At 42.4% G+C, this 57,671-nt stretch carries 48 protein-coding genes and 1 pseudogene (2 of these 49 cut by a window edge); 26 read left to right on the top strand and 23 right to left on the bottom strand.

All coding sequences use genetic code 11. The features are described from left to right. Together IQ274_RS03230 and IQ274_RS03225 are read left to right on the top strand one after the other, a co-directional pair. On the top strand, positions 1 to 975 hold the 3' portion of the coding sequence (locus IQ274_RS03230; protein WP_228058011.1) for an ATP-binding protein. The gene continues 465 nt to the left of window position 1, outside the view; only the last 975 of its 1,440 coding nucleotides appear in the window; its start codon lies off the left edge, out of view; its stop codon occupies positions 973 to 975. Next, positions 969 to 2,261 carry a tetratricopeptide repeat protein gene (locus IQ274_RS03225; RefSeq protein WP_193867345.1) on the top strand — a complete coding sequence of 431 codons (1,293 nt, stop codon included), beginning with the start codon at positions 969 to 971 and terminating at the stop codon, positions 2,259 to 2,261. The genes IQ274_RS03230 and IQ274_RS03225 overlap by 7 nt, the downstream gene beginning before the upstream one ends. Positions 2,262 to 2,500: 239 nt before the next feature. Here the strand turns inward: IQ274_RS03225 and IQ274_RS03220 are convergent, their stop codons facing one another. The 8 genes from IQ274_RS03220 to IQ274_RS03185 all read right to left on the bottom strand — a co-directional run bounded on the left by IQ274_RS03220 (position 2,501) and on the right by IQ274_RS03185 (position 10,889). After that, complete coding sequence (locus IQ274_RS03220; RefSeq protein ID WP_193867344.1) at positions 2,501 to 2,719, bottom strand: hypothetical protein; 219 nt, start codon at positions 2,717 to 2,719, stop codon at positions 2,501 to 2,503. Beyond that, positions 2,716 to 2,946: a hypothetical protein gene (locus IQ274_RS03215; RefSeq protein ID WP_193867343.1), complete on the bottom strand. Its 231-nt coding sequence runs from the start codon at positions 2,944 to 2,946 to the stop codon at positions 2,716 to 2,718. The genes IQ274_RS03220 and IQ274_RS03215 overlap by 4 nt, the downstream gene beginning before the upstream one ends. A 254-nt stretch (positions 2,947 to 3,200) precedes the next feature. Next, entirely contained in the window at positions 3,201 to 4,694 is a 1,494-nt protein-coding gene (locus IQ274_RS03210; protein ID WP_190897881.1) for a catalase, read from the bottom strand. Between the two features lie 355 nt (positions 4,695 to 5,049). Further along, positions 5,050 to 6,423: an alkaline phosphatase family protein gene (locus tag IQ274_RS03205; protein WP_193867342.1), complete on the bottom strand. Its 1,374-nt coding sequence runs from the start codon at positions 6,421 to 6,423 to the stop codon at positions 5,050 to 5,052. 15 nt (positions 6,424 to 6,438) lie between these two features. Further along, entirely contained in the window at positions 6,439 to 7,665 is a 1,227-nt protein-coding gene (gene eboE, locus IQ274_RS03200; RefSeq protein ID WP_193867341.1) for a metabolite traffic protein EboE, read from the bottom strand. A gap of 258 nt (positions 7,666 to 7,923) precedes the next feature. Next, positions 7,924 to 8,856 (bottom strand): UbiA-like protein EboC, encoded by a 933-nt coding sequence (eboC, locus tag IQ274_RS03195; protein ID WP_322745174.1) that lies wholly within the window; start codon positions 8,854 to 8,856, stop codon positions 7,924 to 7,926. Positions 8,857 to 8,943: 87 nt separating this feature from the next. Then, the gene (locus tag IQ274_RS03190; protein WP_228058010.1) at positions 8,944 to 9,852 is read right to left on the bottom strand and encodes a TatD family hydrolase; all 909 of its coding nucleotides are present in this window, start codon (positions 9,850 to 9,852) and stop codon (positions 8,944 to 8,946) included. A 131-nt stretch (positions 9,853 to 9,983) separates the two neighbouring features. Continuing rightward, a complete protein-coding gene (locus IQ274_RS03185; RefSeq protein ID WP_193867340.1) occupies positions 9,984 to 10,889 on the bottom strand; it encodes an EboA family metabolite traffic protein in 906 nt (301 codons plus the stop codon). A 475-nt stretch (positions 10,890 to 11,364) separates the two neighbouring features. Here IQ274_RS03185 and IQ274_RS03180 point away from each other — a divergent pair, with 475 nt between their 5' ends. Then, positions 11,365 to 12,567: a 3-dehydroquinate synthase gene (locus tag IQ274_RS03180; protein WP_193867339.1), complete on the top strand. Its 1,203-nt coding sequence runs from the start codon at positions 11,365 to 11,367 to the stop codon at positions 12,565 to 12,567. A 133-nt stretch (positions 12,568 to 12,700) separates the two neighbouring features. Here the strand turns inward: IQ274_RS03180 and IQ274_RS03175 are convergent, their stop codons facing one another. Next, positions 12,701 to 12,925: an Hfq-related RNA-binding protein gene (locus IQ274_RS03175; RefSeq protein ID WP_163933270.1), complete on the bottom strand. Its 225-nt coding sequence runs from the start codon at positions 12,923 to 12,925 to the stop codon at positions 12,701 to 12,703. A gap of 69 nt (positions 12,926 to 12,994) precedes the next feature. On the opposite strand from IQ274_RS03175, the gene dapF reads away from it, so the two are divergent. Continuing rightward, positions 12,995 to 13,834 carry a diaminopimelate epimerase gene (gene dapF, locus IQ274_RS03170; protein ID WP_193867338.1) on the top strand — a complete coding sequence of 280 codons (840 nt, stop codon included), beginning with the start codon at positions 12,995 to 12,997 and terminating at the stop codon, positions 13,832 to 13,834. Between the two features lie 271 nt (positions 13,835 to 14,105). Here dapF and IQ274_RS03165 read toward each other — a convergent pair whose 3' ends face one another. From IQ274_RS03165 to IQ274_RS03140, 6 genes are all read right to left on the bottom strand, one after another. Further along, a complete protein-coding gene (locus tag IQ274_RS03165; protein ID WP_193867337.1) occupies positions 14,106 to 15,104 on the bottom strand; it encodes a DMT family transporter in 999 nt (332 codons plus the stop codon). A gap of 103 nt (positions 15,105 to 15,207) precedes the next feature. After that, the gene (locus IQ274_RS03160; RefSeq protein ID WP_193867336.1) at positions 15,208 to 15,846 is read right to left on the bottom strand and encodes a DNA-3-methyladenine glycosylase family protein; all 639 of its coding nucleotides are present in this window, start codon (positions 15,844 to 15,846) and stop codon (positions 15,208 to 15,210) included. Further along, positions 15,830 to 16,915: a bifunctional DNA-binding transcriptional regulator/O6-methylguanine-DNA methyltransferase Ada gene (gene ada / locus IQ274_RS03155; protein WP_193867335.1), complete on the bottom strand. Its 1,086-nt coding sequence runs from the start codon at positions 16,913 to 16,915 to the stop codon at positions 15,830 to 15,832. Before ada ends, IQ274_RS03160 begins: the two co-directional genes overlap by 17 nt. 409 nt (positions 16,916 to 17,324) lie before the next feature. Further along, entirely contained in the window at positions 17,325 to 17,549 is a 225-nt protein-coding gene (locus IQ274_RS03150) for a type II toxin-antitoxin system HicB family antitoxin (protein WP_163933256.1), read from the bottom strand. Next, on the bottom strand, positions 17,546 to 17,773 hold the full coding sequence (locus IQ274_RS03145; protein ID WP_163933253.1) for a type II toxin-antitoxin system HicA family toxin: 228 nt from the start codon (positions 17,771 to 17,773) through the stop codon (positions 17,546 to 17,548). Before IQ274_RS03145 ends, IQ274_RS03150 begins: the two co-directional genes overlap by 4 nt. Before the next feature lie 15 nt (positions 17,774 to 17,788). Continuing rightward, positions 17,789 to 19,915: a HEAT repeat domain-containing protein gene (locus IQ274_RS03140; protein WP_193867334.1), complete on the bottom strand. Its 2,127-nt coding sequence runs from the start codon at positions 19,913 to 19,915 to the stop codon at positions 17,789 to 17,791. A 206-nt stretch (positions 19,916 to 20,121) separates the two neighbouring features. On the opposite strand from IQ274_RS03140, the gene IQ274_RS03135 reads away from it, so the two are divergent. Together IQ274_RS03135 and IQ274_RS03130 are read left to right on the top strand one after the other, a co-directional pair. Then, positions 20,122 to 20,862: a Uma2 family endonuclease gene (locus IQ274_RS03135; RefSeq protein ID WP_193867333.1), complete on the top strand. Its 741-nt coding sequence runs from the start codon at positions 20,122 to 20,124 to the stop codon at positions 20,860 to 20,862. Positions 20,863 to 20,940: 78 nt separating this feature from the next. Continuing rightward, on the top strand, positions 20,941 to 21,795 hold the full coding sequence (locus tag IQ274_RS03130) for an HIT family protein (RefSeq protein WP_193867332.1): 855 nt from the start codon (positions 20,941 to 20,943) through the stop codon (positions 21,793 to 21,795). Between the two features lie 108 nt (positions 21,796 to 21,903). Here IQ274_RS03130 and IQ274_RS03125 read toward each other — a convergent pair whose 3' ends face one another. After that, positions 21,904 to 22,623, bottom strand: coding sequence for a Uma2 family endonuclease (locus tag IQ274_RS03125; RefSeq protein WP_163928985.1), 720 nt, complete (start codon positions 22,621 to 22,623; stop codon positions 21,904 to 21,906). Between the two features lie 614 nt (positions 22,624 to 23,237). Here IQ274_RS03125 and serA point away from each other — a divergent pair. The 5 genes from serA to IQ274_RS03100 all read left to right on the top strand — a co-directional run bounded on the left by serA (position 23,238) and on the right by IQ274_RS03100 (position 32,601). Beyond that, positions 23,238 to 24,818: a phosphoglycerate dehydrogenase gene (gene serA / locus IQ274_RS03120; RefSeq protein WP_163928984.1), complete on the top strand. Its 1,581-nt coding sequence runs from the start codon at positions 23,238 to 23,240 to the stop codon at positions 24,816 to 24,818. Between the two features lie 146 nt (positions 24,819 to 24,964). Continuing rightward, positions 24,965 to 25,885, top strand: coding sequence for a 50S ribosomal protein L11 methyltransferase (gene prmA / locus IQ274_RS03115; RefSeq protein ID WP_163928983.1), 921 nt, complete (start codon positions 24,965 to 24,967; stop codon positions 25,883 to 25,885). Positions 25,886 to 26,099: 214 nt separating this feature from the next. Further along, complete coding sequence (locus tag IQ274_RS03110; protein ID WP_193867331.1) at positions 26,100 to 27,395, top strand: hypothetical protein; 1,296 nt, start codon at positions 26,100 to 26,102, stop codon at positions 27,393 to 27,395. Positions 27,396 to 28,098: 703 nt separating this feature from the next. Further along, positions 28,099 to 29,283 (top strand): NAD(P)H-quinone oxidoreductase subunit H, encoded by a 1,185-nt coding sequence (locus tag IQ274_RS03105; protein WP_163928981.1) that lies wholly within the window; start codon positions 28,099 to 28,101, stop codon positions 29,281 to 29,283. A 240-nt stretch (positions 29,284 to 29,523) separates the two neighbouring features. Continuing rightward, positions 29,524 to 32,601 (top strand): helicase-related protein, encoded by a 3,078-nt coding sequence (locus IQ274_RS03100; protein ID WP_193867330.1) that lies wholly within the window; start codon positions 29,524 to 29,526, stop codon positions 32,599 to 32,601. Positions 32,602 to 32,781: 180 nt separating this feature from the next. On the opposite strand, the pseudogene IQ274_RS03095 reads toward IQ274_RS03100, so the two are convergent. Continuing rightward, positions 32,782 to 33,408 (bottom strand): annotated as a pseudogene (locus tag IQ274_RS03095) (DUF4351 domain-containing protein); the annotation flags it as partial. Between IQ274_RS03095 and IQ274_RS03090 the strand changes: the two are divergent. From IQ274_RS03090 to IQ274_RS03050, 9 genes are all read left to right on the top strand, one after another. Continuing rightward, the gene (locus IQ274_RS03090; protein ID WP_193867329.1) at positions 33,398 to 35,272 is read left to right on the top strand and encodes an Eco57I restriction-modification methylase domain-containing protein; all 1,875 of its coding nucleotides are present in this window, start codon (positions 33,398 to 33,400) and stop codon (positions 35,270 to 35,272) included. The pseudogene IQ274_RS03095 and the gene IQ274_RS03090 overlap by 11 nt on opposite strands. A 165-nt stretch (positions 35,273 to 35,437) precedes the next feature. Further along, on the top strand, positions 35,438 to 35,668 hold the full coding sequence (locus IQ274_RS03085) for a hypothetical protein (protein ID WP_193867328.1): 231 nt from the start codon (positions 35,438 to 35,440) through the stop codon (positions 35,666 to 35,668). A 2-nt stretch (positions 35,669 to 35,670) separates the two neighbouring features. Further along, positions 35,671 to 36,117 carry an HNH endonuclease gene (locus IQ274_RS03080; RefSeq protein WP_193867327.1) on the top strand — a complete coding sequence of 149 codons (447 nt, stop codon included), beginning with the start codon at positions 35,671 to 35,673 and terminating at the stop codon, positions 36,115 to 36,117. A 684-nt stretch (positions 36,118 to 36,801) separates the two neighbouring features. Then, on the top strand, positions 36,802 to 37,338 hold the full coding sequence (locus IQ274_RS03075; RefSeq protein WP_193867326.1) for a GAF domain-containing protein: 537 nt from the start codon (positions 36,802 to 36,804) through the stop codon (positions 37,336 to 37,338). A gap of 127 nt (positions 37,339 to 37,465) precedes the next feature. Next, positions 37,466 to 37,855 carry a VOC family protein gene (locus IQ274_RS03070; protein WP_193867325.1) on the top strand — a complete coding sequence of 130 codons (390 nt, stop codon included), beginning with the start codon at positions 37,466 to 37,468 and terminating at the stop codon, positions 37,853 to 37,855. Between the two features lie 98 nt (positions 37,856 to 37,953). Continuing rightward, entirely contained in the window at positions 37,954 to 38,286 is a 333-nt protein-coding gene (locus IQ274_RS03065) for a DUF433 domain-containing protein (RefSeq protein ID WP_193867324.1), read from the top strand. Between the two features lie 6 nt (positions 38,287 to 38,292). Next, positions 38,293 to 38,646: a DUF5615 family PIN-like protein gene (locus IQ274_RS03060; RefSeq protein WP_193867323.1), complete on the top strand. Its 354-nt coding sequence runs from the start codon at positions 38,293 to 38,295 to the stop codon at positions 38,644 to 38,646. A gap of 93 nt (positions 38,647 to 38,739) precedes the next feature. After that, positions 38,740 to 39,948 carry a class I SAM-dependent methyltransferase gene (locus IQ274_RS03055; protein ID WP_193867322.1) on the top strand — a complete coding sequence of 403 codons (1,209 nt, stop codon included), beginning with the start codon at positions 38,740 to 38,742 and terminating at the stop codon, positions 39,946 to 39,948. A 432-nt stretch (positions 39,949 to 40,380) separates the two neighbouring features. Beyond that, positions 40,381 to 41,247, top strand: a complete 867-nt coding sequence (locus IQ274_RS03050; RefSeq protein WP_163928974.1) for an NAD(P)-dependent oxidoreductase — start codon at positions 40,381 to 40,383, stop codon at positions 41,245 to 41,247. A 266-nt stretch (positions 41,248 to 41,513) separates the two neighbouring features. On the opposite strand, the gene IQ274_RS03045 is transcribed toward IQ274_RS03050, so the two are convergent. Beyond that, on the bottom strand, positions 41,514 to 43,586 hold the full coding sequence (locus IQ274_RS03045) for a chromosome segregation ATPase (RefSeq protein WP_193867321.1): 2,073 nt from the start codon (positions 43,584 to 43,586) through the stop codon (positions 41,514 to 41,516). A gap of 155 nt (positions 43,587 to 43,741) precedes the next feature. Continuing rightward, positions 43,742 to 44,647: an Hsp33 family molecular chaperone HslO gene (gene hslO / locus IQ274_RS03040; RefSeq protein ID WP_163928972.1), complete on the bottom strand. Its 906-nt coding sequence runs from the start codon at positions 44,645 to 44,647 to the stop codon at positions 43,742 to 43,744. A gap of 140 nt (positions 44,648 to 44,787) precedes the next feature. Between hslO and IQ274_RS03035 the strand changes: the two genes are divergently transcribed. After that, positions 44,788 to 45,174, top strand: coding sequence for a hypothetical protein (locus tag IQ274_RS03035; RefSeq protein ID WP_193867320.1), 387 nt, complete (start codon positions 44,788 to 44,790; stop codon positions 45,172 to 45,174). A gap of 596 nt (positions 45,175 to 45,770) precedes the next feature. Here the strand turns inward: IQ274_RS03035 and IQ274_RS03030 are convergent. The 3 genes from IQ274_RS03030 to IQ274_RS03020 form a co-directional block, all read right to left on the bottom strand. After that, a complete protein-coding gene (locus tag IQ274_RS03030) occupies positions 45,771 to 46,196 on the bottom strand; it encodes a universal stress protein (RefSeq protein WP_012411280.1) in 426 nt (141 codons plus the stop codon). 345 nt (positions 46,197 to 46,541) lie between these two features. Further along, entirely contained in the window at positions 46,542 to 47,843 is a 1,302-nt protein-coding gene (gene hisD, locus IQ274_RS03025; RefSeq protein WP_163928968.1) for a histidinol dehydrogenase, read from the bottom strand. A 125-nt stretch (positions 47,844 to 47,968) separates the two neighbouring features. Beyond that, positions 47,969 to 48,124, bottom strand: a complete 156-nt coding sequence (locus IQ274_RS03020; protein ID WP_163928967.1) for a hypothetical protein — start codon at positions 48,122 to 48,124, stop codon at positions 47,969 to 47,971. A 442-nt stretch (positions 48,125 to 48,566) separates the two neighbouring features. Here IQ274_RS03020 and rpsT point away from each other — a divergent pair, with 442 nt between their 5' ends. Then, positions 48,567 to 48,866: a 30S ribosomal protein S20 gene (gene rpsT, locus IQ274_RS03015; protein ID WP_163928966.1), complete on the top strand. Its 300-nt coding sequence runs from the start codon at positions 48,567 to 48,569 to the stop codon at positions 48,864 to 48,866. Between the two features lie 72 nt (positions 48,867 to 48,938). Here rpsT and IQ274_RS03010 read toward each other — a convergent pair whose 3' ends face one another. Next, positions 48,939 to 49,127 carry a hypothetical protein gene (locus tag IQ274_RS03010; RefSeq protein WP_163928965.1) on the bottom strand — a complete coding sequence of 63 codons (189 nt, stop codon included), beginning with the start codon at positions 49,125 to 49,127 and terminating at the stop codon, positions 48,939 to 48,941. 84 nt (positions 49,128 to 49,211) lie between these two features. Here IQ274_RS03010 and IQ274_RS03005 point away from each other — a divergent pair, with 84 nt between their 5' ends. The 4 genes from IQ274_RS03005 to IQ274_RS02990 all read left to right on the top strand — a co-directional run. Further along, complete coding sequence (locus tag IQ274_RS03005; protein WP_163928988.1) at positions 49,212 to 49,997, top strand: TatD family hydrolase; 786 nt, start codon at positions 49,212 to 49,214, stop codon at positions 49,995 to 49,997. Between the two features lie 749 nt (positions 49,998 to 50,746). Further along, entirely contained in the window at positions 50,747 to 54,046 is a 3,300-nt protein-coding gene (gene rpoB / locus IQ274_RS03000; RefSeq protein ID WP_163928964.1) for a DNA-directed RNA polymerase subunit beta, read from the top strand. Positions 54,047 to 54,169: 123 nt separating this feature from the next. Then, positions 54,170 to 56,047, top strand: coding sequence for a DNA-directed RNA polymerase subunit gamma (locus IQ274_RS02995; protein WP_012411285.1), 1,878 nt, complete (start codon positions 54,170 to 54,172; stop codon positions 56,045 to 56,047). 120 nt (positions 56,048 to 56,167) lie between these two features. After that, on the top strand, positions 56,168 to 57,671 hold the start of the coding sequence (locus tag IQ274_RS02990; RefSeq protein WP_163928963.1) for a DNA-directed RNA polymerase subunit beta''. 2,546 nt of this gene lie beyond the right edge of the window; only the first 1,504 of its 4,050 coding nucleotides appear in the window; the start codon lies at positions 56,168 to 56,170; the stop codon falls past the right edge of the window.

The raw sequence follows: 57,671 nt of genomic DNA, 5'->3' as shown, positions 1-57,671 counted from the left end.
GTTTTAGAGTCGAAGGGAAGACCAACTAACTTAGGTGGCAAAGCTTTTTTAAGTGGTCAGCCAAAGCCAGATAGTCAACAATTTGTGTTACTGGCTACGCGGGAAGGAGAAAAAGCTCAGGTAAATTCTGAAAATAAAACAGGATACTTTTCTCAAGCTGTGCGGGAGGCTTTTGCAGCAGCTAATGGGAATTTTCCCCCAAATATGAAGGAAGTTACTGAGGCAGTTAAGCAACGATTTACCAGTTTAGATAAAAAACAACTGCCGACTTATTTTTATTCCCGTAGTTGGGATGGAGATATTGAAAAATCTCATTTTAACCCGTTTGATATCCCGCATAATATCCCACAGAGTCAAGCTCGTAAGTTTGTCGGGAGGGATGAGCAAATAGAACAATTGCGTCAGCTATTGCAAGTTAATGATGTTGTGGCTATTACTGATGTGACTGGGCAAGGTGGGGTGGGTAAAACAGAGTTAGCTATTCAATACTCATGGCAATATTTGGAAGATTATTCTGGCGGGTGTTGTTGGTTAAATCCCCAAGGTATTGATTTGGGAATCCAGTTAGTAGAGTTTGGAGTTGTGAATTTACCTAACTTTAATCCGCCGGATGGTTTAAGCCTAGCAGGTCAAGTTGCTTATTGCTGGAAGAATTGGCAAGCTGGCAAAGTTCTATTAATATTTGATGATGTCAAAGACTGGAAGCTAATTCAACCCTATCTACCACCTAAAGGTTCTCGGTTTAAGGTGTTAATTACCACTCGTCTAAATACAGGGTTAGTATATCCATCACTGCCGTTAGGTAAATTGTCAGCAGATGCAGCCTTAGAATTATTAACAACCCTGCTAGGAAAAGATAGGGTTGAGAAGGAATTAGAATTTGCTAAGGGACTTTGCCAATTTGTGAATTATGTACCTGTTGGACTTTACCTAATAGCAGGACTGCGGCAAGAGCCAAGGAGCGAATCATGCTAGCAGACATTCTCGCACAGCTACAAAAGCAAGCAACAGATGGCGAGTCTGGTGTAGCAGCAGCTTTTGAGTTGAATTGGCAAAGCTTGGAAGCAGAGGCGCAAAAGTTGGCTTGTCTGTTGAGTTTGTTTGCTTTGGCTCCTATTCCTTGGTCTTTGCTAGAATCAGCAGCAAGTTATAGCCATTGGGAATTTGACTTAAAAGCTCACTGCACTGTTTTAGTTGAATGTTATTTGCTGCAAGAATTGGCAGAGGACACCTACCAAGTTCATGATCGCATTCGGGAATTATTGCGGCAGAAGTTAGAAGAGTTAGCGGAAGCGGATCAACTTAAGCGCGGCTTTTGTCAAGCGATGGTAGCCGTAGCAAAAGATATTCCTCACACACCCACATTGATAGAAATTGCTCAAGCAACTCTTGCCATCCCTCACCTTGGAGAAGCTGCCACAGTTTACCAAGCGTGGTTAAGCGATGATGATTTAATCTGGCCTTTTGTAGGCTTGGCTAGATTTTACGAAGGTCAAGGAGCCTACGCGCAAGCTTTACCTTGGCGTGAACAAAGTTTATCAGCTGCTAGAAAACGTTTCGGGGATGAACACCCTTCAGTGGCAACTAGCCTGAACAATTTGGCAGGACTCTACCGTTCACAGGGAAGGTACAGCGATGCCGAACCTTTGTATATAAAAGCTTTGGCGATTGCTAAACAACGGTTGGGGGATGAACACGCCTTAGTGGCAAGTAGCCTGAACAATTTGGCACTCCTCTACTATTCACAGGGAAGGTACAGCGATGCCAAACCTTTGTATATCGAAGCTTTGGCCATGAGAAAACGTCTGCTGGGGGATGAACACCTCTTAGTGGCAAGTAGCCTGAACAATTTGGCATTGCTCTACAATTCACAAAGAAGGTACAGCGATGCCGAACCTTTGTATATCGAAGCTTTGGCCATGAGAAAACGTCTGCTGGGGGATGAACACCCTGATGTGGCAATTAGCCTGAACAATTTGGCAGGACTCTACAAATCACAAAGAAGGTACAGCGATGCCGAACCTTTGTATATCGAAGCTTTGGCGATGACAAAATGTCTGCTGGGGGATGAACACCCTGATGTGGCAATTAGCCTGAACAATTTGGCAGGACTCTACAAATCACAAAGAAGGTACAGCGATGCCGAACCTTTGTATATCGAAGCTTTGGCGATTGCTGAACAACGGTTGGGGGCAAATCATCCCAATACAATAACCTTTCGTAACAATCTAGAAGACTTGCGGCGGAATCGTCAGTCTTGATTCAGGAGAATGGTTGCTTTTGTTTCCCGTTGGTTTCAGTAATTTAGGTAATCTGCACCGGCTGCATTAACCGCCTGGGATTCAAATCCTAGTCTAATAAGTAGGCAACATAATTAATTACACAATGTCATTGCAAAGGCAGTGAAGCAAAATAATGCGATCGCACAACCTAAAACTACTTCTCTACGATATGCTTTGCGAAGGGTGCGATCGCAATAACTGTAAATATTTTTGTTTATCTACTTAATGAGCCTCTGAACTCCGTCAACGAGGCTTTTATCTCCGTTCACGAGGCTTTTATCTCCGTTCACGAGTATTTTAGCTCCGTTCACGAGGCTTTTAGCTCCGTTCACGAGGCTTTTATCTCCGTTAACGAGTATTTTATCTCCGTTCACGAGTATTTTAGCTCCGTTAACGAGGCTTTTATCTCCGTTCACGAGGCTTTTAGCTCCGTTCACGAGTATTTTAGCTCCGTTAACGGGTTATAGAGATAGCGATCGTGGTTAATTGCACCATCTTTTACATCACATTCCACAGGATTTGAACCTAAATCCCCAATAGAAGATGTATGTTTAATACTAGTAATAATAATTTTTCCATTTTCTTGAATAATCTCAAACTCTTGGTTTTCCCCTAATAGTTCTTTAGGGATTAATAATCCGTTCTCCGTTGCTGTTAATTTCATGTTTAATTACCTCGATTTATTTTGTAAATTAATCAAATGAATTTGCTTTAATAGGTTGTTTTAAAAGTGGTTGGCTGTGATTATAGGCACTTATTGATCCCCCCTAACCCCCCTTAAAAAGGGGGGAACCGGAATCAAAGTCCCCCTTTTTAAGGGGGATTTAGGGGGATCTAAAACGTTTTGCTACCAAGAAAAGAACTTTTCAAACATCCTCTAAGGCAGGCAAGATGCCCACCCCACAAAATTGGATAAGGCTACCAGTTACCTACAGGTTGAGCATCATGAGAAAACATTGATGGATCGATTGAAATGCCCAATCCTTCAGCTACACGACGACCATAAGAAATATCTGCCCGGAAGAAGTGGCAAAGTTGGCGCATTTGGATGTCTTCCCTTGCTTGAGAGAGACTACCGACAATATTTTTAGCAAGACGCTCTTGCTGTTCAGGAGTTAGTAACCGATACAAATTACCTGCTTGGGTGTAATCGTCGTTTCCTTCACGATGACTGTAACGATCGACTGTGACATCGCCCAAATGACTAGGTGGTTCTGCATAAGCTGGATTTTCTTTGGGCGTACCCTCAGCACTATTCGGTTCATAGTTAGGAACGCTACCGCCGTTGTTCCCCGATGCCATAAAGCCATCTCGCTGATAATGCATCACTGGACATTTGGGCTGGTTAACGGGTAGTTGCTGATAATTACCACCCAAGCGATACCGTTGAGCATCTGGGTAAGAAAAAATTCGAGCTTGCAGCATTTTGTCTGGAGAAAAACTAACGCCAGGAACCACTGCACTAGGGCTAAAAGCGGCTTGCTCTACTTCGGCAAAATAATTCTCAGGGTTACGATTTAGCTCTAATATCCCGACTTCAATTAAAGGATATTCGCCTTGTTTCCAAACTTTGGTCAAGTCAAAAGGATTATCTGGATGTTTTTCCGCTTGCTCCTCGGTCATCACCTGAATGCACATCCGCCACTTGGGATAGTCTTTGTTAGCGATCGCTTCAAATAAATCATGAGTCGCATGATCTGGATCTTCGCCCTTAATCTTAGCGGATTCTTCCTCTGTCAAGGTTTGATGCCCTTGCAGAGTCTTAAAGTGAAATTTACACCAAACGCGATCGCCCTCGGCATTAATTAAACTGAAGGTGTGACTACCAAAACCGTCCATGTGTCGATGGGTTTTGGGAATTCCCCGATCTGAAAAGAGGATCGTCACCTGGTGAAGCGATTCTGGACTGAGTGACCAAAAATCCCACTTTGCATTCTGGTCTTTGCAATTGGTTTGGGGATTGCGCTTTTGGGTATGGATAAAATCAGGAAACTTCAAAGGGTCGCGGATGAAGAAAATAGGGGTATTGTTACCTACAAGATCCCAGTTACCCTCCTCAGTATAAAACTTGAGGGAAAAACCTCTAGGGTCGCGCTCGGCATCTGCTGAACCCTTTTCTCCGCCAACTGTCGAAAAGCGCAAGAGAACTTCCGTTTTCTTGCCAATTTCAGAAAAAAGTTTGGCTTTACTGTAGCGGGTAATGTCATTGGTAATAGTCAAAGTACCATGAGCAGCCGCACCTTTAGCGTGAACAACTCTTTCAGGAATACGTTCTCTATTGAAATGAGCCAGCTTTTCTATGAGGTGGAAATCCTGCATTAATACAGGGCCACGCGCTCCAGCCGTAAGTGAGTTCTGGTTATCGCTAACTGGAATACCATCAGCAGTTGTCAAGTTTTGGGGTTCAGTCATGGTTAAAGAAGCTCTCCATGTAAGTTACTCAGATTGCCCACAGTACATTTTAGTCAGTAGATGTATACCTACTGACATAACAAACTAATTCAACGTAAGTTCGATGAACCTTTCCCTCCCAGCCTGCCTCTGGGAAACGGAAAGGGAGGAGCAACGAAAAATTCAGCTTTTTGCTCCCGTCTCCGACACGGAGAGGGGTTGGGGGAGAGGTCAAATAAGATTTGTCGAACTCACATTAATTCATAGTCATTACGAGTTTATATATAAATCATACTCGATATGATTATGAATTACCATAAATTTTTTTTGCATTTTGGTAAGATGCAGAGGCGATATATCCCCTCTATACTGCCTTTCAGGTATTTAAATGTTTGAGAATCAACGAACAAACATCTGTCGCCTCAATTTGATGTTCATCAACTAGGTGAGTTTGATGGGTAATAAATAGAGGCCCTTCATCTGGGGAAGTGGTGATATTACCGTGAGAGCCACGCACCAGGGAAGCATCCAAAGGAATTACATCCATTAAGTAGCGAAAACCTAGTTGTTTCTTAAGTAACTTGAGAGCAATTTTTCCTTGAGGAAATTTGATTTGCGGATCGAGGAAAAGTTCTACAGGATCGTAACCCGGTTTGCGGTGGATATCTACAGTTCTAGCAAAATCAGGCGCTTTGGCATCATCGAGCCAATAATAATAGGTAAACCAAGCGTCAGATTGTGCGATCGCTACCAACTCACCCGATCTAGGATGATTGAGATGGTAGGCTTGTTTCCCCTCTTCATCCAACACCTGCGCCACGCCTTCAGTCGCTTCTAAAAGCGATCGCACTTTTGGGATATACGCCGGATCGTTCACATATACATGAGCAATTTGATGATCGGCAACCGCAAAGGCAATGCTAGCACCAAAATCGAGCAGTTCTCGCCCTAATTCTTCCCGCACAGCAATTAAACCATTTTCCCGTAATACGCGGTTTAAATCTACCGCTTTAGAAACTGGGGTAATGCCATACTCAGAAAGAATAATTACCTGAGTATTAAGTGCTTCAAAATATTTAATCAAATCGCCACAAACAGCATCAATTTCTCGTAAATCAGCTTGGATGTGTTTTTCATCATGACCAAATTTTTGCAGACAGTAATCTAAATGTGGTAAATAAACCAGTGATAATGTCGGGCTGTAGCGTTCCTCAATCCATTTTGCGGAATTGGCAATCCATTGGCTAGAACTAATGGTAGTTTTTGGGCCCCAAAAATCGAACAGAGGGAAATTTCCTAAATCAGATTGAATTTGCGATCGCACATCACTAGGATGGGTATAAATATCGGGTAATTTTCTCCCATCTGCGGGATACATTGGACGCGGCGTAATAGCATAATCTACTGAAGAATACATGTTGTACCACCAAAAAAGGTTGGCACAAGTAAAAGTTGGGTCAATTGATTTAGCTATTTCCCAAACTTTGGGAGCTTGTACTAGTTTATTAGATTGTCGCCAAAACTTCACTTCACATTCATCACGGAAGTACCAACCATTAGCGACAATTCCATGTTCATTAGGCAATTTTCCTGTTAAATAAGTAGCCTGAACAGAACAAGTTACAGCAGGTAGAACTTTTTTAATGGGAGCCACTTGCCCTTTAGCAGCCCAAGAAGATAAAAACGGCGTGTTTTCTCCTAGTAAACTGGGCGTTAATCCCACGACATTTAGAACAACTGTTTTTTTCATAAACTTAGTTTCTTCTTAATTTGCGACGAATTCTTTTAATATCCACTCATATTCACGCTGAATAGAAGTCAGCATATCTATCTTCATTTCTGACGGCAATACATCCCAAGTGTAAGTTTCAATTTCTAAATGTGAGCAAGCATTATTTGTCTGAAGTAGATGTAAAACAGTAGCAATATCATCTTGGGTAGATTGCAAAATTTGATAATCATGAATGAAAATTGGGACATGAAAGTGAGTGCGCCATTCTTCAGCTAAAGATTCCTCTAAATGTGGTAATGCAGTTATTAAATCAGGATAGTGATGGAGTGTACCATCGCTACGACGTTCTATTACCTGGTGAAGATAGGTAGATTCTGCAAAAGGACGTAAACGCTCAACTATCAAACTACGCTTTTCAACCTCAGCAGGTATTTTTACTTTAATTGCAGCGCTGATTTGAATCTTCCCAATTTTAATTCCTGCCGATTGCAAACGTGTAAATACAGATTGCGGTTCCTCATATTCAACTGAAAAATGGCAGGTATCATAACAAAGCCGAACGTGTTCTAGCAATTTAGTCTCTGCTAAACTTTGCTCTATATTTAATTTTTCTGATAAATAAATACCACCAATTGGCAATAACCAATTTTGATAGAAATCAATTACTTCTGAAGTATTTTCAATTAAACCATCAGGCTCAGGTTCTAAATCAATATGAAGTATCTTGCCTGTTTCTTGGCCGATGCGAATCATTTCTACAACAACTGATGCTATGTTCAAACAACTCTTTTTCAGAACAGTCTCAAAAGTTGCTTGGTCTTTTACCCACCAAGGTTTATAGGATAATGGTAGTGTAGAAATTCCGCCATCAAGACCTTGAGGTAGGAGACTAGCTAAAATGTGTGCCAAGTTTAATGTATAATTAACCCGTTCTTGTGTAGACCAATCTGGTGCATAAACTTGGTCTTTTACCACCTGTCTATGAAATCCGCCATAAGGGAATCCATTTAAGGTGAAAACATATAAATCTTGTTGAGTCAGCCAAGTTTGGAATTGAGCCAAGTTATTACTTTCTAAAAGTTCTTTTGCGGCAACATCTGCTAACCTCAAGCCAATACCAAAAGGTTCTGTAGGCGATAAACGTGATTTGAGTTCGGGAATATAATTTTTTAAATTATCCAAAACCTCTAACCAACTTTCACCAGGATGAATATTGCTGCAATAAGTTAAGTGAAAACTATAATTTTTTGTAATTTTCATTTTCTAGTTATATCCATTGTATATTTTTAATCTGCTTTCTTTAGCTTAAACTCAATACAGTTCAGTTAAGCATTTTTTCCTTCTCTCTGCGTTCTTTGCGCCTCCGTGGTTCGTTAAAAAAAAGGGTTTTAGCCTTAACTGAACCGTATTGGGCTTAAACAATTTCACAGAATACCTGCTACATATTCATAGTTAGGGGCGCATATATGTGCGCCCCTATAGCCGATTAATGGTATTACTGGGTATATACATTCAAATTTAAGTAACAGCAAATACTTTTGCTAACTTCATCGAAATGGGTAACAAGATTAGAACTAATAAACCGTAATACAAACCAGCAAAACCAGATGCAACAGTTGCATCTAAAACTATTAGAGATAAAACGCCTATTCTCACAGCATTTCGGATATTTTCGGCTATCGGTTCCCGCGCCGCTTTGATAAAATTAGGTAAGATTCTGATAGCTAAGAAAATAGCGAATGGTAGTGCTGCGATCGCTGTATACTCTTCTAATAATCCTAAAGCTAAAACTGCCGTCAAAACTATTGCAATTAGCAGTAGCGCGAGTACTCCTGTAATCTTCTTACCACCGTGAACTTCACCCTGACTAATTGCGGTAATAGCAGCAATATAAAGAACAGGAATCAGCGCTAAATACCACCGTTCTCCGATTATTTCTGGTACAGCACTTACACCTAATAATAAGTTACTGCCACGGCACAAACCCATATTTAAAGGGCCGAAAAAAGGATGATGTTTGGCAAGTGAATCATACAAAAGAGATGAAAGAGTGATGAAGATAGCGATCGCAGCACTCAACAACGATACTTGAAAAGCAGCTATAATCCCGATTGTAAATAGTATACTCCCCAATAAAGTAGCATTTTGACGAGATACGCGACCACTGGGAATTGCTCTATTTGGTCGTTCTTTTGCGTCTAATTCTGCATCGAAAACATCATTAAAAACTATACCGCCACCGTATAAGCCAGTTGTAGCCAATAACAACCAAGCTAATGGAATTAGTATGGAAAAACTTGCTTCTCCATTCATTAATTGAGCAAAAATAATTCCAGAACCAGAAGCAGCAAAACCTAGAAGAATATCTGCCCAAGCAGTAACAATATTAGCAGGACGCATCAATTCCAGATAACCCCGCCAACTTTGAAAATTTAAGCTTGCAACATTCACTTATCTGCCTCCGTGCCTAGTATTTCTCAAAATAAACCGCATATTACAGATTAACCAGATATTTATACACTCCTCACTGCCAATTTTTTACTCAATCAACACAAAATCTGCAACTGATTTGATTCCTGGTTCTTGTCCCCGTAGCACAGAATTACCACTGAACATTTGACGTTGATCGATAGATTGAGGATTGAGCCAATCTGAAGCTTTCATCTGCCCAGTTTGACTGTAAGCAGCTAGGGCATTTTCATAACAAACTGCTCGTACATGTTCTTTAGGAATGCCCCTATCTAACATCAACTGAGCCGTTTTCGGGACTGCCAAAGGATCGCTAATACCCCAATCAGCACTACTATCTACAATGATGCGATCGCATCCATATTTACGTACAACTTCTACCATCCTGGCGTTACCCATCTTCGTCTGTGGGTAAATCGTGAAAGCCGCCCAAAAGCCACGTCCTAATACTTCTTCAACGGTTTCTTCGTTATTGTGATCGATAACTACTTGTGAAGGATCTAAACCATATTCAATACAGCGATCCATACTCCGACTAGCACCCGCCTTCTTATTGCGATGAGGAGTATGAATTAGTACCAACGTATCGAGTTCTTTGGCTAATTCTAACTGTTGACAAAAGTACTTATCCTCTGCTTCTGTCATGTCGTCATAGCCAATTTCACCAATGGCAACAACTCCTTCTTTACAAGCATAAAGTGGTAGCAGTTCCATAACTTCATCTGCTAGCGCTTCATTGTTAGCTTCTTTCGGATTTAGGCCGATTGTACAGTAGTGTTGGATGCCAAACTGACTAGCACGAAAGCGTTCCCAGCCGACAAGACTACTGAAGTAGTCTTTAAAGGAGCCAGCATTCGTTCGGGGTTGTCCTAACCAAAAGGCTGGTTCAATAACGGCGACAATGCCATATTCCCGCATTACTAAGTAATCGTAAGTAGTACGGGAACACATGTGAATGTGAGGATCGATATACATCATAGTTTTAATGATTGGGCATTGGGAAAGAGGAGGCAGGAGGCAGAAGGCAGGAGGCAGAAGTACTTTAATTTTGAATTGATTTCTCCCTCATCCCCACTCGCCACTCCCTTTTATTTGTAAACAAAGAGGCGTTAGCGCAGCTTGCCGCAGGCATCACGGCTAAAATTGTTCCAAGTCAGATTACCTTGTTGAATGGATGACTGTAAATCTGGGTAACGAGAAAGTAATGCTTGCGCTTGGGGTAAAGGAGACTCAGCACAAGCTAACGCTGCGGCTTCTTGTTCGGCTGTATCCCCATTAGCCAGTACTTTTTCCAAATCTGTAACGATCGCACTATCCGCAAATCGCCCTACAGGTCGCCAAAGTTCTGGCGTAACTGAGCGTTTAGCTGCCCAACGTTCATGGGCATAGTCTGCTAACATCTTCGCTAATTCTGGGTTAGCACGTCGGTCTAGTCCCCAAATTAGATGCAAAGGACTGCCGACAAACACAGCCTTCAGTACCATCTGATTCCAAGCAGCATTGTCTAAATAATTAGCTGGATAAGGGTTACGTAGTGCTATGGCTTGGAATACATTACTCATATTGCTGCGAATTCCCTCAGCAGCGCGCTGGCGATGTAACTCTGGATGTGGTAGTAGCGGCAAACTTTGATAAAGAGCAACTAACTCCCCCATATCGGCAGTGGAGAAGACTTGATCGAGCGTTGGCGTAGCCTCTCCAAAGGAGACTCGCACATACCCCTGGGCATCATCGTGGGGCAAAGCTAGAAGCAAGAGTGTGCGACCTGCTTGATCTACACTCCAATTACCAGGATACCAACCGGGAATCACATCTTCTGCTGCTTCCAAGTCCTGGAATGTTAGCTGCAAATCCTGTTTACCTAGATAACGCGGTACAGCACTAAATGCCGTGAAAAAAACTCTTTCAGCAGCGCCGCTAGAAATTTGTGCCTGCTTCTGCTCCAGCCAAGCAAAAGCTTTCTCTGAAACAGACTTTGACAGCCAGTGATGCAGTAACTTGTTTACTTTACTCATGATAAATTTCAGGAGAAGTTGCCCAACTTTTTTGTGACAACTAAGTATAAAATCTACCACTAAACTTGATACTTTGTGTTTAAAACAGCTAATAATATACTACTGAGTTCGTAACTTTACTGAATCTATAAAATTTTCCCGATTTTGGAGAAGATATTGTAAAGATGCTATTTTAATTAGATAAACTCTAGAATTAACTTACGGAAAAAAATTAGAATCTTATCTAAATAAGAATATCCATTGCTAACTTCAGATATAAACGATAGGTATCAATAAAGTTGTAAATTAATATTATTGTCAACTTTGTAGTCCAGGATAAATACGCTTGAAAATTATGATTAATTTAATAATTTTAGCTGTCTAGCAAATCATTTAAATGCTGAAGTATTTGATGGTTCATTATCTTGAATTTAGTTTCAATTTCAATTCCAATAGTGGATATATGCACAGTTACTAAAAAATAATAATACTTGAAATGGTTATTAAACAAAAAACTGCTCTTAATCTGCAACCAATTAACCAATGTGTCCGCGTGACCTTCAACTATGATGTTCACTTCACTAGAGGTCTGTTTCAGTTAGATAATCCTTTATTTGCACAAGTGATTGCCGCAGATGGGGAAACAACCCCAAAGCAAGTACTAGCTGTAGTAGATGGAGGATTTTTACAGTACCAGGATGGCTTACTAAAAAAATTATCAGTCTATGCTCAGTATTATGAAGATGTACTAACACTGAGCGGTGAGCCGATAGTAGTTCTTGGTGGAGAACGAGTTAAGAATGATTCTAGATTTATAGAGCAAATTCATCAGCGAATCAATGCAGATGGATTGTGCCGTCACTCCTACGTTTTAGCAATTGGGGGTGGAGCCGTCCTAGATATGGTAGGATACGCAGCAACAACGGCTCATCGAGGAATTCGGCTGCTACGAGTACCAACAACAGTATTAGGGCAAAACGATTCGGGTGTAGGGGTAAAAAACGGAATCAATGCTTTCGGCAAGAAAAATTTTTTGGGTACATTCATGCCGCCTTATGCTGTCTTGAATGACTTTGATTTTCTGACTAGCCTTGACGATCGAGATTGGCGATCGGGTATTGCAGAAGCGGTGAAAGTAGCGCTGATTAAAGATGCAGATTTCTTCGATTTCATTATGACTAATGCCGATAAATTGGCTAATCGGGATATGGACATAATGGAAAGACTTATCTATCGCTGTTCGCAGTTGCATTTAGAGCATATTGCTGGTGGCGGCGATCCATTTGAAATGGGTTCATCGCGTCCTTTGGATTTTGGACACTGGGCTGCTCATAAACTGGAGCATTTAACTAATTACAGTTTACGTCACGGTGAAGCTGTAGCGATCGGTATTGCTTTGGATACGACCTATTCATATTTAACAGGTCAACTTTTGAAATCTGAGTGGCAAAGTGTTCTACATACACTCAATAAATTGGGGTTTACATTGTATGTATCAGCGCTTACAGAGCAATTAGATCAACTAGACCATCCCGATTGTCTATTTAGGGGGCTTACTGAGTTCCGCGAACACTTGGGAGGAAATTTGACAATCACTCTTCTAGAAGGAATTGGGCAGGGAATAGAAGTCCACCAGGTGGATTTGTCTTTGTATAGAGATGCTATTTTGATGTTGCAAGATTGGGAACTTTCGCATTGATTTTCTCTTATCAAGCAGAATTCAGGAGGGGCTAAACCATAAATCGCTCACCGAATGAATCATGATACTAGGGTGTATTGTATACAAACGAGCGATCGCTAACCAAAATCTTATAGCGATCGCAAGCAAAATTCTATTCCTGACTTGTTTTCGGTTTGATGTATGCGATCGCTTGTTTCCAAACAGTGATTTGCTGACTGTTTTCATCAGCAATACAGATACACTGTGGGTCTTGCCATACAACCTTTCCTATGAGTACATCTTGAGTCAGCAGCTTTAATTCTACTGGCGTTGTTTGTTTAATCAGGTTTTGGACTTGTCTAATACTGGGTAAAGTGGTGTCAAATTCGGTAAGCATTTTTAGTAAAGATGAACCTACAAGGCAAAATAAAGAGTAACTAATCCTTGATAATTCATCCTTGAGAAAATGGCAATCGAATTTACTAAGTATCATGGTCTGGGCAATGATTTTATTCTAATTGACAATCGCTCGTCATCTTTGCCTGTATTGACTCCAGAGCAAGCCATCAAGTTGTGCGATCGCCATTTTGGTATCGGTGCTGATGGTGTAATTTTTGTCCTACCTGGAGAAAATGGCACTGACTACACCATGCGGATTTTTAATTCTGATGGTTCAGAACCAGAAATGTGTGGCAATGGCATTCGCTGTTTAGCTGGCTTTTTGGCAGATTTAGAAGGTGAATCCCGGAATAAAGATTCATATCGCATTCATACTTTGGGTGGTGTAATGACTCCCCAACTCTTATCTGATGGTCTAGTTAAAGTAGACATGGGTTTACCCAGATTACTCGCTGGCGAAATTCCTACCACTCTTGCACCTGTTGAAGAAAAAGTAATCTCTCAGCCGTTGGAGGTGGCGGGGAAAACTTGGGAAGTAACTTGTGTAAGTATGGGAAATCCTCACTGCATTACCTTTGTGGAAGATGTAGCAGCAATTGAACTAGAAAGCATAGGCCCGAAATTTGAGCATCACCCAGCTTTTCCCCAACGCATAAATACTGAATTTATTCAAGTGGTACGCCTTGACTATTTGAAAATGCGGGTGTGGGAACGGGGTGCTGGGATTACATTAGCTTGTGGGACTGGTGCTTGCGCTTCTTTAGTGGCTGGTGTGTTAACCGGGAAATGCGATCGCACCGCCACTGTAGAATTACCTGGTGGCCCCTTGCAAATTGAATGGTCAGAAATCGACCAACGGGTTTACATGACAGGCCCAGCTGAACGAGTCTTCACGGGGAGACTGTAACCGATTTATCACCGAGATTACGCAAGTATTAGAGTAATTTTGAGGGTTTGTAGTAAAGACTTTAGTGTTTAGAGGATGTTTGAAAAGTGGGTGGCTGTGATTTTAGGCACTTATTGATCCCCCCTAACCTCCCTTAAAAAAGGGGGAACCGGAATCAAAGTCCCCCTTTTTAAGGGGGATTTAGGGGGATCTAGAACGTTTTACTACCGATAAGAGGACTTTTAAAACAGCCTCTTAGAAAATCAGGACTAAAGTCCTTACTACGAACTTATTAAGATTCACTTTCTTGTAGAGATTGTATGGGGGGACTAACGCTAGATTTGATAGATTCTTTATTAGAAATTGCTAAATATATACCCCCTAAAATTAATGCCAACCCTAGCAAGTTAAAAATACTCAAGTTTTCCGAGAAAAGTATCCAAGCAAGAATAGCAACAATCACTGGATTGAGTAACAAAAGTAAAGAGATAAATCCTGAAGAAAAAGTTTTCAAGCTGTATACAATTAGCCCATGACCCAAAGCTTCGCAAATAGCAGCTAGTGCAAATACTACTAACCACCCCGACAAAGTAACTGGCAAAGGTTGTTTTTCAAAGATTAGCACTACTGGAATCATCAATGAAGTTGCGATGACACAGCGCCACAGAAGGATAGTAATAATTGAAAACTTATTGCGGATTTGCTCGATCAGTAAAAAGTTTGCTGCATAAAATATCGACGAGATCAGGGCAACAGCATCACCTGTAAAATTATTATTAGAGCGTAATAAATCTTCAAATCCAACTGCGATCGCGCCGATTATAGCTAATATCAGACCAATGATAAATTTGCGCCCAAAAATCTGATTAAAAAATAGCCATCCTCCTAATGTAGTAAATAGCGGATTGAGACTACCTAACGCATTGGCATTAGCAGCACCAGTCCGGGTTAGCGCCCAAGTCCAAGATAATCTACCTAATACATGAACTAGACCCACTGCTATTAAAAACGCTATCTCTTTGATTGGATAAGGCTGCTGTGGTAATACAGGTTCATCATCTTTAATATGAGTTCGTGCTTGGTTAATTCCACTCCATAATCCAAAGATAATAGTCGCTATCCATAAACGATTAAAGAATGTAGCCGTAGCGCTCATTTCTCTAAGAGCAATTTTAATCAATATTGCTGTTGAAGATAAAGCTAATAATGCAATTATTACTATGATTATCGGCAGGATGTTTAAAGTTTTATCAGACTTTTCTATTGTTAGGCTTAATTGATTTTCTGCCATTTAGTTTATATTTATAATACGAACCGCCAAGTCGCCAAGTGCGCCTTCTCTACAAGACACTACGTGAACGCGCAGCGTCTCGTAGAGAAGGGAGAAGGAGCAATTATTTGGGATTACTTAGGTAATAGTGCCATAGAAGTCTTGCCGCAACTGCTCGCCACGGTCGCCAGTGCTGTGTCATTGCTTCCAGTTGAACTGGTGTTGGACGTGTCGCCAAGTTTTTGATTTTTTGTAATGCGATCGCGATCGCTAAATCGCCTTTAGGAAAGACATCAGGACGTTGCAGCGCCATGAGTAAATAAATATCAACTGTCCAGTCTCCTATACCTTTGAGGCGCTTTAACTCAGTTCTGATAGTAGTTTCGTCCATTATTTCCAGCTTGCTGAGGTCAAGCTGATTGTTTGCGATCGCATTCGCCAATCCACGACAGTATAGAATCTTTTGTCGGCTGAATCCAATCCCTCTCAATTGAACATCATCCAATGTCAGAAAATTTTCTGGCGTTAGCGGTACAACAACCCCACATAGACGGTTAAATACAGCCCTCGCAGCTGCTACGGAAACTTGCTGTTCCAGAATTATGCACAGAAGCGTTGCAAAACCCGGTTCTCTTGACCATATTGGTGGAGGCCCAAGTGTTTCTAAAATCCGAGCCAAATCGCTGTCAAGATTGGCAAGCACCATTAAACCACGGGTGAGACTTTCTTCAGTCAACGATTCTAGTTCAGGTATTTGAGTCATCTTTGCTCAATTTCGATTCTTGTACAAGCAGTTTTTGTTTGCGCTCAATCCCCCAACGATAACCACCAAGACTGCCATCACTCCGCAGCACCCGATGACAGGGTATAATCACTGCGATCGGGTTAGCTCCACAAGCATTTCCCACCGCACGGACTGCTTGGGGTTTGGCAATATCACGGGCAATATCAGTGTAGGTACGAGTTTCGCTATAGGGAATTTTTTGCAATACTTGCCAAACCTGTTTCTGAAATGCTGTCCCACGGATATCCAGTGGTAAGTCGAGATGTGTTTCATCTCCCGCAATCAAATCGAGGATTCCTTGTATCCATTCTTTGTGTATGTGGTCATCACGTATGATGTGCGCTTGGTGAAATTCTTGATTCAAGATGTGTTCGAGTTTGTCTGCTTCATCACCTAGTTTAACGGCACAAATCCCCTTGTCTGTTGTTGCCACCAGTAAATATCCTAGCGGACATGGAGCGATCGCATAGACAATATTGATTGTCTTTCCAGCTTGTTGGTAAATTTTTGGTGTCATTCCCAGTTGCTTCGGTGCTTTCTCATAAATTTGACTACTTGAACCATACCCCGTGTCGTAAACTGCATGAGCAATTTCCTCCCCTGACTGGAGACGCTGCTTTAATCGTTGGCTACGCAGCGCATCTGCATATTGAAAAGGCGATACACCAATTATTTGCTTGAATAGCTTTTGCAGATAACTGGGATTCATTTCCACCTGAGAGCATAATTCTGAGAGGGTGGGAATGCGATCGCTTTGTGCTTCAATGTATCGACATACTGCTAAGATTTTCGCTCTGGCTGGATTTGGAACTGTTTCAAATTGTGGCTGACAGCGCTTACAAGGTCGAAAACCTGCGCTTTGAGCCTCTTTTGCTGACTGGAAGAAACAAACTTGATTGCGATTTGGTCTGCGACTAGGGCAAATAGGTCGGCAATAAATGCCTGTGGAACGAACACCGTAGAAAAACTTGCCGTCAATTGTGGTATCTCGATTGAGAACGGCTTTCCAGAGCGTTTCCTCTAAAAGTTGTGTCTGTTGTAATTGCATTCATGCCACCTCTGCCCTTTCTGTTACGCTATGTACTAAGCTGCTAACACTAGATTAAGTGGATTGAAAACCACTTTCTATCTGATTGTTGCGATCGAAGTCGGCTTTGTTTACTGTAACTACGGCTAGACGGTGTTCTGGGTGCGTAATTTTCGAGAATTTAGGATTATTTTGGTAGATGTTTAGCGATCGCTTTTTTGGAGTTTTGCTACTTTTTACTGTTCTCGTGTTTTCGGCTTGGGTAACAGTTCACCATGAATATCTGCTCAAGATGATTCATTCAATATATCTAAAAGTTCTTGAGGAATTTTGAGAGTCTGTTTATACAGCAGTTTTCAAATGAATAGCTGTGTAGCGACTGTCTTGAGTGTCAAGCGATGCCTACTGCGGTAAACTACGCACTTTAGAGTTATGCTACTTTTAACGACTTTTCTAGTGTTTTTGGCTCAGGTAGAGGTTGGCCGTCAGCCAAAGATGATTCAATCAGCATTTCTAAAACTTCTTGAGCATTTTTGAAAGCTTCTTCGTAAGTATCTCCGTGAGTATGACAAAACTCTCCCCATTCAGGAAGACTCACAACAAAACACTCATCTTCATCAGACCACTGAATAATTATTGTGTAGTGAGAATTCATTCTTGTTCTTCCTCTTGAGCCTTTTTAATTTCTTCTAACCTTTGAAGTGCATTATTAACATCTTTCTCCTGGTAAGCTTTAGCATCATTCCCGTCTTTACCTGATATAGTAACTCTCCCAGATAGTAGGGGATGATACCAATTAGTATGGCTACCTTTCCCATGACGGTATGTAAACCCTGCTTGTAGCAACAAGCTTTTAAGTTCTCTGATTTTCTTGGGCATATACTCAGCTTACATTTACTTTCCCCACTGCTTTAACTTGTTCTGAACAAATTCTCGCACTTTTCCATCTGGGTCATTCTCTACTAGGTCATGCAACAATGGTAAAGTCTGGGGATGTTGAGGAAATTGCTTGATAATTATCTCCAGTGCAACGCGCCGAGGGTTGGTTTCATAGTCTTGCTTACGCTCAAAGGGGTCATTGACAGCGCAGTTGTAGTAAATTTCAAACAATTCAGGCTGATATCTGAAGTGTTTGGCTAATGCTTGGATTACTGCACTTCGCATATTCCATTGATTATCAGCAGTGGCGCGGTCTTTGAGAATCCAGCGAGTGTCCGGGTGATTTGGGAAATTACTGGCTAATGCTTCGATAGCTGCACTTCGCACATTCCATTGATTATCAGCAGTGGCGTGGTCTTTGAGAATCGAGTGGGTGTCCGGGTCATCTTTGAAATTGCTGGCTAATGCTGCGATGGCTGCACGTCGCACATACCATTGATTATCAGCAGTGGTGAGTTCTTTGAGAAACGAGAGGGTTTCCGGGTCATCTTTGAAATTGCTAGCTAATACTTCGATGGCTGCACGTCGCACATACCCTTCATTATCAGCAGTGGCGCAGTCTTTGAGAATCGAGCAGGTGTCTGGGTCATCTTTAAAATTTCTAGCTAATGCTCGGATGGCTGCACGTCGCACATACCCTTCATTATCAGCAGTGGCGCAGTCTTTGAGAATCGAGCGGGTGTCTGGGTCATCTGGGAAATTCCTGGCTAATGCTTTGATGGCTGCCCGTCGCACATACTCAGATTTATCAGCTGTGGCGCGTTCTTTGAGAATCGAGTGGGTGTCTGGGTAATCTTTGAAATTGCTGGCTAATGCTTCGATGGCTGCACGTCGCACATACTCAGATTTATCAGCAGTGGCGCGTTCTTTGAGAAACGGGTGGGTGTCTGGGTCATCTTTGAAATTGCTGACTAATGCTTCGATGGCTACACATCTGACATTCCATAAATTATCAGCAGTGGCGCAGTCTTTGAGAAACGAGCGGGTGTCTGGGCCATCTTTGAAATTGCTGGCTAATGCTTCGATGGCTGTACATCTGACACTCCATACATTATCAGCAGTAGCGCGGTCTTTGAGAAGCGAGTGGGTGTCCGGGTCATCTTTGAAATTGCTGGCTAATGCTTCGATGGCTGCACCTCGCACATAAACTTGATTATCAGCAGTGGCGAGGTCTTTAAGAAATGAGTGGGTGTCCGGGTCATCTTTGAAATTGCTGACTAATGCTTTAATCGCTGCACGCCGCACATTTTCATTATCAGCAGTGGTGAGGTCTTTGAGAAACGAGTGGGTGTCCGGGTCATCTTTGAAATTGCTGACTAATGCTTTAATCGCTGCACGCCGCACATTTCCATCATCAGCAGTGGTGAGGTCTTTGAGGAATGAGCGGGTGTCCGGGTCATCTGGGAAATTGCTGGCTAATGCTTCGATGGCTGCACATCTGACATAGTTTTTATTATCAGCAGTAGTGAGGTCTTTGAGAAACGAGCGGGTGTCTGGGTCATCTTTGAAATTGCTGACTAATGCTTCGATGGCTGCATCTCGCACATACTGATAATTATCAACAGTGGCGCGGTCTTTAAGGCAGTGTAAGGCATCACGGTTATCTTTCCAAATTGAGGCGATTGTTACAACTGCTTGAATGCGAACTTCCTGAACTAGCTCAGTTTCTTCTGCGTTGTCATAGGTGTAATAATACCAGAGGTCATATTTGGTTAAGTCTTTTACCTTGCCAAATAATTTATTAGCCACTGACGCAATTACCGAGCGATTTCTAACTTCTGCAAGACACTTAGCCGCTAAAAACAAGTTAAGAAATTTTTCCTCTTCACCATCTTGCACCATCAAGTAATCAAGAATTTCACCAACAAATTTCGCATCAATCATTCCCGCAATTAGCCGCAATACCTCATGCCAAGTTTCATCTTGCCAGTGTTTGCCAAAAACTTCAGTTTTGAGATCCTCAATTGAAATACTGCCTTCCTTCTCAAACTGCCAGACAAACTCCCAAGCACAGAAATATTCTAAAAATTTCCGATGCAGAAAGGCATTGCTTGCTATCCAGCTAATAAACCATTCCAGCATAATGTTCACGCCTGCTAAGTGCTTGACTACGAGTATATACACCAGTCTGAGAAATCTTTCTAGATTTCTGGGTTTTTAGGCAGTGCGAGTCTATTCATCCAAAACTTAAGATTATCTGAATTTATATGCTGCGATCACACAGATGTGCAAACTGAAGATTTGTTAAAAATAACTATATACTGTGCATGAATATTAGGAGTAGTTTTATGGTTCTACAAGTTAACCCCATCCAAAAAGAACCAATTGTTACTTGGGAAGCACTTCCAGCCGACTTCATTTTACCAGACGATCCAGTGGAAAATATTCAACAACCTGCGATCGCTGCTGCGCTTACCGATGCTTTGGGAAGTACAGGGCGCATCCAACCTCAAATGCTGATTGGCTCTAACTTTGGGCTTGTAGCCACAGTCAACAAAAAAATCGTTGTCAAAGCACCAGACTGGTTTTTTGTCCCTCAAGTGCAGTCTGTGGGAACAAATGTAGTTCGTCGCAGCTACACCCCAAATTTAGAAGGCGCGCCTGTGGCTGTAGTGATGGAATTTCTCTCAGATACAGAAGGTGGAGAATTATCAGTCCGTTCAACTCCGCCTTACGGTAAACTCTATTATTACGAAAAGATTCTCCAAGTTCCAACCTACGTAACCTACGACCCTTACGAACCAAGTCTAGAAATACGGTGCTTACAAAATGGGCAATATACTTTGCAGCAAGCAGACGCTAATGGACGCTACTGGATTCCTGAATTAGAGTTATTTCTGGGAATTTGGCAAGGTGAAAGATTATGCCAAACTATGAATTGGCTGCGCTGGTGGGATACAGCAGGAAATTTACTGTTGTGGAGCAGCGAACAAGCCCAACAAGAACGCCAACGCGCTGAACAGGAACGCCAGCGTGCTGATATATTAGCAGCTAAGTTACGTGAGCTAGGTGTTGACCCTGATGCGTAGGCGTACCCCATCGTAGACATCGCATAACCTAAACAAATGCTGGGAATAATAATTTTGGGATATCAGCACCAAAATTCCATGAAACAGCAGAAAAATCAGTTCAGCCATCTTACTGCGATCGAAAGAAGTTATTTATCATTTCCTGCACAGTTTTTATTAAATCAAAACCTTCTACAAGGCAAAATACTAGACTTTGGTTGTGGCTTTGGTAATGATGTTAAAATATTGCGCCAAAAAGGTTGTGATATTACAGGCTATGACCCTTATTATTTTCCAGAATATCCTGAGACTAAATTTGATACAATAATTTGCTTTTATGTTTTAAATGTTTTATTTACTGAAGAACAAACTAATGTTCTTATGGAAATATCACACTTATTAAAACCAGGAGGAAAAGCTTATTATGCTGTAAGGAGAGATATCAAAAAAGAAGGTTTTCGAGAGCATTATATTCATAAAAAGCCTACCTATCAGTGTATTATCAAACTTCCCTTTACTTCAGTTTGTTTAGATGAATATCGGGAAGTATATGAGTATGTACACTATAATCATCAGCGAAATTCATCTAATTATTGTATATTCTGTAATCCCCATAAAACTCTCAAACTAGTAACTGAATCAGCAACTGCTTATGCTATTTTTGATGGCTATCCTATAAGCAAAGGACACGTTTTGGTTATTCCCAAACGTCATGTAAACAGTTATTTTGAGTTACCATTTAAAGAACAGTCTGCTTGCTGGTTTATGGTGAATAAAGTACAAGAAATTCTCAAAGCAGAATTTGAACCTGATGGCTTTAATATAGGAATGAATATCAATCGAGCCGCAGGTCAAAATATTATGCACGCCAGTATTCATATCATCCCTCGTTACAAAGGTGATAGTATTGGCGCTAAAAGTGGAATCAGGAATGTTATTCCTAAAAAGCAATAGTTTCTTTTACTGACAGCTTCTAGTCGCAAACCAAAATTTATAGTAAATACATAAATTCTGAAAAACCAGATTTATTAGTCTTGTCGAAAATATTGCAAAATATTTCAGTTAACCCAGATTATCTGGATCGATTCCTAGCGCTCTTAATTGTTCTGTCAATTGTTGTACCCGTTGTTCTGCTTGTTGAGCGCGTTGTGCTTCTTGTTGAGCGCGTTGTACTTCTTGTTTTACTTGTTCTGCGGGCGTGAGATATCGTTGTCCTTGCTCATCATACCAATACATCCATTCCCGCGTTACGCCACAATAATTTCCTCTTTCGCAACCAATTCCTAAACCAATTTCTGGTAGCCAAACGGGGTTTCCCTCTTGCAATTCATACTTACCATTAACCAACTTATGTACTTCTAGATGAGGTTTGCGGCGGCGACGGGAGGAATAAATCACATAGTAAAGTACACCCAAAGCCTCATATTCATCCAATTTAGTCGTGTATTCCTTGCGATAATTTTGGGAAACTACTTCTAGCACGAAAATCGGTACAACATTTTCATCCCACAGCACATAACTGGGACGCAACTCTTCATCATAAAACCGCTCTACGCCTAAGCTCAAAAATCCATCTGGCACAATGGGCGGTTTATCGGGGTGATAATAAATACCCATATCTATGGCAAATAGCCAGTCCATACGTTCTGCCCAAAGTATCAGCAGGATCGCCTTCAGCAAACCTGGTATCAATTCTTGCAGTTCATTATCCACAGGCGTTTCATCAGAGTCTGGTAGTTCCTCGGCTGAGGGCAAGTGCCTTGGCAAGTTGTAGTTTAACATCGCTGGTTTCCCCAAAAATCAAAGGACATTTGGCTCATCAGAATTATAGCGATTTCTTCACTAGCAATATCTACAAAAAGGCTGTTTGGTAACGCACGTAGATTAATGATTAGGATTTACGTCTACTTACTTATTGCGATCCGCTAATCTTGATAATGTAAATATTTTATTTTGACTAAATGATACCACTTGTGGTATTGGTAAATAACTAAGATTTTACAGATAAAATAGTTACTAGCTCATTTGTTAGTTGTGCAGAGCATTGCCTCAGCTAAAGTCGCAGCCCAGTCAAGAATCTAAGCGTTTCTACCCCACAAAGGAAATTGCTTAAGGCAATAAAATTTTGGTAACTCTTAACTATTAATAAATATATAGGTGCTTAGTGCTATTAATGCTTTATATTTAGCGACAGGGTGGTGCAAACAGCCACTCATCTTTAAATACTTAGGAGGCAGTACCCACCGGGAGCAACTCACGCTTCGATACCATCAGCACGTAGCGTAAGTAAAGGTGAAGTTGATATTAAAACGAATAATTTTTGCTGAATTGCGACAGATAAGGACTAAACTAAAAAGTCTTGTGCAGCAAAACCTGTAGCTTTAAATGAAGTAATCATGTCTAAGGTTCTTGTCTCAGATTCTATTGACCAAGCTGGAATTGACATTCTTTCGCAAGTTGCTACTGTTGATGTCAAAATAGGTCTAAAACCAGCCCAACTGCTCGAAATTATTGGTGAATATGACGCACTGATGATTCGTTCTAGTACGCGCGTCACTCAAGAAATCATCGAAGCCGGCACTCAGCTAAAAATCATCGGTCGTGCTGGCGTAGGTGTGGATAATGTGGATGTTCCCGCAGCCACACGTCGGGGAATTGTAGTAGTCAATTCTCCAGAGGGAAACACAATTGCCGCCGCGGAACACGCGCTAGCAATGATTTTGGCTTTGTCTCGCCACATTCCCGATGCTAACGCTTCGGTGAAACGCGGTGCGTGGGATCGCAATAGCTTTGTTGGCGCGGAAGTCTACAAAAAAACTCTCGGTGTTGTCGGTTTGGGTAAAATTGGCTCCCATGTTGCAGCTGTAGCTAAGACAATGGGGATGAAACTCCTAGCTTATGACCCTTTTATTTCTACAGAAAGAGCCGAACAGCTTGGCTGCCAGTTGGTGGAGCTAGATTTACTCTTCCAGCAAGCAGACTATATCACCCTACATATCCCGAAAACCCCAGAAACTACCCACTTAATCAATGCCACAACTTTGGCAAAGATGAAACCTACAGCCAGGATTGTCAACTGCGCTCGTGGTGGGATCATTGATGAAGTTGCTTTAGCAGCAGCTCTGAAAGCAGGTAAAATTGGTGGTGCCGCCTTGGATGTGTTCGAGTCAGAACCACTGGGTGAATCGGAATTGCGATCGCTAGGCAAAGAAGTTATCCTAACCCCCCACTTGGGAGCCTCTACCGCAGAAGCTCAAGTAAATGTGGCGATTGATGTTGCCGAACAAATTCGGGATGTACTTTTAGGACTACCAGCCCGTTCAGCCGTCAACATTCCCGGACTTGGCCCCGATGTGTTGGAAGAACTCAAACCCTATATGCAGCTAGCAGAAACTCTAGGTAATCTAGTAGGACAGCTAGCTGGCGGACGGGTGGAAGTACTCAATATTCGGCTACAAGGGGAACTCGCAACCAACAAAAGTCAGCCTTTGATAGTCGCTGCCCTCAAAGGTTTACTTTATCAAGCTTTACGGGAACGAGTAAATTACGTCAATGCCAGCATAGAAGCCAAAGAACGGGGAATTCGGGTAATTGAAACCCGCGATGCTTCCATTCGAGACTATGCCGGAACACTTCATCTAGAAGCTACGGGTACTTTAGGTACTCATTCTGTCACCGGCGCTTTGTTGGGTGAGCGGGAAATCCATCTAACTGATGTTGACGGTTTCCCCATTAACGTCCCACCCAGCAAATATATGCTGTTTACCCTGCACCGCGATATGCCGGGGATTATCGGCAAACTTGGTTCCTTACTGGGCAGTTTTAATGTGAATATTGCCAGTATGCAAGTAGGCCGTAAAATCGTCCGTGGTGATGCGGTAATGGCTCTGAGTATAGATGACCCTTTACCTGAAGGCATCTTGGATGAGATTATAAAAGTCCCTGGTATTCGGGACGCGTATACAGTAACACTTTAATTTTGGATTGCGGACTTCGGCTACGCTCAGTCGGACGATTTTGGATTTTGGATTGGTAATGGCTAATTGCTCATTGTTTTTCGCATTGGTCATTAACCATTACCAAGTCCCCAATCTAAAATCTAAAATCTAAAATCTAAAATTATATGGCAAACACCTGGTGGGAACTACAGATTTTATGTGAGCCAGACCTAGAAGATTCGATCTTTTGGCGACTGGAAGATTTTGGCTGTCGTGGAACAGCTAGTGAAAACAAAGGAAATTCATCTTTAGTTAGGGCCTATTTATCGACAATTCAAACACAGCTACTAGATTTGGCAGCGCTGTCACTTTGGCTGCGTCAAGATGCCCTTTGTGTAGGAGTTTCATCTCCCTCTCTGCAATGGCAGTTAATTGATGAGGAAGATTGGGCAACTAGCTGGAAACAATATTGGCATCCGCAAGAAATCGGCGATCGCTTCCTAATTAACCCCGCGTGGCTACCATTACCAGAAACAACAGAACGGTTAGTAATTCGTCTTGACCCTGGTGTAGCATTTGGTACGGGCAACCATGCCACCACTCAGTTATGTTTGGAATCCCTAGAAATGCGGCTGAGTGGAGTTCCTCAGTCATTTGTGGGTGATAGTGGCAAACAAAAACATCTGGTAATTGCAGATATTGGTTGTGGTTCTGGTATCCTTTCCATTGGGGCGCTGCTATTGGGAGCCGAAAAAGTCTATGCAGTAGATAATGACCCTTTAGCGGTGCAATCAACTATCAGTAATGGTCTCCTAAATGACATTAGCTCAGAACGTTTACTACCAGCACTAGGAAGTGTAGACGTTTTGACAAAACTGCTTGAGAAACCAGTGGATGGTATAGTTTGCAATATTCTGGCTCATGTAATTATTGAGTTGATTCCAGAAATGAGTGCGATCGCTAAACCTGAAACTTGGGCAATCTTCAGTGGTATTTTACTAGAACAATCTAAAGCTGTTGCTGACGCTTTAGAACAAAATGGTTGGGTCGTTGCTACCCTGTGGAAAAGAAAAGAATGGTGTTGCTTGAATGTACGGCGTTCTTAACCAACGCAAAACTAGACAATACCCTGCGGGAAGCGACTTTGCGTCTACATGAATTGCTCTTAGCTGAAAATGAAGGTTTCAGCTATGGTTTGCGTCAGTCTTGTAGAAAAAATGGATGATACGTTTTAACAGTATTCGACTTAAGTATAAGTAATCAAGCAATCTGAGGTGACATAATATATAGATTAACCACTATTGACTTTTGAAACCAGCGATGAAAGAACGGCTACAAATCCACAAAAAAGCTGACTCATCCGCTTCTAAGTCAGAGCAAGGTCAGCACCTTTTAATTACTCACTCTCAACTTGGCTCCAACAAGCCTATATTACAGGCGAAAGTAGAGAATCAGAAATTTCAAGAGTATCAGTTTGAGGCAACAAAACTCCAAATCCAAGCCAAGCATGGCACGATCACGCCAGACGGACAGGAACGACTCACTGTATTACAGGCAAAGATGAATGAGTCGTTGCAGCAAGGAAAGGAACACTCTTTTCAGTTTGGTCATAACATTGACAAAATGGCGATCAAACGTGCTGATGCTGTATCGCTGGCACAAATGCAACCCCTTCGGGAACCAATAATACAGCTAAAACTCACTGTTGGCGAACCAGGAGATCAGTATGAGCAAGAAGCTGATAGAGTAGCTACTTCTGTTGTCAGCCAAATTAATGCAGCTACTTTGCAAAACCAAGAAGGACAGCAGACGACCTTAGCAGGTAGCAGAAACATCCAAGCAAGCTCTGAAGAAATATTAGCAGCAAATAACTCAGCAGATAAAAAACAAAAATTTTTACAAGATTACTCACTAGCGAAAACATTAGTAAATGGCATAGATGACACATTACCAGAAGATAAAATCCTAGAACAACTATTCAAAAACTTTGGCAATATCCAATTTCAATACACAATGGTGAGCAAGAGTCAAGAAACTCTCTTAAAAGGCTCTCCCGAAGGAGATTGTCAGACATTAGCTCGTGCGTTTAAAAAAGTTGCAGAAGAATATTTCGGCATCGAAAAAATAACAGTTGAAAGCATTGCCAAACCTTTTTTGAGTGAAGCTGGAGTTACGCCATACCAAGGTAAAAAGCCTAATTGTGATGATGGTAAGCGGTGGTTTTTCCAAAACCATTATTGGGCTAGTTGGAACGGAAAGGTTTACGATGTTTTATTCCTCAGTCATAAGCGAACTGAAGCAGATATGGCAAAACAGGTGCAACCACTTACATCTATGTTGATGCCTGAACAAGAGTACTATGAAACAGAAAAAGGGAAAGTTGTATATCCAATCGTTAATAAGTACTCAACTGTAGAAATGAGTATATTTGAGAAACTGAAAAACTTTGTGAATAATCTTGGTAGATTTTTCTCTGACAATATGAGTGCAATAATAAATAAAATTCAGTCTTTATTGTCTAAAGGTGGAAACAACGCTAGTGGTTTTGATTCTCTAATGAGAGAACTAGAAAATGACAAAACTAGTACTGTGGTCTCAAATAATCAAAATCAATAATTATAAACCTTGATGGGATCGTTAATTGAGTGCGATCGCATTTTTACTTGGTACAAGATTAATTCAATTGCGATCGCACCCCAGACAAAGCCAAATTAGTTATTTTGGTTAGCAATCTATGCGATCGCAGTAATTAAACTCACGTTATATTCACAAGGGTAAAGGGAAAGGGTAAAAGTTTTTCTTTTACCCTTTAATCCTATAAAATTTTACATACTTCGGTTTAATCGTGCTTACTTACTTGGATAATCCTGATTTGCCTACAACTGTTGCCTTCTCGGACGAGCAACTGCAATGCTTGTTTACGTAGGCGTAGCCTGTCGTAGACATCGCACCAACATGCCTGAAGTACGGAATACGGCGCTTCGCGCCTGTTCCTCAAGGGTTTTCAGGCTGCCTTACTTATAAAAAAATCCGATGTCTTAATTAAGTACAGATCAAGCTTCCATATAATAGTTGAAGAAGTGCAACAAAATTAAACATCAAGTAAAGTCCCTCCTCTGTCACTCCCTCTCCAACATACCCCTGTATGGGCAATACATTATAAACGCCTTAAGGGCAGTTTTCTTAAAAGTATTGCTCCTGCAAGCTTAACTTTGGCTTGGCAGACTAGATAAATCGGGTCTGGTTGGCATCTACGCGGTTCAATTCAAAATTTTGCCTTTGGCACGCTACACGAACACAACAGGAGAACACGAAATCTATGACCAGACTAGAAACCCGCACTGAACCAATGGTGCTAAACATGGGGCCACACCACCCCTCAATGCACGGGGTTCTGCGGCTAATCATGACTCTGGATGGCGAGGATGTCGTTGACTGTGAACCGGTCATCGGCTATCTGCACCGAGGAATGGAAAAAATTGCTGAGAACCGCACTAATGTAATGTACGTCCCTTACGTTAGTCGCTGGGACTACGCTGCGGGAATGTTCAACGAAGCTGTCACTGTTAACGCCCCAGAAAAGCTTGCAGGTGTCGCTGTCCCCAAACGCGCTAGCTACATTCGCGTCATCATGCTGGAGTTGAACCGCATTGCTAACCACTTGCTATGGTTTGGCCCCTTCTTAGCTGACGTAGGCGCTCAAACTCCCTTCTTCTACCAGTTCCGGGAACGGGAGATGATTTATGATTTGTGGGAAGCTGCTACAGGTTATCGGATGGTGAATAATAACTACTTCCGCGTTGGTGGAGTAGCAGCTGATTTACCTTACGGTTGGGTAGATAAGTGTATAGAATTCTGCGACTACCTATTACCTAAAGTTGATGAATATGAACGCTTAGTAACTGATAACCCCATCTTCCGGCGACGTGTTGAGGGTATTGGGACTATCACCCGTGAAGAAGCAATTAACTGGGGACTTTCTGGCCCAATGTTACGCGCTTCTGGTGTGCAATGGGATTTGCGAAAAGTTGACCATTACGAATGCTACGACGATTTCGACTGGGATGTGCAGTGGGAAACTGCCGGTGATTGCTTTGCCCGTTACGTGGTGCGGATGCGGGAAATGCGCGAATCTGTGAAGATTATTCGCCAAGCAATTAAAGGACTTCCTGGCGGCCCTTACGAAAATCTGGAAGCCAAGCGTTTAGCCGCAGGTAAAAAATCCGAGTGGGACGCATTTGATTACCAATTCATCGGCAAAAAAGTTTCCCCCACTTTCAAGATTCCCAAGGGTGAAATCTACGCCCGTGTAGAAAGTGGCAAAGGTGAATTGGGAATTTATTTGGTTGGCGATGATAATGTCTTCCCTGCACGGTGGAAGATTCGCGCCGCAGATTTCAACAACCTCCAGATTGTCCCACATTTACTGCGCGGCATGAAGGTTGCAGATATTGTGGTGATTCTTGGTAGTGTTGACGTAATCATGGGGTCTGTGGATAGGTAGAAAATATTTATCTAAGTATTTTTTAGAGCAGTTGCATAATACAACTGCTCTATTTTTTTACAGTTCAGTTAAGTATTTCTTTCTTCTCTCCTTGGCGTTCTTGGCGGTTCGTAAAAATAATTGACTAATCGAACCGCCAAGTCGCCAAGAACGCCAAGAAGAATGCACTCTTCAGTAATCTGGCTGGAAAAATTTTTTACTCATATAACATAGGTACGAAATATTGATGAGTTTTAAATAATGCCCCGTATTTTTGACAACATAGATTTGCAACTGCTACCAATTTTACGAGAAACCCTCAAAATCTCTTATCGCGCAGATTTTTGCGTTGGCTACTTTAACCTCAGAGGTTGGCGAAGAATTGATGATTTAATCGAACAGTATGTTGGTAGTGAAAATGCTTGTTGTCGTTTGCTAATTGGGATGCAAAGCTTACCCAGTGATGAAGTTCATGCAGCATTTAGCCTTGTTAGTGGTGATGGACGGATTGATAACAGTAGCATTGTGCGGTTTAAAAAACGTATGGCGGCGGAATTTCGCCAGCAGTTGACTATTGGTGCGCCGACTAATCAGGATGAAGCGGGGTTGCGGCGGTTAAGTCATCAGCTAAAAACTCGGAAGGTAATTATTAAACTGTTTTTGCGCCATTCTCTCCATGCCAAGTTATATCTTGTGCATCGCAATGACCCTAATACCCCAACTGTGGGATTCTTGGGTAGTAGTAATTTAACCCTTCCCGGACTGGCAAAACAAGGGGAGTTGAATGTTGATATTTTAGACCACGATGCTTGTAATAAACTACAAAAGTGGTTTAGCGATCGCTGGCAAGATTATGGTTGTGTAGATATATCCCAAGAGTTAGCGGAAATTATTGACCAGAGTTGGGCTAGGCAAGAGCTAGTTTCACCTTACTACATCTACCTGAAGATAGCTTACCACTTATCCCATGAAGCGATCGCAGGACTTTCAGAATTCCGCATCCCCCGCGAATTTAATAACTTATTTGATTTCCAAAAAGCTGCCGTACAGCTAGCAGCACGTCATGTAACTAGGCGTGGTGGCGTGTTAGTGGGTGATGTGGTCGGTTTGGGCAAAACTTTAGTTGGAACCGCCCTTGCCAAAATATTACAAGAAGATTGTTATTTAGAAACGCTGATTATTTGCCCAAAAAACCTAGTTTCAATGTGGCAAGAATATAAAGATAACTATCGATTACTTGCCGAAATTATACCAATTAGTCAAGTACAAAATAAATTACCAACACTCCGGCGTTATCGAGTTGTGTTAATTGATGAAAGTCATAATTTACGGAACCGCGAAGGTAAACGTTATCGAACAATAATAGAATATATTGCAGCTAACGAAAGTAAATGTATTTTATTATCTGCGACTCCTTACAATAAAAGTTATCTTGACCTTTCCGCTCAACTGCGGCTATTTGTGCCAGAAGACCAAGATTTAGGATTAAGACCAGAAGCTTTAATTAATGAACTGGGTGGCAGTTCAATAGGAGAATTGGAGTTTATTAGAAAGCATCAATGTTCAGTCCGTTCTTTAGCTGCCTTTGAGAAAAGCGAACACCCTGATGACTGGCGAGAATTGATGAAGCGTTACATGGTGCGCCGCACTCGCTTTTTTATTAAAGATAATTATGCCCACACAGATGAAACAGGGCGGAAATATTTAGAATTTTCCGATGGGAGACGTTCTTATTTTCCTCAGCGTCTACCTCGGAGTCTCAAGTTTCCTTTAGAAGGTTCTAGCAGTGACTTTTATGCTCGTCTTTACTCCGAGTTAGTTGTAGAAGTAATTAATCAACTTAACTTACCTCGTTATGGGCTAGGAAATTACGTTATTGCTAAACAAAAACAGCCACCAACGGACACCGAACAACGCTTTATTAATAGCTTATTTCGTGGTGGCAGGAGGTTAATGGGTTTTTCTCGCACTAACTTATTTAAACGTTTAGAAAGTAGCGGCGTTGCTTTTATTCAATCAATTGAGCGCCACATTTTACGAAACTTCATTTATTTATATGCTTTAGAGCAGGGGCTTGATATTCCGATTGGAAGTCAGGAGGCTGAGTTATTAGATACAAGTAATAATGATGAAGATGCCGATTCTGTTGTAGCAGCTTTGTTTGATACAGAAATAGAAGAAGATGATTCTAGTGCTTCGTTGCAAATGGAGAGAGAAGGAGAAGTAACTTCTTTTGCTAACGAGGATGAGAAGGCATCTAAAACAGAAAAAGTATTTCGTCAAAGAGCAGAATCAATTTATCAAGAATATACAACTCGATATCAACGAAGATTTAAGTGGTTGCGTTCTACACTTTTTGATATTAAAAAACTGAAACGTGATTTGCTAGAAGATGCTAAAGCACTGATTAATGTGCTGCAACAGTGTGGCGAGTGGAATCCTCAAAAAGATGAAAAGCTGGCAGCTTTAATCAAACTGCTAACAAAAACTCACCCTCAAGATAAAGTACTAATTTTCACACAATTTGCTGATACAGTCCGCTACCTTGCAGATAATTTGCAGTTGAATCATATTACTAATGTAGCTGGGGTAACGGGACAATCTAAAGACCCAACAATAATGACGGGAAGATTTAGCCCTGTGAGTAATGGAAAACGGGAGCAAATTTCATCATCAGATGAGTTGCGGATTTTAATCGCCACCGATGTTTTAAGTGAAGGTCATAATTTGCAAGACTGTGCAATTATCGTCAATTGGGATTTACCTTGGGCGATTATTCGCTTAATTCAACGTGCGGGAAGGGTAGACCGCATTGGACAAAATGCTGATAAAATTCTTTGTTATTCTTTTTTACCAGCCGAGGGAGTAGAACGGATTATTAATTTGCGGGGACGACTCCGCAAACGACTGCAAGAAAATGCGGAAGTGGTGGGAACTGATGAAGCTTTTTTTGAAGATGATGATGCGCGGGTAATTCTTGATTTATACAACGAAAAATCTGGAGTTTTAGATGGTGAAGAAGATACAGAAGTTGATTTGACATCAGGTGCAAGGTTCCGCACTTATGAACGATTGAAAAGTTATGTTCAAGAAATGAAAGGAACACTATTTGTTAGTGAAGAACTTTTAAAAGCAATTGATGAGATTTACCGTTATCCTTTGCGACAGTCAGCTATTGATACTCTGAATCGTCAACTGAGAAGCGGTATTAATAATCAGGTGTTGGCTGATTTAGTTGTGTCGTTACGCATGGATGACCGTTTGTGTATTGTGACAGAAGAATTAGAAAAGCGAGAACCTCAGATTATTTGTTCTCTAGGATTATTTTCTAATTCGTAATTCGTAATTAAAGCAAAAGACGCGATGAATCGCCGTCTCTACAATAATTAGCGCCTTGTAGAGACGGCGATTTATCGCGTCTTTATTATTTAGTAAAAAAATTGTAGGTTGGGTGGAGGCTTTGCGTAACCCAACATCCTGATATTTGTTGGGTTGCGCTCCGCTCCACCCAACCTACGTTTAATGCACTGTTTGATTTGCTTCCAACCAGTTAAGTAAATCTTCAATGCCTGTAAAATCCAATAAAGCCTCGCCAAGTGCTTCTAATTGCTCTAAAGAAAGAGTTTGAATGCGCTCCCGAACCTCTTGTGGTAACTCTCCTACCCGTTTTTGTAGTTGCCGTAACACGAGGGTTTGTCCTTGTTCTTGTTTTCCCCGCTCGTAACCAATACGCTCGCCTGTGGTAATGTAACTCATAGTTCGCTCCTGCTCAAATTGCTTAAACTCTTGCCAAAATTCTGCTTCCAAGGCTTTTGGTAAAATCATAACCCAATCAATAAATCGATAAAGGTTACGAATATCTTTTTCTTGCAATCCTAATTCATACAATCGGCGAATCAGACTAAATTTCCAAGCTTTACGTTCTCCTAGCTTTTTACTTGTTTGCTGCGTCTTCAAATGCGCCATGACTACAGTTGCAAATGGATTTTCGCTGGCTTCTAATTCTGTCCAACGATTTTGATAATCTAGCAGCTTGACAGTTCCAAATTCAAAGTTAAGCCTGGTATTGGGATAATTATAACTATATTGATTGGGTCGCCATGTTGGGTCTGTATCGCACAAAATTGCCAAACTAATGGCAGAAGAACTGAAAAGAGCAGATAATGATAGCCCGTGGAAGGAAATTTTAGAAGAAAAGAATAAATCTGTTGAGTTGTACAAAAAACACGCTTTTTTACCGAAAGCTTTACCCGATACAGATACACCTCAAGATACTCGATTGATACACCTCCGCAAAAATATAGAACAACTCAACAAGAAATCGCAAGAAAAGTTAAATCTTTTGCTGTTGGATGAGTTTAGTAAGCGTTTGGGTATCAAGTATGAAGAGGTTCAGTTAACTGGGAAATCACAGAAGCGGGTTTTGAAGGTTGAGGATATTGCAGCTTTGAAGCCGTTTCACTGGGGTTATCATTTTAACGAGGTTTTAGAACGCGGCGGTTTTGATGCGATTATCACTAATCCACCTTGGGAAAATTTTCAGCCTGATGCAAAAGAGTTTTGCTCTGAATACAGTGATGTTGTGTCTAAAAAAAAGATGGACATCAAAGATTTTGAGATTGAATTAAAACGTTTATTAATAGATACGAAAATTCAAAAGGCATGGTTAAAGTATCAAAGTGATTACAACCATCAAAGAGAGTATTTTAGATTTGCTGAACAGTATATAAATCAAGTTCCTATAATTAATGGTAAACGCCACGGAAAAGATGTTAACTTTTACAAACTATTTCTAGAGCAATGTTTTAATCTTTTACGTCATGGTGGCGGATGTGGCATCGTTATACCAAGTGGTATTTATACTGATTTAGGAGCTAAGAAGCTTCGAGAAATGCTATTTAATAACACTAAAATAACTGGTTTATTCTGCTTTGAAAACCGCAAAACAATTTTTGAAGGTGTTGATAGTCGTTTTAAATTTGTTGTTCTTACTTTTGACAAAGAAGGCAAAACAGAAAAATTTCCTGCTGCTTTTATGCGTCATGATGTCCAAGAACTGCAAAAGTTCCCCAAAAATGACGGTTTACTTATTAGTATCGACTTAGTGCGAAAGCTATCACCTGATTCTCTCTCTGTAATGGAGTTCAAAAATGAGCTTGATTTTCACATTGCTGATAAGATGACCAAGTTCCCATTACTGGGTGAAAAAGTTGAAGATAAATGGAACTTGGAACTACATCGTGAATTTAATATGACTGATGATGCTTTTCTTTTCAAGAAAAAGCCAGAGAAAGGTACATTAGCGCTCTATGAAGGTAAAATGATTCATCAGTTTACCCACTTATATGCCGAACCGAGATATTGGATGGATGAATGGGAAGGGAGAAAAGCTTTATTAGGAAAGAAGAAAAACGACAATGGTCAATTATTAGACTATCAATTTTATCGTCTTTCATATCGTGCAATAGGAAGGAGTACAGACTCTCGAACTATGATTGCAACAATACTACCCTCAAATGTATTTTGTGGTCATTCTTTAAATATTGCATCACCTACTAATGAAAATGAATCTACACTTTTTATTTGTGCTGTACTGAATAGCTTTTGTTTTGATTTCTCTTTGCGTCAACAAGTGTCTGCCAATTTGACAATGTTCTTCATTTATCAAACACCCGTTCCACGTTTAACAAAAAACGATCGCAACTTCAACGATATTGTACAACGCGCCGCCAAACTCATCTGCACGACACCAGAATTTGACGAACTCGCGCAAGAAGTCGGTTTAGGTTCCCATCAACAAGGTGTTACCGATGAAGCAGAACGCGCTAAACTCCGCGCTGAACTCGATGGAATGGTAGCACATCTTTATGGTTTAACCGAAGATGAATTTAGCTACATCTTCACTACCTTTCCGATTGTGAATGCAACCGTTAAAGAAGCGGCATTGTCAGCTTACCGTAACTTTGTGCCAATGTTTGGAAAATCAAAAATAGAACTTACGCAAAAGTAGACGCTGTAGAAGCGATTTATGATATTACTGTATTAAAGAATCTCAATATAGTCCGATAACTACCACCAATGCCTGTTCAACCATAAATTCAAAAGCATATTGACTCGGCGGCTCAGTGCTAACATGGCCTTCGTTGACTACAATCCTCAATTAATGGAGATACCCATGAAAGAATTAATGAAACAGCCTTCATCTTGGCTACCAAATGGAATAAAACTTAATCTTTCCGATCAATTTCGTCCTTTTTCTTTTAGTGAAGAATTACAACTTCGTTTAGAAGAACTATTAGAAAAAAATAAAGAAAATTTACTCAATCCAGATGAGCAAGCAGAATTAGCTGGTTTATTGGAATTAGAAAAAATCTTCAGTTTTATCAACGCTAAACTTGCTTCTTAATTGTGGTTATCAACAATTTTGTTCGTTTAAATGTCCGTAAAAGGGCAAAATACTTGTGTGAATATTGTCACTCTCCAGAACGATCAAATGCAACACCCTTTACTATTGATCACATTATTCCTCAATCTTTAGGAGGATCAGACGATCTCAATAATTTGGCTTTAGCTTGTCATCGTTGTAATCAAAGACGGTATAATTTTACAACCGCAATTGATCCAGAAACACAAACAGAAGTTGCATTATTTAATCCAAGAGATCAAAATTGGTCAGATCATTTTATCTGGACAGAAAATAAGTTAAAGATCATTGGCACAACTCCTATAGGTCGTGCAACTTGCAATCGTTTTGATTTTAATGATCAAGACCACGATGATGGGTTTATTCTAAATTCCCGTCAACTTTGGTTAACAGCAGGTTGGCATCCACCTATTGGCGATCTATGTCAATAATAAAAGAAACAGCATTGTTAGTTTACCGTAACTTTATCTCAATATTTGAAAACTCAGAATTAGTCTGTAGTTAGTCTCTCGTTTTCATGCAGAGTATGGAAACAAAGAATACTATCATTATGACTAAGAGGTTGTTTGAAAAGTAATTTGCTGCATCTTTGCACTTATTGATCCTCTCTAACCCCCCTTATAAAGCTACAGTGTATATACAAGTCTTCTAGAGTTGCGCCACAGCCTTTTGATCCCCCCTAACCCCCCTTAAAAAAGGGGGGAACCGGAATCAAAGTCCCCCTTTTTAAGGGGGATTTAGGGGGATCTAAAACGTTTTGCTACCGTGAAAAGGATTTTTCAAACATCCTCTAATATCTGTAACGAGGAATACAAACTAAATTGTTACACTAGAGTTTGAAGTATATTTATTGCCTCAAGCTAGGGAAAGACAAAACATATTATTTGTAAAATTACAAAATTCTTAATACTAAATTTATAATTTTGAATTGTCTTTGGTGCAAATTAAAAATTGTAGTTTCTTAATAATTTATTTTAATTTTACTAAAAAGCTTGACTACGATTATGTTTCGTTAAAATCGAATTGCTGCTATAAATACAAAAATGTATTTAAATAAGGTGTAATAAATTACTATATAAATCCGGCAGCATTTACTTAGTCGTAATTTTAGAACCGTGCAAATTCATCCTCACTCGGAATTTAACCATAGCCGCGATCGCCGTGAACAGGGTTTGCAAAATTTGCTCGACCGCCTTGTTAAAACAATGCAGCGCGATGAGTTAGTCAGGCAAACGACCAATCAACTCAGAGAATCGCTTCAGGTTGATCGGGTGGTGTTGTATTATTTTTACAGTCAGTGGGAAGGACAAGTGACTTTTGAATCTTTGAGTTCTAAAGAATTCTCAATACTTGGTTCCACGGGCCCAGATGATTGTTTTAACAACGAGTATGCTGCTTTATACTTAGCAGGACGGGTAAAGGCGATCGCTGATATTGAGTTAGAGCCAATCCAGCCTTGTCACCGAGATTTTCTCCGCAATTTGCAGGTTCGCGCTAACTTGGTTATACCAATTGTCATCCCTAGAGGATTATGGGGATTGCTAGTAGCACATCACTGTCAAGGGCCTCATGATTGGTCGCCATCAGATATAGAAATGATGCAAACAGGGGCGCAAACTCTAGCAACAGATCGTAATATTTTGGAAAGCTAAAATAATTTGTCATTTGTCATTTGTCATTCGTAGTTAAAAGGGCGGTTAGAAACCGCGTCTAGACAAGGCTTTACCCACCTCCGTGGGTTTCAAACTCTCAATTTTTTCTAGATAAGGAGAAAGAATTATGAAATTTGGTTATACGGTCATCTGGGTAGACGATGTAGTTAAAACGGTTGAGTTTTACGAAAAAGCTTTTGGTCTGGTTCGTCGCACTCTCCAGGATAAAGGACAATCTATCTGGGCGGAAATCGAAACTGGCAGCACTACATTAGCTTTCTCTTCAAGTAGCGAAGCACAGAAATTATTTACTGGTGGCTTTCATGCCAACGATCCCACACAACCACCGACATTAATTCAGATATCATTTATTACCCCCGATGTTGGCAGTGCTTACATGAGAGCGATCGGCGCTGGTGCAAAAACATTAGATGCCCCTAAATCTCAACCTGGGGGACAAATGATTGCTCGTGTCCGCGATCCCAATGGTGTGCTAGTGTCGTTGGTGAGTGCCTAAGTAACAAATTGCCTTTTAGCAGATGTCTTGATCTAGATGGCTGCTTCTAAATTTGGCTTATACTGGCCATAGGAAAACAGTACTGCCTAGATATTAAAATGCTACTTATTCCTACTGTTACCTCGATTCCGCTTGTAACTGATGCAAATGGCGTTGTTAGGATTAGCAAAACCCGCATCACTTTAGATACAGTGGTTACAGCTTTCCTTGAAGGGGCTACAGCAGAAGAGATCAGAGAACAGTACCCATCGCTTCATCTTTGGGATATCTATTTGGTGATTGGTTATTACTTACAACACCAAGGTGAGGTTGATGCTTACCTTCTAGAGCGTCAAAGACTTGCTACGGAGGTTCAACAAGAAGCTGAAAAGCGTTTTAACCCCATTGGAGTGCGCGATCGCCTTTTAGCAAGACGCAACCCACAAGGGTAAATTACGATGCTGCGTTTTTTGGCTGATGAGAACTTTAATAATCAGATTATCCGTGGTGTTCTGCGTCGTAACATTAATGTTGATATTGTCCGTGTTCAGGATGTTGGATTGACTGAAGCAGACGATCCAACTGTATTAGAATGGGCAGCGCAAAACAGGCGTGTGGTGCTAACTCACGATGTCGCAACGATGACAACTTTTGCTTATGAACGATTACAAGCAGGCTTGGCAATGCCTGGTTTATTTGAGATCAGTCGTCGTGTTTCAGTTGGTTTAGCGATCGACGAAATTTTGTTGCTAGATGAATGTAGCTTAGAAGGAGAATGGGAAGGACAAGTCCGGTTTTTGCCTTTGCGTTAACGATTGGAGGCGATTAATTCGGCTGACGTTGGCGTAGCCCGTCGTTGGTAAGCATTTGTTTTCTGTAGTCCCCAATCTAAAATCTGAAATTTTATGGATTCCAATGCTTTGCTGTGTGCAGCGATCGCAAATCACATTACCACCAATCTTCAACAACGAATTACTTTTGCCCAATTCATGGATCTGGCACTATACCACCCTGAATACGGCTACTATTCCAGCGATGCAGTCAAAATAGGCTTTAAAGATAGTGATTTTTTTACCTCTCCTAACCTCTGTCCTGACTTTGGTGAGTTACTAGCAGAACAATTTTTGCAAATGTGGGAGATTTTAGGAAAACCTGTACCCTTTTCTCTGGTAGAAATGGGAGCAGGTCAAGGATTGCTAGCTTTGCATATCCTTAAATATCATCAACAGCACCACCCAGATTTTTTTACGGCGCTAGAGTACATCATTGTTGAAAAGTCGCCAACTTTAAGACAAGAACAGCAGCAACGCTTGCAAGATTTCCCGGTGCGTTGGTGCAATTTAGAGGAGATACCACCAAATGCGATCGCAGGTTGCTTTTTCTCTAACGAGTTAGTAGATGCTTTCCCCGTCCATCAATTCATCCTAGAAACGGGAGAACTCCGAGAAATTTACGTAACCACAGATAGTAATGAGAAAGAAACCAATGCCCCATTTCCGATGCCCCATGCCCCATGCCCATCATTTGTAGAAGTCACAGGAGAACCTTCAACCCCCCAACTGGCTGAATATTTAGATTTAGTGGAAATGAACTTTAGCCAAAGTGCATATCCAGATGGCTACCGTAGTGAAATTAATTTAGCTGCTCTAGACTGGTTGAGTATAGTAGCAGACCGCTTGCATCGCGGCTATGTGTTAACAATTGATTATGGCTACCCCGCCAGCCGTTACTATAATCCCAGGCGATCGCAGGGAACACTACAGTGTTATTATCACCATCGTTACCATGACAACCCTTATATTAATATTGGGCGACAAGATATCACTGCCCATGTTGACTTTACAGCTTTGGAACGCTGGGGCCAGAAGTGTAATTTAAAGAATATTGGTTTTATCCAGCAGGGATTATTTTTGATGGCGTTGGGGTTAGGCGATCGTATTGCAGCCCTTTCCGAACGAAAGCAACCTCTCTCGCAGTTACTACAGCATCGGGATGCACTACACCAACTTATAGATCCCACAGGACTCGGCGGCTTTGGAGTCTTAATTCAGAGCAAAGGTCTGGACAATACAGAAACTTCTCAAAAACTCAAAGGATTGACCCTGCCAGAATAAAGGTAAATTTGAAAAGTTAAAACTCTATTTAAGAATGCAGTATCAATCTTATTTAGACTAGCATAACAGTGAATACTGTAAAGTTAAACACAATACAAAAGTAATAATTATGTCCACCCATGACCTGCTAATGCTAGTAACACTACTTACTCCTGGTATTTTACTTTCAGTGATAATTATGGCGACTTTTGCGGCTGGTGGCTAATCAGCAAATACGAAGTTATCAGTGTTCAAAGATAACTGTTCACTGATAACTGATAAGCTAAAAAACATCTAATTTGCATAATCGAATAAACATAACTCTTGTGGGGTAGGCCGAAAAGCCCGCCCAGTTTGTGCAATTTCAATGTGGAACAGCTGATCAAAATCAAACAATGGAAACGCGATGTCTACAACAGACTACGCCTACGCTGTATTAAAGGAACGTGAAAAATGAAGGTGGCATTTCTGGGAACTGGACTGATGGGACTACCAATGGCTCAAAGGTTATTAGCCGCAGATATACAGCTAGTTGCCTACAATCGCACCCCAGAAAAATTAGCACCACTACAAGCAGCTGGGGCTGAAATTGCTACACATCCCCGCCACGCCATTCGTGCTGCTGAGTGCGTAATCCTCATGCTGACTAATGCCCCGGCCATTTATAATGTGTTGCTTTCAGATACTTCTTGGCAAACTCTGGAAGGACGCACAATCATCCAAATGGGAACAATTACTCCCACAGAAAGCCAGGAAATTAGAGATGCAATAGTTGGTGGTGGTGGTGAATATTTAGAAGCACCAGTATTAGGGAGTATCCCGGAAGCACAAGCTGGTAAGTTGAGTGTGATGGTAGGGGCAGAGCCAGAACAATATCAACGGCACTTGAAGTTACTCCAAAATTTTGGGACAGAACCTTTACTTATAGGGCCAGTAGGATCTGCGGCGGCGCTTAAATTGGCACTAAATCAACTAATAGCTTCCCTAACAACTAGCTTTGCTTTGAGCCTGGCTTTTGTCCAGCGTCAAGGTGTTGATGTGGATATGTTTATGCAAATCTTGCGCGACAGTCCACTCTATGCACCTACCTTTGACAAAAAGCTACAACGTATGTTGGATGGCAATTATGCCGATCCGAATTTCCCCACAAAACATTTGCTCAAAGATACAGAATTGTTTATCTCTGAAGCGAAATCTCGAAGTTTGGATCTCAGCAGTATTAAAGGTGTGCGGCAAATCTTGCAAACAGCCGTGAAAATGTCATTTGCTGATGATGATTACTCATCACTATTTTCTGTAATTAAAGAATGGGGAGAGTGATGGAAGATTGAAGAAGAATTCAGAAGTCAGAATTCAGGAGTCAGAATGAATCAGTGGATTTATCGACCAGTCGCACAAAATTCATTCTGTTAGCGGATAGCTAAGGTTTAGCCCATTCTGGCTCCTGAATTCTGTTTCTATAAATTTAAGTAGGGTAGCACAACTAGCTGTGCTACCCTACTTCAAAAGTTTTTTTACACCCCGGCATCCCTGATACGCCTTTTGAAAATGATGAATTAAAAGGTTTTAATCTTTAAATGACGATATTACTGTCCATTAGTAGTTGATTGAGGAAATGGTAGAGATTCAGTCTGGGGTTGAGGCTGAGGTTCAGGTTTAGGATTCAGAAAATCCTGCCAAGTCTTAATTTGCTCTTGCGCCGCACTGTAAGCAGCACTACCGCGTGGAATCGATTTTGCAATATCAATCCCTCTAGCAATATCAGATTGACCTTGAGAGCGGGCTATTTCTAACAACTGCTGACTCCATTGGTCAATAGCCAGATTTGCATCCATACGTAAGATGCTATTGTTTGAAACCCGATCTGCAAGTCGTATTGCTTCAACCAAAGCTTCTGGCGTACCAGCTGCGCCCACTTCTTGAGCTTTTTTCCAGTTTTCTCTAGTGCGGATTTGCCCTTCCCAATCATTTATCGCAGCTTGCGCTTCTTGTGAAAGCGCCCTTCCCGATGAAGCAATTTGTTGAGCGGCGCTAATGGCGGCGGTGAGATTTCCGCTCTGAGCCAGTTCTTGTGCTTGATCCAAGTAAGGTTGGTCTTGAATTCGCTGAATTTTTCCTATCCAAGTCCGAATTCTTTTCCGTGCTTCTGGATATAATGCCCGACCTCTACGAATTTCGCTGGCCTGAGCGATCGCAGCTTGTAAGGAGTTGATATCATCGAATACAGCTATCTGTTCGGCACGTTCTAAGTAAGGTTGGTCTTCAATTGTCTCCACTTGGGCACGCCAGCGATCCATTTCTTGTCTAGCTTCGGTGGCCCTGGGATTATTTGCAGGTATTAACTGCACCTGGGCGATCGCTGCTGTTAAATTAGGAACTGTTCCCTGGCTAGCCAACAACCTCGCTTTTTCTAGATTGGCAACATCTTCAATTTCCAACTGCCAACGAGCAATCAGTTGCTGGGCTTCGTTATACACTGGTCTGGAAGGATCGATTTGTTGTGCTTGAGCGATCGCAGCCTCTAAACCAGAAACGTTACCGATCCAAGCACTTCTTTTCGCGTCAGCTATGGCGATAAAGTCGTCTGTTTCTCCCTGTAGTTTCGTACTCTCTGGAATTTGTCTAGCAATATTCAGTGCTTCATCGGCATCCCGCTTGTCTAGTTTTGCCTGTGCCAATTCCAGCATTTTGCGTCCAAATGCGGGAATCGCTTCCTGAGCTTTTTGGTAAAGGTAACTTTCCTGCCCAATAGACTCGGCTAGCTTGATGGCTTCCAGTAAATTATCGACTACTTTGCTGCTTGCTAAACTTTCCGCTTTTCCTAACTTATCGCCATCTTCCCGCGCTGCGGCGATTAGACGATTCAATTGGTCGTATTTAGTGCCCGCCCAGTATTGATTGTCTACGCGCAGCATTTTGGCGGATAACATGAACGCCGATTGCCAGCGCCGTTCTTTTACTTCTGCGATCGCACCGTTGTATGTTTCTTCTGCTTTTGTCCAAATTGACTGCCATTTGTCAACTTGTTCATCGACTAATTTATAAGCTGCCACATCTTCGGGTATCTTACGAGCAGTAGCGATCGCTTCTTCTAAATTCCCTGTTTGGAAACTTTGATCGGCTAGCTTCAAAATATCCCGCGACCATTCTTCGATGAAACGATCAATTTCTCCATGCAACGGGTGATTTTGTGGTAGTTGCTTCACCAGAGCGATCGCTTGCAATAGGTCGTTCACTGTTTGCTTAGAAGCCGCCAACTGAGCGCAATGTAGCCGCACAGAAGCACTAGCTAGGGGCCAGAAAATCGAGGGGCAATTAGGAGCAGTCGGCAACTTTAGCAGCATTGCCATTGCCAAGAATCCTACACTGCCGGGAATCAACATTAGTAGTACTAGCCACAATGTCCAGCTTTTCATCCAGCGTGGCCATTTCCCAGAAGTACTACTGAGTTGGGCAGTTTCTTCTGAATGACTATTTATAGGTAATCCTTGTGTATCGTTTTTTTTTCGCCGCTTCACTGACTTGGAAGTAGAACCAGTAGGTGGGACACCAAATGGTTGAGTTTCACCGAATTGTTCTGTTCGGGATAATCTTTTGTTTTGATCTGGCTCTCTATCACTGGCTGAAGACCAACTGTCTGGAATATCCCGCTCTGTCATCTCTCACACCAAAATAATTGAATAGCGCTCTGTTTTAGGTCGATAATTCCATTGATGCCATAGTAACTTTCTCCCAATCAAAAAGCTACTTTTTTTGATTATCCCTCTCCACAGAATACCATGTTCAATCTCAAAAATTAGTGTCTTTTTATACTTTATCCTGAAACAGTAGATTCAGCTTGCAAATCGGCAATTAGTTGAGCTAACTGATCGCTACTTGCCTGGTAAACGTTGCCGCAAAAGTCGCAAGTTGCTTCAGCACCATTATCTTTAACAATCATATCTTGCAGTTCGGCTTCTCCCAAAATTTTCAGTGCCCCCAAAACGCGATCGAAAGAACAACCACAGTGGAAGCGCAGCATTTGCCGTTCGGAAAAGATTTCCAGGCCCATATCGCCCAATAGGTCGCTAAAAATTTCAGTCAAATTCTTCCCGGCTTGTAATAATGGCGTAAATCCTGCCAAACCAGCGACCCGTGATTCTAAAGTTTCTACGAGGGCTTCATCTCTGGCAGCTTTGGGTAACACTTGTATTAGTAATCCTCCAGCCGCAGTTACTCCCCCTGCTCCCACAAACACACCTAAAACTAAAGCTGAAGGTGTTTGTTCAGAATTCACCAGATAATGAGCCACATCATCGCCAATTTCACCAGAAACTAGTTCTACAGTACTAGAGTAAGGATAACCATAACCGACATCTCGCACAACGTAGAGGTAGCCACCACCCACTGCACCACCAACATCTAGCTTACCTTTGGCATTAGGAGGTAATTCTATAGATGGATTCCCCACATACCCGCGTACCGTACCATCTAAGCCGGCATCTACCAATATGCCGCCTAAAGGACCATCGCCCTTCACCCGCACATTGACCCTTGATCCACTTCGCTTCATACTAGAAGCCATTAACAAGCCCGCCGCCATAGTCCGACCCAGTGCTGCCGTTGCCACGTATGAAAGCTTGTGTCGCTGCCGTGCTTCTTCTGTTAAACGTGTGGTGATCACCCCTACGGCACGAATTCCACCTTCGGCTGCTGTTGCACGAATTAACTGATCCGCCATGAATAACCTTACATTTCTTAACAAGTTCACTTTTTCTATTCTAAGTTCTCTGCTGCTAGAAAAGTGACACCCAAATAATCACTGATTGTATTTGCAATATTAGAAATAGCGATATCTCACTTTTAGGCAATCTTAGAAAAATGCTAGGTAATTTTCAACAAAGTCAACTGCGAATCGAAATTGAAGCGCCAACAGATTCAATTCGTGATAGTCTGCTGCATCCGGTACAACTAGAAAAATGGCTCTTAGCGCAACGCTTTGCGCCAGGAATGCCAGAAGAACTACTTCCGGGATTTCAGTTTACTACCTGGACTGGGCCAGTCTCAATTCATCATCAAGTAGACGTTGTAAAATCCAACTGTCTCCGTTTACTACTCAGTGGAGGTATTGACGGGTTTCATGAATGGTATTGGGGAGAAGGTTGGGTGCAATCCCGCTTGGAAGGAGTTTCACTTTTGCCCTTAAATTTGGGTCAAACCTTGAGTTTGTTGAGCTTGCGTCAATTTCTGGCAACTCAAGGACGTTGAATCGGCTGAATGTGAAGGGATTGGGAATTGGGGTATGGGGTACAAGAGGCAGAGGGGAAGAGAGCAGGGAGCAGAGGGGAAAGAGCTAATTTTTATTCTGCCCCCTGCCCCCTTACTCCCTGCTCCCGTTCGGCTACGCTCATGGCAAGCCTGTTCCCCGACTTCTTTCCTTAGTCTCTATGTCCCTAGCTCCCAGTTCCAGAAGCAGAAATAATACCTACAATGATTTTTACCATGACAGATAAATCTTCTGGAACTTGATAGCATTTCTGGATCTTGAGTCACCTCAATACGGTTTGGATAAGGTTTTTTGATGATACGCTTTAGCTCACAAAGACGCGATAAATAGCGTCTCTTGCCTTAACCGAAACGTATTGTGAGTCACCTAACGATTCGCACGATGATAAACTCCAAAACGCCAGTCTTCACCAGTCATAACTGCTTATATATAGGGCTCAGATTTTATTTCTAAAAACATTCAGTACAACTCAAAGAGTCCTGTTGCCTGTTGCTTTATCTCAACAACAATTATTTACGCCCACTTACTTATATTGAGTCTCTGATTAGTCAAATCACATACTTCAATTGACCTGATTCTAATTCGGCTTTACCACTAACACCGAACAATTAGCTTCTTCGACAACTTGACTGCTTACAGAACGCTGGACAATTCGCTTCATCCCAATCAATCCACGACTACCAATTATAATTAAATTAGCTTTGTAAATATTGGCAAGACGAATAATCTCTTCGGCAGGATCGCCAGTTACCAGTTCTAATTCACTTGGGACTGATAATTTTTCCTGATAAGATTGCAGCTGTTTTTCTAGTTGAAAATAAGAAAATGTTGGGGACTCTGGCTGAGGACGATCGGCAGGTATTTCCATTTCAGACTCTGGTGTAGGAAATACATGACAGAGAATAACCTTGGCATCTTTTGATAACACCAAATTATCTAAACTCTGAATTACTCGTTCTCCCATTTCCGAACCGTCCAGAGCTATCAAAATATTCTTTAGCACCGCTCTCGTCTCCTATAAGAGTAGACCCCGTTACATAAGTATGTAGTAAAACTTGTTAGCAGCTACACTAAATTATTTTTATATTTGCCTACTTAGTATATATTTTCGAGGTTATGCGATGAATTGGTTTCACCCAAATTTGACGTTAGTACATTGTAGGAAGATATTTTCGCCAGTCATTTGGGGACGCTAAGGCTTACTACATCATCAGTAAGTACAATACAATAGGCGGGCAATGTCTAGTAGATGCCCGCCAAAACCCTGAAAGCAGGGTAGCAAATAATTTATTTGCTACCTAGAAAGTGACTTTTGTCAATAGTATTAAACAAAATTAACCATTCCAAATCACTCCTCTTGCTGAATTCGGCGGCGGACTGAATCAGCATGAGAAGGTAAACCTTCTGCTGTTGCTAGCACATCTATAGCACCAGCCACATTTTGCAGAGCAGTTTGGGAGTATTGAATAATACTGGAATGTTTGAGGAAAGTTTCTACCCCTAACGCCGAAGCATAGCGGGCAGCGCCAGAAGTTGGCAAGGTGTGGTTAGGCCCTGCCAAATAGTCTCCTACAGCTTCTGGTGTGGAGTAACCCAAAAAGATTGCCCCAGCGTGGCGAATCTGTGGTAAGAGTGCCCAAGGGTCTTTTACTTCTAATTCCAGGTGTTCAGGGGCAAATTCATTTGAGAGTTCTGCTGCTGCTTGGAGCGATTCCACAAGGACAATCAACCCATAATGAGCGATCGCTTTTTCTGTGTCTATTCGCCGTGGATGATCCACTAGCTGTCTTTCCAAGGCTACTTGCACGTTTTTTGCCAAAGCCGCATCTGTCGTCAGCAAGATTGCTGCCGCCATTGGATCGTGTTCGGCTTGGGCTAGCAAGTCAGCAGCGACATGCACCGGATTTGCGCTTTCATCGGCAATCACCAGCACTTCGCTGGGGCCTGCCAAAGAATCAATACCGACGGTGCCATATACAAGTTTTTTCGCAAGGGTGACATAAATGTTACCGGGGCCAGTAATCACATTCACTTTCGGAATTGTTTCTGTGCCATAGGCTAAAGCAGCGATCGCTTGTGCGCCCCCAATGCGATAAATTTCTTGCACTCCTGCTTCTTGGGCAGCTACTAAGACTGCTGGGTTAATTACACCCCCTGGGCCTGGTGGTGTCACCATCACTATATGAGGTACAGCAGCGACATGAGCGGGAATTGCATTCATCAGCACTGTACTAGGATAGGCGGCGCGGCCACCGGGCACATACAGCCCCGCTCGGTCTACAGGGGTGTAGCGTTTGCCCAGTACTACTTCATCGTCGCCAAAGTGTACCCAGCTTTTTGGTACTCGCTGACGATGAAACGCTTCAATTTGGCGGCAAGCTAGCCGAACTGCGCCCAACAACTCCTTTGACACCTGCTGATAGGCTGCATCTAGTTCCGAGCCTGTAACTCGGAGTTCTTCTGCTTTCAGGGTTTGTTTGTCAAATTCGGCTGTGTAATGCAATACAGCTTTATCGCCTTGGCGCTTCACTGCTTGCAAAACTTCCCGCACCGTTGCTTCTTTGTGAAGCACCTGTTCGTCATGGGTGCGATCGCAGATCCGTTGCAGTTCTGCTCTAACGTCTGCCTGCTGAGTAATGATTCGCAGCATGGAGTAAGGACAATGCCAAAATTATAATATTCACACCTGAGATTTAGTATTGCTCTTGACCCACTGGGGTGTGCAAGCTGACTCTAATTCTCTTCTCTAGCTTAACCTGGATTTTTTTGATACTCTCAAGCTTGCCAGCAGATGGTTTGCTTGAGAAGGCGACTTAATTGCTCAGTCCGACAACCCTTAACAGGATAGCGGCAGGATGTGGGTGTGCCATTTCCCATTACCCTTATGCCCTTTCCCTCACTCCTTGCGGCGTGCAGGTGGTGTGTTTGCACATCCAATCCCCTAAATTTACAGGGGGTAGGGTCTGAGTATAATTTTTACTTATTTTCCTAACTTCTCAGTAGTTTACATCTGTACAGACACGATATAGTATCGTTTCTATACTTTGATAACCCTGAAATTTCGCTGTTTACAGTTCTTTGCCTCTGATAATAGATCCTAAAATTCAGGAAATATCACATTGGCAACCACATCGCTTTCTCAGGTAGTGGTGAGTTAGGGGAACAACAGTTTTATTTGATATGGCTTATTTTAACGCATTTCCTAAATTGACGACACACTCAATTGCGGACTGAAGAGATTTAGAAAGCAGGGGAAGAAAAACTATTGTCCAATGGCAGATTTTTTTAGGAAATTATAACATTGGCAATTTGGATGCTATATTAGTAAGTCTAGTAGTGTGTGTACATATTAATAGTATTTTTGGAATTGACTGTGGCGAATACAAAGTCTGCTCTCAAGCGTGCCCAAATCGCAGAACGTAACCGACTGCGTAACAAAGCTTACAAATCAGCAGTCAAGACGCTGATGAAGAAATACTCTAATGCTGTAGCTGTCTATGCAGCTAATCCTACCCCAGAATTAAAAGAAGAAGCACAGGCTCGGTTATCCGAAGCTTACGGCAAAATCGATAAAGCAGTCAAACGGGGTGTCCTTCACCCCAACAATGGGGCAAGGAAAAAGTCAAGATTAGCTCATAAACTAAAGCCAATCACTCAAACAGCAGCTGAATAGTCATTGTTGAGCCAGTGCGATCTTTTAACTGAGTGAGTCACTAGGTTACGAATTTTCTGAAAGCTGTAGTAATTAACTGGCGTAAAACGCCAGTTGCCCATCCGAAGTTAGTGTAATCTTGAGGGTTTCCACACCAATTTGCTCTGTGCCTTTTAACCCTTCTACAGCAGGGTTGCACCATGAGTAACTGGTTTTGTTTATGCCAATTAAAACAAGTGGCGTTCCCTCTGGAAAATTTGGTGATCGCTTAGTGGCTACCACAGGAGAAAGATTTACCCGAAGGATGATTTGTCCTTAGTCGCGATCGGGGCTAACAATTTTATGACTAACGACAAAGAACAAAGAATGCAACTGGTAGACACGCACGTTCATCTCAACTTTGATAATTTTCAGCCGGATTTAGCAACAGTGCGATCGCGGTGGCAAGAAGCAGGAGTAGTGCGTTTAGTACATTCCTGTGTTCACCCAGGTGAGTTTTCCACTATTCAATCCATAGCACACCAGTTTCCTGAAATCAGCTTTGCCGTGGGATTACATCCTTTAGATGCTGAGAAATGGAATAGCGAAACAGCCGAGACAATCAAAACTTTAGCTAGTTCTGACTCGAATGTGGTAGCAATTGGGGAAATGGGGCTGGATTTTTACAAAGCTGATAACTATGAGCATCAGCTTTTAGTATTTGAGTCACAGCTAGCGATCGCATCTGAACTCAATTTACCAGTAATTATCCACTGCCGCGATGCTGCTGTAGCAACCAGAGAAGTGTTGCAAAAATGGCGAAAACTTAAGGGAGAAAGAGTGCGGGGTGTTATGCATTGCTGGGGAGGAACGCCAGAAGAAACCCAATGGTTTCTCGATTTAGGCTTCTACATCAGCTTTAGCGGGACGGTAACGTTCAAAAATGCCAAAGCGATCCAATCATCAGCTGCGATGGTGAGTAGCGATCGCCTACTGATTGAAACAGACTGCCCATTTCTCGCCCCAGTTCCTAAACGGGGCCAGAGACGTAATGAGCCCGCCTACGTACTTTATGTAGCCGAGCATGTAGCTAAACTGCGTCAAGAAACGGTAGAAGCGATCGCCCATCAAACCACCCAAAATGCCTGTGAATTATTTGGTCTGTCAATATAAAAGTGGGCTTTAATCACTTTTATTCAGTTGTGCTAAAAAAATAAAACTCTAGGGGGACAAAAATATGCTAATATTATTCCCTCAAAAACATTTTGCGTGCGCCATAATGATAAAGGAAGGAACCTAAAATTTCTGAGCCTAATTTTCAGTGATGTTATCGGCTTGGCCATCCTCCAAATCTCTACAAGCGGATGCTCTCCACACATGACTAACCGTGCCAAACCAGGTTGAGCTAGACTTTATTTTGCACAACATCGGCTTCTGTGTATTTAACCTATACAAAATCCTTAAACGAAATTGCCTTGTGAGTACAATCCAGCAAAACGAAGTAATTTTGATTCAAAACCGACAAGGTGCGGATCGTTCCCTCAGTCTTAGGATATCTAAGATATCACTGAGAGTATAAATAGCCGGGTGGATTTAAAACACACCGTCTAGAGCTGCGTCAGCAAATTAACGCGCTTTTTGGAGGGGAAATGAAGAACGTAGATAAAACTCAGGAATATCTCAACTGTATATTCTTCTTAAATCAAGACTATAGTGGGTTTTTGGTGTCTGAGTACCCGATTAGGGGCAATTATCCCCTTGTCCAAATTGCTCATTCCAGCTTTAATCGCTGCGTTTGCCCACACCTGTAAATAGCAAGTGTGTCAAAAGTTCCCAAACAACTAAGGACACTGACTAGCAGTGGGAAGCGTCAAACAGCAGTGTCCAAGGGAAAATTTTACCAGGTTGACAAAGGAAGAGGCATGACTAAAGAAACATACATGGAACCCGCCTTTCTGTTGCCCGACTTGATTGAAATCCAGCGATCAAGCTTTCGCTGGTTTTTGGAAGAAGGGCTGATAGAAGAACTGAACTCCTTTAGTCCTATTACAGATTATACGGGCAAATTAGAATTGCACTTTTTGGGTCATAACTACAAACTCAAGGAGCCAAAGTATAGCGTCGAAGAAGCCAAGCGGCGGGATAGTACTTATGCCGTCCAAATGTATGTTCCCACACGGTTGATTAATAAGGAAACCGGGGAAATCAAAGAGCAAGAGGTATTCATTGGTGATTTGCCTTTGATGACTGATCGCGGCACGTTTATTATTAACGGAGCCGAACGGGTAATTGTCAATCAAATCGTGCGATCGCCAGGTGTTTATTACAAATCAGAAATCGACAAAAACGGGCGACGTACTTATTCAGCTAGCTTAATTCCTAACCGGGGAGCATGGCTGAAATTTGAAACAGACCGTAACGATTTGGTCTGGGTACGCATCGACAAAACCCGCAAACTCTCAGCGCAGGTACTGCTAAAAGCTTTAGGGTTATCAGACAACGAAATCTTTGACGCTTTACGCCACCCCGAATATTTCCAAAAAACCATCGAAAAAGAAGGGCAATTTTCTGAAGAAGAAGCCCTGATGGAGTTATATCGGAAACTCCGTCCTGGTGAACCACCTACGGTTTTAGGTGGACAACAACTGCTAGACTCTCGTTTCTTTGACCCGAAACGTTATGACCTTGGTCGCGTTGGACGGTACAAACTCAACAAAAAATTGCGCCTTTCAGTCCCAGACACCATGCGGGTGTTGACTGCTGGCGATATTTTGGCAGCCGTAGATTACCTAATTAACCTAGAATATGACATCGGTAACATCGACGACATTGACCACTTGGGCAACCGTCGGGTGAGAAGCGTCGGTGAATTGCTGCAAAACCAAGTAAGAGTAGGCTTAAACCGCTTAGAGAGAATCATTCGGGAACGGATGACTGTATCCGATGCGGAAGTGCTAACCCCCGCTTCTTTGGTGAACCCCAAACCATTGGTAGCAGCAATTAAAGAATTCTTTGGTTCTAGCCAATTAAGTCAGTTCATGGATCAAACCAATCCTCTCGCAGAACTGACCCACAAACGCCGTCTGAGCGCCCTTGGCCCTGGTGGTTTAACCCGCGAACGCGCCGGTTTTGCCGTGCGGGATATTCACCCTAGCCACTATGGGCGTATTTGCCCCATTGAGACACCAGAAGGCCCCAACGCCGGGTTGATTGGCTCCTTAGCAACCCATGCGCGGGTTAACCTGTACGGCTTCCTCGAAACGCCATTTAGACCTGTAGAAAATGGACGAGTCAGATTTGACTTGCCTCCAGCCTACATGACAGCCGATGAAGAAGACGATCTACGGGTTGCTCCTGGGGATATTCCTGTAGATGAAACTGGGCACATTATTGGGCCACTAGTGCCAGTACGTTATCGCCAAGAATTTTCCACCACAACACCAGAACAGGTGGACTACGTAGCAGTATCTCCCGTACAGATTGTGTCGGTAGCAACCAGCATGATTCCCTTCTTGGAGCATGATGACGCTAACCGAGCGCTGATGGGATCGAACATGCAACGGCAAGCAGTACCTTTGCTTAAGCCAGAGCGTCCTCTAGTGGGTACTGGTTTGGAAGCCCAAGGGGCAAGAGACTCCGGGATGGTGATTGTATCGCGTACCGATGGCGATGTTACTTATGTAGATGCTACAGAAATTCGCGTCCGTCCCAAAGCTAACACCCCCGAAATTAGATACACCCTTTCCAAGTACCAACGCTCAAACCAAGACACCTGTTTAAATCAGAAACCTCTCGTCCGCATTGGTGAACGGGTTGTTGCTGGTCAAGTATTGGCTGACGGCTCCTCCACCGAAGGCGGTGAATTGGCCCTAGGACAAAATATCGTCGTTGCCTATATGCCTTGGGAAGGCTACAACTACGAAGACGCGATTTTAATATCTGAAAGACTGGTGCAGGATGATGTCTACACGTCAATTCACATTGAAAAATATGAAATTGAAGCTAGACAAACCAAACTGGGGCCAGAAGAAATCACCAGAGAAATTCCCAACGTCGGGGAAGATGCCTTGCGTCAGTTGGATGAACAAGGAATCATTCGCATAGGGGCGTGGGTAGAAGCTGGAGATATTTTGGTAGGTAAGGTAACACCCAAAGGTGAATCTGACCAACCACCAGAAGAAAAACTATTGCGGGCGATTTTCGGTGAAAAAGCGCGGGATGTACGCGACAATTCTCTGCGAGTCCCTAACGGTGAAAAAGGTCGCGTAGTTGATGTGCGCTTGTTTACTCGTGAACAAGGCGATGAACTACCACCAGGAGCCAACATGGTAGTTCGGGTGTATGTTGCCCAAAAACGCAAAATCCAAGTTGGCGACAAAATGGCAGGACGGCACGGTAACAAAGGGATTATTTCTCGGATATTACCAGCGGAAGATATGCCTTATTTGCCCGATGGTTCACCAGTGGACATTGTACTCAACCCCTTGGGCGTACCTAGTCGGATGAACGTCGGACAAGTATTTGAGTGCCTCTTAGGTTGGGCTGGTCAAACCTTGGGAGTGCGATTTAAAATTACTCCCTTTGACGAAATGTACGGGGAAGAGTCATCGCGCCGAATCGTGCATGGCAAATTGCAAGAAGCACGGGACGAAACAGGGAAAGACTGGGTATATAACCCAGATAATCCAGGCAAAATCATGGTGTATGACGGTCGTACAGGCGAACCCTTTGACCGAGCAATTACCATCGGTGTGGCTTACATGCTGAAACTGGTGCATTTGGTCGATGATAAGATCCACGCCCGGTCTACAGGCCCATACTCACTAGTGACTCAGCAACCCTTGGGTGGTAAAGCACAACAAGGTGGTCAGAGGTTTGGAGAAATGGAAGTGTGGGCATTGGAAGCCTTTGGTGCGGCTTACACCTTACAGGAATTGCTCACAGTTAAATCTGACGATATGCAAGGACGGAATGAAGCGTTAAATGCGATCGTTAAAGGTAAGGCAATTCCTAGACCTGGAACTCCAGAATCCTTTAAGGTGCTAATGCGCGAATTGCAATCATTGGGTTTAGATATTGCTGTACACAAGGTAGAAACCCAAGCAGACGGCAGTTCCCTAGATGTTGAAGTCGATTTGATGGCAGACCAATCAGCCCGTCGCACACCTCCTCGACCAACTTATGAATCTCTTTCCCGCGAATCGTTGGAAGACGACGAATAAGAATTAGAGAATCGGGCATAGGGCATAGGGAATGGGATAAATGCCCAATGCCCAATGCTCCGTTCCCAATGTTGTAAAACTAAATATACTCAAAACTCATAACTCGAAACTCAGCACTTAAGTATGAGACCTGCCCAAACTAATCAGTTTGACTACGTAAAAATCGGCTTGGCTTCCCCCGAACGCATTCGGCAGTGGGGCGAGAGAACATTGCCCAACGGTCAAGTAGTCGGTGAAGTTACCAAGCCAGAGACAATTAACTACCGAACTCTCAAGCCAGAGATGGATGGCTTATTTTGTGAGCGCATCTTTGGCCCAGCAAAAGATTGGGAATGCCATTGTGGTAAGTATAAAAGAGTTCGTCATAGAGGTATTGTCTGTGAGCGCTGTGGGGTAGAAGTCACCGAGTCACGGGTACGTCGCCACCGCATGGGCTATATTAAGCTCGCCGCACCAGTAGCTCACGTTTGGTATCTCAAAGGCATTCCTAGCTATATTTCCATCCTGTTGGATATGCCCTTGCGGGATGTCGAGCAGATTGTCTATTTCAACTCTTATGTTGTTTTGAGTCCTGGTAATGCCGAAACTTTAACTTACAAACAGCTACTGAGTGAAGACCAGTGGTTGGAAATAGAAGACCAAATTTATAGCGAAGATTCTGTGCTGCAAGGCGTAGAGGTAGGTATTGGGGCTGAAGCGCTGTTGCGTTTGCTTGCCGATATCAATTTGGAACAAGAAGCGGAAAGCCTACGCGAAGAAATTGGCAACGCCAAGGGACAAAAGAGAGCCAAGCTAATTAAGCGACTGCGGGTAATTGATAACTTTATCGCCACTGGTTCCAAACCAGAGTGGATGGTAATGGCAGTCATTCCCGTAATTCCGCCCGACTTGCGCCCAATGGTGCAGCTAGATGGCGGACGGTTTGCCACGAGCGATTTGAATGATTTGTATCGGCGGGTAATTAACCGCAACAATCGTTTGGCACGCTTACAGGAAATTTTGGCACCAGAAATTATCGTGCGGAACGAAAAGCGGATGCTGCAAGAAGCAGTGGATGCTTTGATTGACAATGGTCGTCGGGGACGCACTGTGGTAGGGGCAAATAATCGACCCCTGAAATCTTTGTCCGACATTATTGAGGGTAAGCAAGGACGTTTCCGACAAAACTTGTTAGGTAAACGGGTTGACTACTCTGGACGTTCGGTAATTGTGGTCGGGCCAAAGCTGAAAATTCACCAGTGCGGTTTGCCTAGAGAAATGGCAATTGAGCTATTTCAACCATTTGTGATTAACCGCCTGATTCGTAGCGGTATGGTAAATAACATCAAAGCTGCGAAAAAGCTGATATCGCGCAATGATCCGAGTGTTTGGGATGTGCTGGAAGAGGTGATTGAAGGACACCCTGTGATGCTAAACCGGGCACCAACATTGCACCGTTTGGGTATTCAGTCTTTTGAACCGATTTTGGTAGAAGGTAGAGCAATTCAACTGCATCCTCTGGTGTGTCCGGCGTTTAACGCCGACTTTGACGGCGACCAAATGGCGGTACACGTCCCTCTGTCATTAGAAAGTCAGGCTGAGGCGCGGTTGTTGATGTTGGCTTCTAACAATATTTTGTCGCCAGCTACGGGTAAACCCATCATCACGCCTAGCCAAGATATGGTGTTGGGAGCCTATTATTTAACAGCAGAAAATCCCGGTGCGACAAAAGGGGCAGGAAATTACTTTTCTTCGCTAGAGGATGTAATTATGGCTTTCCAGCAAGATCAAATTGACTTGCACGCCTATATTTACGTAAGGTTTGACGGCGAAATAGAATCAGACCAGCCGGATACAGAACCCGTGAAAGTGACGGAAAACGAGGATGGTACCCGCACATTACTCTATAAGTTCCGTCGAGTCAGACAAGACGCTAAGGGCAATGTACTTTCACAGTATATATACACAACTCCTGGTCGCGTTATTTACAACAATGCCATTCAGGAAGCACTAGCAAGTTAATTCGTAATTTCTAATTAGTAATTCGTAATTAATTCTTTAATTACGAATTACGTAGCTTGCTTCTCGCGTTTTGCGAGTATTACGAATTATTAATTATTGATGACTCAGGACTAATGATTAATGACTAACGAAAAAATGATTTTTCGCAATCGCGTGGTTGACAAAGGTCAACTGAGAAATTTAATTTCTTGGGCTTTTACGAATTATGGTACAGCGCGAACCGCAGTGATGGCGGACAAATTGAAAGATTTGGGATTCCGCTACGCTACCAAAGCAGGGGTTTCCATCAGTGTAGATGACTTGATGATACCACCAACTAAGCGATTACTCTTAGAAGCAGCCGAGGAAGAAATTCGCGCTACTGAAACCCGTTATCAACGGGGAGAGATCACTGAAGTAGAACGCTTCCAAAAGGTAATCGATACTTGGAATGGTACCAGTGAAGCTTTGAAAGATGAAGTAGTCGTTCACTTCAAGAAGACTAATCCCCTTAACTCCGTGTATATGATGGCATTCTCCGGGGCACGGGGTAACATCTCACAAGTCCGGCAGTTGGTGGGGATGCGGGGACTGATGGCAGATCCTCAAGGGGAAATTATCGATTTACCTATCAAAACCAACTTCCGTGAAGGGCTAACTGTGACGGAATACATTATTTCGTCTTACGGTGCCAGAAAAGGATTGGTGGATACTGCCTTACGGACGGCTGACTCTGGTTATCTCACCCGCCGATTGGTGGACGTTTCCCAGGATGTAATTATTCGGGAATTTGACTGTGGGACTACCAGAGGTCTTAGCATTCGACCAATGACAGAAGGTGCTAAAACCTTGATTCCTCTTGCAACTCGCTTGATGGGACGGGTAATTGGCGAAGATGTGGTGCATCCGGTCACAAAAGAATTGATTGCAGCACGCAATTCGCCAATTCCTGAAGACTTGGCAAAGAAAATTGAAAAGTCTGGGGTGGGAGAAGTTGTGGTGCGATCGCCCCTAACTTGTGAAGCCGCACGCTCTGTCTGTCAACACTGCTACGGCTGGAGTTTGGCACACGCCAAGATGGTGGACTTGGGCGAAGCTGTAGGGATTATTGCTGCCCAAAGTATCGGTGAACCTGGTACTCAGTTAACCATGCGGACATTCCACACTGGTGGGGTGTTTACTGGAGAAGTGGCACAACAAGTTCGTTCTAAAATCGATGGGACTGTCAAACTTCCCCGCAAACTGAAAACCAGAACATATCGTACCCGCCACGGGGAAGATGCCCTCTATGTTGAGGCTAATGGCATCATGCTTTTGGAGCCAACAAAAGTAGGTGATGTTACCCCAGAGAACCAAGAGGTTCATCTTACCCAAGGTTCAACACTATATGTATTTGATGGAAATAAGGTAAAACAAGGTCAGTTGTTGGCAGAGGTTGCCCTTGGTGGACGTACAACTCGGACTAATACAGAAAAAGCAGTTAAAGATGTAGCCTCTGACTTAGCAGGGGAAGTGCAATTTGCCGAAGTTGTTCCAGAACAAAAAACTGACCGTCAAGGCAATACCACAACCACAGCCGCACGCGGTGGTTTGATTTGGATTTTGTCTGGGGAAGTTTACAACTTGCCACCAGGGGCCGAATTGG

Origin of the sequence: Nostoc sp. LEGE 12447, from assembly GCF_015206985.1 — a bacterium.
Taxonomy (GTDB): Bacteria; Cyanobacteriota; Cyanobacteriia; order Cyanobacteriales; family Nostocaceae; genus Nostoc.
The sequence above is the reverse complement of the archived record's forward strand: the minus strand, read 5'-3'. Positions and strand labels throughout refer to the sequence as shown.

Bases quoted from the DNA above. Each gene is read 5' to 3' on its own strand.
- IQ274_RS03225 (WP_193867345.1), top strand. From the start codon at position 969: ATGCTAGCAGACATTCTCGCACAGCTACAAAAGCAAGCAACAGATGGC.
- IQ274_RS03215 (WP_193867343.1), bottom strand. From the start codon at position 2,946: ATGAAATTAACAGCAACGGAGAACGGATTATTAATCCCTAAAGAACTA.
- IQ274_RS03210 (WP_190897881.1), bottom strand. From the start codon at position 4,694: ATGACTGAACCCCAAAACTTGACAACTGCTGATGGTATTCCAGTTAGC.
- IQ274_RS03205 (WP_193867342.1), bottom strand. From the start codon at position 6,423: ATGAAAAAAACAGTTGTTCTAAATGTCGTGGGATTAACGCCCAGTTTA.
- eboE (WP_193867341.1), bottom strand. From the start codon at position 7,665: ATGAAAATTACAAAAAATTATAGTTTTCACTTAACTTATTGCAGCAAT.
- IQ274_RS03190 (WP_228058010.1), bottom strand. From the start codon at position 9,852: ATGATGTATATCGATCCTCACATTCACATGTGTTCCCGTACTACTTAC.
- IQ274_RS03185 (WP_193867340.1), bottom strand. From the start codon at position 10,889: ATGAGTAAAGTAAACAAGTTACTGCATCACTGGCTGTCAAAGTCTGTT.
- IQ274_RS03180 (WP_193867339.1), top strand. From the start codon at position 11,365: ATGGTTATTAAACAAAAAACTGCTCTTAATCTGCAACCAATTAACCAA.
- IQ274_RS03175 (WP_163933270.1), bottom strand. From the start codon at position 12,925: ATGCTTACCGAATTTGACACCACTTTACCCAGTATTAGACAAGTCCAA.
- dapF (WP_193867338.1), top strand. From the start codon at position 12,995: ATGGCAATCGAATTTACTAAGTATCATGGTCTGGGCAATGATTTTATT.
- IQ274_RS03165 (WP_193867337.1), bottom strand. From the start codon at position 15,104: ATGGCAGAAAATCAATTAAGCCTAACAATAGAAAAGTCTGATAAAACT.
- IQ274_RS03160 (WP_193867336.1), bottom strand. From the start codon at position 15,846: ATGACTCAAATACCTGAACTAGAATCGTTGACTGAAGAAAGTCTCACC.
- ada (WP_193867335.1), bottom strand. From the start codon at position 16,915: ATGCAATTACAACAGACACAACTTTTAGAGGAAACGCTCTGGAAAGCC.
- IQ274_RS03150 (WP_163933256.1), bottom strand. From the start codon at position 17,549: ATGAATTCTCACTACACAATAATTATTCAGTGGTCTGATGAAGATGAG.
- IQ274_RS03145 (WP_163933253.1), bottom strand. From the start codon at position 17,773: ATGCCCAAGAAAATCAGAGAACTTAAAAGCTTGTTGCTACAAGCAGGG.
- IQ274_RS03140 (WP_193867334.1), bottom strand. From the start codon at position 19,915: ATGCTGGAATGGTTTATTAGCTGGATAGCAAGCAATGCCTTTCTGCAT.
- IQ274_RS03135 (WP_193867333.1), top strand. From the start codon at position 20,122: ATGGTTCTACAAGTTAACCCCATCCAAAAAGAACCAATTGTTACTTGG.
- IQ274_RS03130 (WP_193867332.1), top strand. From the start codon at position 20,941: ATGAAACAGCAGAAAAATCAGTTCAGCCATCTTACTGCGATCGAAAGA.
- IQ274_RS03125 (WP_163928985.1), bottom strand. From the start codon at position 22,623: ATGTTAAACTACAACTTGCCAAGGCACTTGCCCTCAGCCGAGGAACTA.
- serA (WP_163928984.1), top strand. From the start codon at position 23,238: ATGTCTAAGGTTCTTGTCTCAGATTCTATTGACCAAGCTGGAATTGAC.
- prmA (WP_163928983.1), top strand. From the start codon at position 24,965: ATGGCAAACACCTGGTGGGAACTACAGATTTTATGTGAGCCAGACCTA.
- IQ274_RS03110 (WP_193867331.1), top strand. From the start codon at position 26,100: ATGAAAGAACGGCTACAAATCCACAAAAAAGCTGACTCATCCGCTTCT.
- IQ274_RS03105 (WP_163928981.1), top strand. From the start codon at position 28,099: ATGACCAGACTAGAAACCCGCACTGAACCAATGGTGCTAAACATGGGG.
- IQ274_RS03100 (WP_193867330.1), top strand. From the start codon at position 29,524: ATGCCCCGTATTTTTGACAACATAGATTTGCAACTGCTACCAATTTTA.
- IQ274_RS03090 (WP_193867329.1), top strand. From the start codon at position 33,398: ATGGCAGAAGAACTGAAAAGAGCAGATAATGATAGCCCGTGGAAGGAA.
- IQ274_RS03085 (WP_193867328.1), top strand. From the start codon at position 35,438: ATGAAAGAATTAATGAAACAGCCTTCATCTTGGCTACCAAATGGAATA.
- IQ274_RS03070 (WP_193867325.1), top strand. From the start codon at position 37,466: ATGAAATTTGGTTATACGGTCATCTGGGTAGACGATGTAGTTAAAACG.
- IQ274_RS03065 (WP_193867324.1), top strand. From the start codon at position 37,954: ATGCTACTTATTCCTACTGTTACCTCGATTCCGCTTGTAACTGATGCA.
- IQ274_RS03060 (WP_193867323.1), top strand. From the start codon at position 38,293: ATGCTGCGTTTTTTGGCTGATGAGAACTTTAATAATCAGATTATCCGT.
- IQ274_RS03055 (WP_193867322.1), top strand. From the start codon at position 38,740: ATGGATTCCAATGCTTTGCTGTGTGCAGCGATCGCAAATCACATTACC.
- IQ274_RS03050 (WP_163928974.1), top strand. From the start codon at position 40,381: ATGAAGGTGGCATTTCTGGGAACTGGACTGATGGGACTACCAATGGCT.
- IQ274_RS03045 (WP_193867321.1), bottom strand. From the start codon at position 43,586: ATGACAGAGCGGGATATTCCAGACAGTTGGTCTTCAGCCAGTGATAGA.
- hslO (WP_163928972.1), bottom strand. From the start codon at position 44,647: ATGGCGGATCAGTTAATTCGTGCAACAGCAGCCGAAGGTGGAATTCGT.
- IQ274_RS03035 (WP_193867320.1), top strand. From the start codon at position 44,788: ATGCTAGGTAATTTTCAACAAAGTCAACTGCGAATCGAAATTGAAGCG.
- hisD (WP_163928968.1), bottom strand. From the start codon at position 47,843: ATGCTGCGAATCATTACTCAGCAGGCAGACGTTAGAGCAGAACTGCAA.
- IQ274_RS03005 (WP_163928988.1), top strand. From the start codon at position 49,212: ATGCAACTGGTAGACACGCACGTTCATCTCAACTTTGATAATTTTCAG.
- rpoB (WP_163928964.1), top strand. From the start codon at position 50,747: ATGACTAAAGAAACATACATGGAACCCGCCTTTCTGTTGCCCGACTTG.
- IQ274_RS02995 (WP_012411285.1), top strand. From the start codon at position 54,170: ATGAGACCTGCCCAAACTAATCAGTTTGACTACGTAAAAATCGGCTTG.